This window comes from Rhizobium sp. BK313 (assembly GCF_014193655.1).
Taxonomy (GTDB): Bacteria; Pseudomonadota; Alphaproteobacteria; order Rhizobiales; family Rhizobiaceae; genus Rhizobium.
On the sequence record NZ_JACHZQ010000001.1, the window covers coordinates 1,595,768 to 1,652,162 of the forward strand.

Genomic DNA, 56,395 nt, shown 5'->3' on the forward strand with positions numbered 1-56,395 from the left:
GAGTACTTGCGACGGCGACAGAATGAGGATGACGATCGCCGACAGCGCCACGTTGCGGAGACTGATGGACGGCCGGTCGAAAAGCACGGCGACCAGCATGATCGCCATCATGATAAAAGCGCGTTCCGCCGAGACGCCGAAACCGGAAATGAGATAGTAGGCCGTCACCGTGACCAGCGCGCCGAAAGCTGCGATCTTCTTGGTTGGCCAAGCCTGTGCCATGCCGAAAAACAGGCTGAGGGCGTAACGCAGACCGACATAGAAGATACCCGCCGAGAGCGCCATATTCAGACCTGAGATGGCGATGATATGCGCAAGACCCGAGGTCCGCAGCGCTTCGGTCGTATCCTCCGAGATTGCACGTCTCTCATCGGTGACAAGCGAGGCCGCAAAGGCGCCGGTATCGCCAGGCAGAAGTGTCCTAATTCTGTCGCCGATGCTGCTGCGTAAGCCCGCAAGCCAGATATCCGCCCTGTCGAGAACCGATCCTCCAGTAATATCACCAGCCGGTGATACTAGCGTCGGCGTTCCGTAGGCAAAGCCGTTCGCGCCGATACCGTCGAAATAGGCGCTGAAGGCAAAATCGTTGAGACCGGGCAAGGCGGGGCCGGCCGGCGGCGTCAGCCGCGCCCTGCCTTGGATGCGGTCGCCAAGTTCGAAGGGCTGCGGCTGCTTGCGCACAAAAATGGTAACCCGCTCCGGCGGTCGCCGAATGGCCGGTTTTTCAGTTGACTCCAGGGCCACGACATAGCGCCAACGCCCCTTGTCATCGGCCTCGCGCCGTTCGATCCGCCCGGTGATGGTGGTGGTCACCGCCGAGTCGAGCATTGTGGTTGATGCGCGCCAGGTTTCGCATTGCGCCAAGGCCATGCCGGAGCACAGCAGCATGCCAGCAAACAACAAATGCCGCAGCGCTCGCCCCGCCTCCCGCTTGAGGAAAAAGCCAACCGCGAAGATAAGAAGAGCAGCAAAAACGGTCTGCGATGGCGGATCGGCGCCGGCCTCAAACCAAATGATCGCGCCGGCGCCGATATAGACCGGTGCAAAGAGGACTGCGCGACCATGCGCCGCCTCTTCTTCGACCAAATGGTAAATGCTGAGCCCGATGCTGCCCGCAGCAAGACGAACGCGCGCCACAAGCGCGGCTTGATCCTGCGTCCGCTCCGGCTGCGTCACTTTGACACGAAAAATATCAGTGTCCATGCCGCGGTCGCGCTCGGCAACCGCAGCAAAATCCCGGCTATCCGCCTGCTGATCCGGTGCCTCTAAATTAGGCATACGCCCCGCGCCCACGCAAAACTGCAGCTATAGCGGGATTTTTGCCGTCACCGTCCGGTGAATTCAACTGAAATCGGCCCAATCGTCAATAAATGACGCTAATCCGCATATCAGCTGAGCACATCGGCCTACCGCAGTGCCCAAAAGTTGATACTGCAATGCACAAATAGGCGTAAGGATAACTTGGCATTAGGCTCTGGATCATATAGCTAGTCGTTAGTCGCTTAACCTTTTGGCGCTTTTTAAGGCGTCAATCCCGCCAAATCTTGGAGGATCAGCATGACGGAACAAAGCGCGAAACTAACTTGGGGCGAAAAGACGGTGGACTTGCCGGTGAAATCCGGAACCATCGGCCCGAGTGTCATTGATATTGGTGCCCTTTATAAGAACACCTCCACTTTTACCTACGATCCTGGCTTCACTTCGACCGCGTCGTGCGAGTCCAGCATCACCTTTATTGACGGCGACGAAGGCGTTCTGCTCCATCGCGGTTATCCGATCGAACAGCTAGCCGAACACGGCGATTTCCTGGAAGTCTGCTACCTGCTGCTCTACGGCGAATTGCCGACCGCAGCCCAGAAGAAAGACTTCGACTATCGCGTCGTGCACCACACCATGGTGCATGAGCAGATGTCTCGCTTCTTCACCGGCTTCCGCCGCGATGCGCATCCGATGGCCGTCATGTGCGGCTGCGTTGGCGCTCTGTCGGCTTTCTATCACGACTCCACCGACATCACTGATCCGCACCAGCGAATGGTCGCGAGCCTGCGCATGATCGCGAAGATGCCGACGCTCGCCGCCATGGCCTACAAATACCATATCGGCCAGCCCTTCGTTTACCCGAAGAACGATCTCGACTACGCGTCGAATTTCCTGCGTATGTGCTTTGCCGTGCCCTGCGAGGAATATGTGGTCAACCCGGTGCTTGCCCGCGCCATGGACCGCATCTTCATCCTGCATGCCGATCACGAGCAGAACGCTTCGACCTCGACGGTTCGCCTTGCCGGCTCTTCCGGCGCCAATCCGTTCGCTTGCATCGCTGCCGGCATTGCATGCCTCTGGGGCCCGGCCCATGGCGGCGCCAATGAAGCTGCGCTGAACATGCTGACGGAAATCGGCACGGTCGATCGCATTCCGGAATATATTGCCCGCGCCAAGGACAAGAATGATCCGTTCCGCCTGATGGGCTTCGGCCACCGCGTCTACAAGAACTACGATCCGCGCGCCAAGATCATGCAGAAGACGGCCCACGAAGTTCTCGGCGAACTCGGCATCAAGGACGATCCGCTGCTCGACATCGCGATCGAACTCGAGCGCATCGCATTGACCGATGAATATTTCATCGAGAAGAAGCTTTACCCGAATGTCGACTTCTATTCCGGCATTACGCTGAAGGCTCTGGGCTTCCCCACCACCATGTTCACCGTGCTGTTCGCTCTCGCCCGCACCGTCGGCTGGATCGCACAGTGGAACGAGATGATCGAAGATCCGGAACAGCGTATCGGCCGCCCGCGCCAGCTCTACACCGGCGAACCGCCGCGCGAATACGTTCCGGTTTCCAAGCGCTAAGCCGGAAAAACAAGACAACAAAAAACCCGGTCAGAAATGGCCGGGTTTTTTGTTGGACAAGACATCGAGAACAATCGCCGCCGCCTTTTCGCCAGGCGGCTCTTTGGTCTGCATCCGTTGCCAAACCAGATCATAGCCCTGAAGCATGGCAACCAGCTCCGGCGTGTCGTTCGACAGCCGCTCCATGTAGCGCGCCAGTAGACCGGGCCGCAGCACATCGTTGATCAGCTCGGGCACAACAGCATAATCCGCAATCAGGTTCGGCAAAGCCGCTGTCCAGGTCTTGATGCGCGACATTACGAACCGGGCAAGCCACTCGGTCTTATAGGTCGAAACAACGGGAACACCAGCAAGCCCGAGTTCCAGGATTACGGTGCCGGAAGCCGCCATCGCTGCGTCTGCTTCCGTAAAGGCCTTCCATTTGGCATCCTGGCCTACGAAGACATCCGGCTTGACGCTCCAATTTTCAAGGAGAGAACGCACCAACGCCTCCTGCCGAGGGACGGTCGGCAGCAGGTATCGAACGCGATCGCTTCGCCGGCTAAGCTCCAGCACCGCCTGCTCGAAAACCGGCAAAAGCTGACGAATTTCCGAGGAGCGCGAACCGGGAAGAAGCAGGATCGTCTTCTCGCTATCCGGCGCGCTGAGAACGCGAAGCCCCCGCTGGCTGCGGGTCTCGACCAGGCTCGGATCCACGGTCAGGCGGTGGCCGACATAGGTCGTAGCAGGGCCCCCTAGGCGCTGCATAGCCGCCGGCTCGAACGGCAGGATTGCGAGAACATGATCGACATAGGCGAGCATTTTCTGCGCGCGATATTCCTTCCATGCCCAGACGCTCGGGCAAACATAATTGACGACCGGCAGGTCCGGCAGCGCCGCGCGCACCTTTTTGGCGACGCGGTGGGTGAAATCCGGGCTGTCGATGATCAGAAGCACGTCAGGCTTGGCCGCGATGATAGCGTCCGCCGTCTGACGGATGCGGGCGAGCAGTTTCGGCAACCGCTTGATGACCTGCGCAAAACCCATAATCGACAGTTCGGAATAATCAAACAGCGAGCGCAAGCCCTGCGCTTCCAACGCGTCGCCACCGACTCCGATCAATTCCACGGTGCCGTCGTAGCGCTGCTTCAATGCCGCGACGAGATCGCCGCCGAGCAAGTCGCCGGAGACTTCACCGGCGACGACAGCGAGTTTCAACGGCGCACCGCTCACATAAAGCCCTCCGCACTGAGGCCGCGGTCGATGCCGCAGACGAAAAGGCCAGCCTCGTCGGCAGCTGCAATGAGCGCCTCACGCTCCAGCACCAGCGCCCTGCCCGCCTCGACAGCTACGCCGGCAAGGCCAGCCTTCTTGGCGTTCAACACGGTCGAGACGCCGATCGACGGTAAGTCGGCCCGCACATCCTGCTGCGGTTTGCAGAGCTTGACCAGCACGCCGCGGCGACGCGTCGATATGCGCCCCTCGGCCCGCAAACTCGCGACACGCTCGATCATCTTGTCCGTGCCCTCGGCGCCCTCCAGCGCTACGACGCGCCCACCGACGCTGACGGCTCCCTGCCCGACATCCAACAACCCCAGGGCATCGGCCGCCTTCGCACCTTGCGCGATATCGCGCAGGTCCTCTTCCGAAGGAGAGAGCCGTCCCAGCGGCCCGGTGGTCGCCAGCAGATCCGGTGCGATCTCATGCGCGCCGACGACGCGGACACCTCCAGCCTCGATCAAACGGATCACCATCTGCAGCACGGCATTGTCACCGCCGGAAAGGAGGGTTCGGATGGTCGACGGCAACTCCTTGATCACGCGCCAGGTCGGGCGCACATCGCGCCAAGCCGGGCGGCGTGCGACGCCGCCGGACATTACGACCCGGTCCACACCATAGCGGCGGAACATCGCCTCGAGGCCGGCAAAATTGCCGACACCGAGATTGGCATGATCGAACGCGGACCAGTCGCGGTCCGCTTCGTCCGTCAGTGCAATGATAACGGGATTTTCGCCTGCCTGTCGGGCGGCATCGGCAACATAGGCCGGCAAAAAGCCGCTGCCTGCGATGATCGCCAGCCTGCCCCTATGGTATTGACCGCTCGCGGCCACCTTAGCCCTTACCGCGATTGGGCGACGACAACGCACGGTCGCTGTCGGCAGCGATGAAATCGAGGATCTCCATCACTTCCTTGCAATCGGCATATTCATCGCGGATCGCTGCCGCATTGTCGCGGATCGAACCTTCGCCTTCGAAAATGCTTTTATAGGCACGGCGAACCATATGGATGACCGAGCGCTCAATTCCCGCGCGGGCCATGCCGACAACGTTGAGTCCCGAGAGCACACCTGGATTTCCGTTCAGCATGCCATAGGGAATGACGTCATAGCTCGCGGCCGAAAGGCCGCCGATGAAGGCTTGACGGCCGATGCGGGTAAACTGGTGCACTGCGCAGCCGCCGCCGAGGATGGCGCGGTCCTCGACGGTGACATGCCCGGCCAGCATGACATTATTCGACATGATGACATTGTTGCCGACGCGGCAATCATGGGCGACGTGCGAATTGGCAAGGAACAGATTGTTATTGCCGACGATGGTCTTGCCGCCGTAGTCGGCCGTACCGGTATTGATCGTTACACCTTCGCGGATCGTGCAATTCTCGCCGACATCAAGCGTTGTCTCTTCGCCGCCGTGATGAACGCTCTGCGGATCGCCGCCGACGACTGCCATGGGGAATATCTTCGTGCCCTTGCCGATCGTCGTCCGGCCAGTCACGACCACATGCGTCAGTAGCTGGACAGCATCATGCAACACGACCTTGGGGCCGATATGGCAGAACGGACCAACGACGACATTCTCGCCGATGACCGCTCCGTCCTCAACAACCGCGAGCTTGTGAATGCGCGCGCTTTTTGCGATGCTGCTCATGCCTGCTCTTGGTCCTTCCGTACGATCATCGCGCCGATATCGGCCTCGGCAACCAGCGAACCATCGACCTTGGCGTCGCAGTGGAACTTCCAGATCGTGCCGCGCTGCTTCAGCTTGACGACATGAAATTCAACACGGTCGCCAGGCACGACCGGCTTGCGGAAGCGCGCATTATCGATCGTCATGAAGTAGACGAGATTGCCGCCGATGCCATCCTTGCGGGCGCAGATTGCGCCTGCCGTCTGCGCCATGCCCTCGATCAACAGAACGCCTGGCATGATCGGCGATCCCGGAAAATGGCCAGTAAACTGCGGCTCGTTCGCCGTGACGTTCTTGATACCGATCGCGGAATTATCGCTGTCGATCTCAATGATCTTATCGACCATCAGGAAAGGATAGCGATGCGGCAAAAGCTTCATGATTTCGATGACGTCCGCCGTCGACAGCGACGTCTTGGCTTCTTCAGTCATGCTCCGCACTCCCGTCCTTCTTTTCCCTGGCTCCTGACCGTTTTGCGATCTCCGCCGACTCTCTCAGAAAATCCCACAAAGGCCGTGCCGGAAGGCCTGCATAGCGCTCGCCCGCCGGAATGCTATTCATCACACCGCTCTTGGCGCCGATCTGAACACCGTCGCCGATATGGATATGACCATTCAGGCCGGCCTGACCGCCGATCTGCACACCGTCACCAATCACCGTGCTGCCGGCTATGCCGACCTGACTGACGATGGCGCAATGGCGGCCGATACGGACGTTATGTCCGATCTGCACCTGATTGTCGATCTTAGTACCCTCGCCGATGACTGTGTCATCCATGGTGCCGCGATCGATCGTGGTATTAGCGCCAATCTCGACATTATCCTGAATGATGACGCGGCCGATCTGCACGATCTTCACCATGCCGCGCGGCCCCGGCGCATAGCCAAAACCGTCCTGGCCGATGCGCGCGCCATTGTGGATGATGACGCCGTTACCGAGATAGGAGCAAAGCACACTGGCGCCGCCACTGATCGTGCAATTGCGTCCGATCTTGACGCCCGGTCCGATCATGGCACCGGCACCAATACGTGTCCCCTCGCCGATCTCAGCGCCCGGTCCGATGACTGCACACGGCTCCACGCAAACATCCGCTTCAAGCTTTGCAGTCGGATCGATGAAGGCGGCCGGCGAAATCAGCGTCGGCGTCGATGTCAGCGCAACCGGACGCATGGCTTGCGGATGCAGCAAGGCACCCGCCATCGCGAAATCCGTATGCGGCTTTCTGGAAAGGAGAATCGGGATATGCGCTGGAACGAAAGACTTCAGCGCCGGCAAACAAATGATCGCCGAAGCCCGACAGGTCTCCAGTTCCGCTCGATTCTTCCGGGAAAGAATATAACAAACATCGCCTTCGCCGGCCCGGTAGACGGGAGCGATGGACTTGATGACGACGCCGGCAAAGGCCTCATCAACAAGCTCCGCCCCAAGATGCTCGGCCAGCGCACGGAGGCTGACGCCATCATGGGGCGGGAAAAAACCGATATGTTCCATAAGCACCAGCTCCAGAACGGTGTTAAGCCCGCAGTTCTGGGCTGCCGATATCAGAACTGGTTGGCAATGCCAAACCGGAAATTCTCAGTCTTGTCGAAGTCTTGCTTGAGAACCGGCACAGCATAGTCAACACGGATGACGCCGAAGGGCGACGACCAAATCAGGCCCGCACCCAGCGAGGCACGGATCGCGCTGCTGTCGTGCAATACGTCACCGAAGAGTTCCGCCTGATTGCCGTAGAGCGTACCCGCATCAGCAAAGGCTGCGAGGCGCAGACCGATATCCTGCGGAACGCCCGGCATCGGCATGCTCGCTTCAGCCGAAGCCGTGAAGTAAGTCGTGCCGCCCAGCGCATCGCCATGCGACGAACGCGGACCAATACCAGCGTTCTCGAAGCCGCGGATTTCGCGGCCACCAAGCGTGAACTGATCGAAGACGTTCAGATGATCGCCTGTCGGCATGACATAACCGGCGCCGACCGTCAGCGAGCCGATGATGTCGGCTTCGTCACTGATCATCTTATAGTAACGCGCCTTGCCGCTCAGCTTGTAGAAGTCGGAGTCGCCGCCCAGACCCGCATATTCATGCGTGAACTTGGCGATGATACCTTCACGCGGCAGGTTCTGGTCGTCCAGCGTGTTGTAGGTGAAGGTCTGCGAAACCGTCGACTGAACCCAGGGGCTATTCTCCACAAGGTTTATGTACGGAGCAGACAGATTGTTCTGCCAGTCACCGGTTCCGTCATACTGGAGACGCTTATAGTTGTAACGCAGCGTCGTTGCGAAGTTCTCTGTGATCGGCGCGGTAACGCGCAGCGAGAAGCCTTCTTCCGAATAGTCGTAGAAATCGTCGCTCGAGGTCTGGTTCCTGAAGATGTCGAAGCCGGCAGCCAGACGATAGCCGAGGAAATAGGGCTCGGTGAACGAGATGTTGTATGTGCGGTTGCCTTCCGTGCCGGCACCTGCAGCGATACGGATGTACTGGCCACGACCGAGGAAGTTCTTTTCTTCGACCGAAGCTTCCAGCAGCAGACCGCCATTGTTGCCGACAGCATAACCGGCGCCAATACCGAACGAACCGGTCGGCTGGTCTTCGACGTTGACGATAACGACTACGCGGTCCGGAGCGCTGCCCTGAGCGGTGGTGATATCAACCTTGGTGAAGTAACCGAGCGCGTCGAGACGACGCTTGGCGCGGGTGATCATTTCCTGGTTGAAAGCGTCGCCTTCGTTGAGGTCGAACTCGCGGCGAATGACGTAATCGCGCGTGCGGGTGTTACCGCGGATCTCGATACGCTCGACATAAGCGCGCTCGCCCTGATCGACCAGATATTCGATACCGATCGTGTGGCCGGTCAGGTCACGGTTGCCGCGCGGCGTGATGCGGGCGAACGGATAGCCGGCCGCAGCGACGCGCTTGGAAATGTTTTCGATCGAGGTCTGGATGTCCTTGGCGCTATAGACATCACCCTTGTGAGTGATGACCAGGCTCTTCAAGTCATCTGCGTTGACGCCCTCAACCGTCGAAACGACGTTGATGTCGCCATAGGTATAGCGCGGACCTTCGTCGACGTTGAAGTTCAGCGTGTATTCGTTGTTCTGCTCGTTCAGCGTCGCATCGGCACTGACGATACGGAAGTCGGCATAACCATGATTGTAATAGAACTGACGCAGCGCATCCTGGTCCGCCTGCTGGCGTTCGGCGCTATAGACGTCCTTGCGGGTCAGGAACGACAAGAAGTTCGTCCGCTTGGTGCTGATCACCGAAGCAAGACGGCCGCTGCTGTAAGCCTGGTTGCCCGAGAAATTGATCTTGTCGATCTTGGTGCGGTCACCTTCGTTGATGACGAAGGCCACGTTGATGCGCCCCTGCGCGACCGGAACGGTCTGCGTCGTCACCTGGACGTCGTTACGACCAATCACGGCGTAGGCGTCCTTGATGGTCTTGATGTCGGCCTGGACCTGGGTGTCGCTATAAGGACCTGCAGCATGGGTCTGGACGATGCCCTGCAGCTTGTCGTCCTTGATCTTGTGGTTGCCGTTGAAGACCACAGCGTTGATCAGCAGGTTTTCCTTGACGGAAATGACCAGCGTGCTGCCGGAGACGGTCACGTGTACATCGGAGAAGTATCCGGTGGCATAAAGCTGCTTTACCGAATTGTCGATGTCAGCGGGCGAGAAGTTCTTGCCGGGCTTGATTGTAATATTGTCGCGGACTGCCTCTGCACCAACGCGTTCAGCTCCCCTGACATCGATCCGCTGTATGACAGCGGCTTCTGCGACTGAAGCAGAAGCAAGGGTGATAACACCAGCGCCCGACGCAACAACACCAGCAGACAGCGCTACCGCCGACACTGCGTTCAAAAATCTTGAACCAGCCTTCATTTTCACTTCTTACCTTTTTATCAGTCGTCCCCAGCTCCGAGCGAACCCGATTCCGGCCACGTGTGTCGTTTTACCCGCTTTTGACATACAAGCAAGGGAGCAAGTTAATTTCTGTTTACTTCATTTCAAAGCGTGGCTCATTGGCCACTACAGCTTTGAAACATCGTAAATAAATCGTAATTTCCTCTATACTGCTTCATCAGCCTATCCTGGAGCTGATGTCGTTCCAGGTCGCAAACACCATGAGTGACAGCACCATCGCAAAACCAATCCGGAAAGCGATGTCCTGTGCCCGAGCACCCAGCGGTTTTCCCCTTACGGCTTCAATCGCATAGAACATCAGGTGCCCGCCATCAAGTACCGGCACCGGCATCAAATTTAATAACCCTATGGAAACAGAAAGTATGGCGGCGAATTGGAGCACCGCCGAAAAACCCAGGGTTGCCATCTGTCCGGAAAGCTGCGCAACCCGGATGGGGCCGCCAAGCTGATCCGCCTTCATGTAACCGCCGATGACATTGCCGAGATATTCGAAGGTGCCGGAAACAATATTACCGGTCTGCTTGATGCCTTCGCTCAGCGCCTGCAATGGACCATATGCCTCATAACGGAGCTTGATGGGCTTCTGGCCGTCGGTAATCCCGATGCTGCTGATCTCCATCTCGTTGCCGAAGGCATCGGGCTCTTCGGTCTTCTTCGGAACCACCTGGACGTCACGTGTCACGCCGCTCCGCTCGACGGACAGCGCCACGGTCTTGTCCGGACGGGAGGCAACATAACGCTGGACTTCACCGATGGAAGCGATCGCGCGCCCGTCTACAGACAGGATACGATCGCCAAGCGCGATACCCGCTTCTTCCGCCGGGCTGTCCGGTGCGATCGAGGCGACGAGCGGGTCGACCGGCGAAATGCCGATGCTGCCGACATCCTTCTTGTTTCCGGAAGCGTCGGTCGCTGTCAGGGTTTCCGGCACCATCGGAAGATCACGCGTCTGGCCATTACGTTCGACTGTCAAGACGACGCTCTTGCCGGGGCGATCGGTGACATAGCGGGCGATGTCATAGTAGGTCGCGACATTGTTGCCGTCGATGGCGATCAGTCGGTCGCCGGTCTGCACGCCCGCCCGGGCGGCCGGTCCAGCCGGCTCAACCGCCGTTACCAGCGGATCGACGAGCGCGATGCCGATGCGGCCCATCTCCATCTTGTTGCCGAACTGATCTGTGTCTTCCACGAGTTTCGGCACGATGCTGAAGTCGCGCTTCTGGCCGTCGCGTTCGACGGTCAGCACGATATTGCGACCGGGCCGCAAGCCGACATAGCGCTGCACTTCGTCGAAAGTCGTCACCTTGTTACCATCGATGGCAACGAGACGGTCGCCGGATTCAATCCCCGCTTCAGCAGCAGCACCGCCGCGCGTAACCATGGCGACGATCGGATCAGCGACGGTGCGGCCATAGACGCTGAAGAGGACGGCGAAGATTACGATGGCGAGAATGAAATTGGCGATTGGACCGGCCGCAACGGTCGCGGCCCGCTTCCAGAGCTTGGCGCCGGCAAAGGATCGGGCGCGCTCCTCCTCGGTCATGGCCGAGAGTTGATCGACGTCGGTCTTGCTGGAGGCGTCCTCGTCGCCGAAGAAACGGACATAGCCGCCGAGCGGAATGATCGACAGTTTCCAGCGCGTACCATGGCGATCGGTAAAGCCGGCGATTTCCGGACCGAAACCGATCGAAAAGGCCATGATGCGGATGCCGGACCAACGCCCGACCAGATAATGACCCATCTCGTGCACGAAAACGAGCAATGACAGCACGAAAACAAACGTGATGACGTTGTTCGTCAAGAAGCCGATGATGCCTGCCGCGCTACTCATACAACGATCCTGTTCGCGTTGATTTCAGACACCGAGCAGAACACCGCCCAATGACATAGTCTCGCCGCTCATTGTCAGCGATATTACGATAGCTAACAAAAACGCCGCAAAACAAGCAAAAATTAGTCCATCGACCCGATCCATGACGCCGCCATGACCGGGAATCAGGTGGCTGGAGTCTTTGACTCCGAAACGGCGTTTGATGAAAGACTCGAATAAATCGCCAATCTGGCTGCAGATTGACAGCACCAGCGCGAGCGCTGGAATCCATAAACCATCCGCGGAAAAAAAGCTCCAGACAACAGCCGTCCCGGCGATCACGGCGGCGATAGCACCGCCGATTGCACCAGACCAGGTTTTGCCGGGCGATATGCGCGGTGCAAGCTTTGCCCCACCGATGGCGCGGCCGACGAAAAAGGCGAAAATATCCGTCGCCCATACCGTGGCGAAGATGAACAGCATCAGCACGAAGCCGCGCAGATCGTCGTCGCGGATCTCGGCAAGCGCTATGGCCGTCAATCCCGCATAGAATATTCCGCCAGGCAGCCACCAGCTCTTGTGGCGCGTAGCGACCATGATCGCCGTAATCGCAACGAAGACGACCAATATTTCCAGCGAATAGACCGATTCCTCCATCAGTGTCGCGCCGGCTATCAGCACCAGGCCCAGCCAGCCCAGCGCATTGCCCTGAGGATCGCGGCCATGCAGATCTGAAATTGTCGACCATTCATAATAGACGAGCAGGCCGATCGCTGCCGCCAGGATACGAAAGCTCAAGCCGCCATACCAGGTCGCGACGAGAACGACCGCGGCAAGGATGATGCCGGAAATAATGCGCAGCCTGAGTTCACGACTCATCAGGACCCCACGGCCGCAGCCTGCTTGGCGGAAAGGCCGCCAAACCGCCGATCACGCGCGGCATATTTTTCCAGCGCGGAGAAAAAGAGGTCGCGGCTAAAGTCCGGCCAATATTCCGGCATGAACATGAATTCTGAATAGGCGGCCTGCCAGAGCAGAAAGTTCGACAACCGCTCCTCGCCACTGGTCCGGATGATGAGATCGGGATCGGGAATTCCGGCAGTATCCAGTCGTGCATCGATCAATTCGGGGCGGATATCCTGCGGCCGCAGCCGTCCCGCTTCGACGTCCTTTGCCAGACCGACAACGGCGCGAGTTATCTCGTCGCGCGAGCCATAATTGAAAGCGATAACCAATGTCAGGGCGGTATTGTCCCTGGTGGTCTCTTCTGCCTCGATCAACAACGGCAGGATATCGCTGCGCAAATTATTGCGATCGCCGATCACCCGAATGCGGACATTCTGGCGATGCAGTTCAGCAAGATCCCGCCGGATGAAGGCTTTGAGCAAACCAAGAAGATCGCTCACCTCGGTTTCGGGACGGCGCCAGTTCTCTGAGGAGAAGGCGAAGAGCGTCAAGTATTTTACGCCGACATCACCGGCAGCTCTCACCGTCTCGCGCACCGCCTCAACACCCTTACGATGGCCCATGGTGCGCGGCAGGCCGCGCGCATTGGCCCATCGCCCGTTGCCATCCATGATGATGGCAACGTGTTCGGGTATGGCAGAGAACGTGGGAGCTGACATATGGATCCGGTTTCGTTCGGCAGGAAAATGCTCTAGGCTCATAAATCTAGTGCACCCTCACCGCTTTCAATGTTTCCTGATCGAAAGCGGGATGCTCTAGTATGCAATCAGACCTGCATGATTTCCTTTTCTTTGTCGGCTAGCAAGCGGTCGATGTCCGAAATCGTATCGTCCGTCATCTTCTGCACACGCTCGGACTGGGCGCGGCTTTCATCCTGACCGATTACACCGTCCTTTTCGGCCTTTTTGAGACCGTCCATGCCGTCACGGCGGACATGGCGAATCGCCACCTTTGCCTTCTCGGCATATTCATGGGCAACCTTGACCAGCGAGCGACGGCGCTCCTCGTTGAGCTCCGGCAACGGGATGCGCAGATTTTGTCCATCGACGATCGGATTGAGGCCGAGATTGGATTCGCGGATCGACCGCTCCACAGCCCCGACCATCGACTTGTCCCAAACAGAGACGGTCAGCATACGCGGCTCGGGCACGGTGATGTTGGCGACTTGGTTCAGCGGCATGCGCGAGCCATAGGCTTCAACCGTAACCGGATCGAGAATGTTGGCGGACGCACGCCCAGTGCGCAGCGAGGCGATGTCGCTCTTGAATGCCGCAATGGCGCCGTCCATGCGGCGCTTCAGTTCTTTGAGGTCGGTGCCTTCACTCATGTGTTTTTACTCCCGTGTAGTAGGCGGCACCGGGAAGGGCCGGTGCCACAGGAACGTCAGTTGTCTGATACGATGGTCTTGTGGCCGCCGCCGGTCAAGATTTCCGCGAAGCCGCCCTTTTCATGAATTGAAAAGACGATGATCGGGATTGAATTTTCCCGCGCAAGCGCTACGGCGGCCACATCCATGACCGCGAGTCCTTTTTCGAGCACCTGGCTATGGGTTAGATGTTCGAAACGCTCAGCGTCCGGGAACTTCTTCGGATCGGCGGAATAGATGCCATCGACCTGCGTGCCCTTGAAGATCGCTTCGGCGCCCATTTCGGCGGCACGCAGTGCTGCGGCGGAATCGGTGGTGAAGAAGGGATTGCCGGTGCCGCCGGCAAAGATCACCACACGGCCAAGCGAGAGATGGTAGAGCGTGGCGCGCTGCGAAAAACTCTCGCAGATTTCCGGCATGGAGATGGCGGAAAGCACGACGGTGTCGATATTCAGCTTGCGCAGCGAGGTGGCCAATGCCAGCGCGTTTATGACGGTCCCGAGCATGCCCATGTGGTCGCCGGTAACGCGGTCTCCTCCCTTGGAGGCAACGGCAACGCCGCGGAATATATTGCCGCCGCCGACGACGACGCCGACTTCGACACCCATCGCGCGCGCTTCTGCAATGTCAGATGCAATCCGGTCCGAGACGGTGACGTCGATACCGAACCCCTGGCTACCCATGAGGGCTTCGCCGGAGGCTTTGAGCAGTACGCGCTTGTAGATCGGCTGAGACATCGTGGCTCCTTGAAGTGATCGCGGGGGATGATTGTGAAAGCCGGATACACGAAGGGCACCGCGTTGTCACGCGATGCCCTGAGGTTTTCCCTGATATGGTTTCACCAATCCGGGATATGATTTCTTTTCCCTGATCAGCCCTTGGCGACAGCCGCAACTTCGGCGGCGAAGTCGCTCTCTTCCTTCTCGACGCCTTCGCCGAGGAGCAGACGGGCCATGCCGACGACTTCGATCGGGGCGCCGGCGGTCTTTTCAGCTTCCTTGATGGCAGCAGCGACCGTCAGGTCCGGGTTGATGACGAAGGCCTGCGAGAGAAGAGCGACTTCCTCGAAGAACTTGCGCATGCGGCCTTCCACCATCTTTTCGATGATGGCTTCCGGCTTGCCGGATTCGCGGGACTGCTCGATGAAGACGTTGCGTTCGCGCTCGGCGACTGCGGCATCGACTTCTTCGGCGCGGATAGCCAGCGGGTTGGTAGCAGCAATGTGCATGGCAACCTGGCGGCCGATCGACGTCAGAACGGCCTTGTCACCGACCGACTTCAGGGCAACCAGAACGCCGAGCTTGCCGATACCGTCGCCGGCAGCGTTGTGGATGTAGGTCGCCACGACGCCGTGCTCGACCTCCAGCTTGGCCGCACGACGAAGCGTCATGTTCTCGCCGATGGTTGCGATCGCGTCCTTGATAGTGTCGGCGACTGGCTTGCCGGATGCGGGATAGGTCGCAGCCGAAATGGCTTCGACCGTGCCGTTGGTGGACAGCGCAACTTCGGCGACGCCGCGAGCGAGTTCCTGGAAAGCATCGTTACGGGCAACGAAGTCGGTTTCGGAATTGAGCTCGACGACAACGGCCTTGTGACCGGCGCCGGCAATGGCGACCAAGCCTTCAGCGGCGGTGCGGCCGGACTTCTTGTCAGCCTTGGAGATGCCCTTGGCGCGCAGCCAGTCGATCGCGGCTTCGATATCGCCGTTGGTTTCGGTCAGCGCCTTCTTGCAGTCCATCATGCCTGCGCCAGACTTTTCGCGCAGTTCTTTCACCAGTGCAGCCGTAATCTCGGTCATAAGCTTCCTCTTGTCGGTTCATACGGTGCGGCGTGCGGTTTTGAGCAGAAGCGGCACCGATTTGAGGGACGAAATGTACCCGTAAGTATGACAGCGTTATGAAGCTGCGTCATACTCTGGAATTCTTGATTGGAACATGCCTGGATCTACCGCCCAGGCCATGCGTTCCCTGAAACAGAACAAGGCCGCTCGAACTCCTTGAAGTCGCAAACGGCCTTGTCCCGGATGTCAATACGCTCGGGCGGACTGGATTCCGTCCGCCCTTGGGCGCGATCAGGCTTCGGTGCCGTCCACCAGAGTCGGCTCGATCGGAGCTTCAACGGAAGCGCCGAGGTCGCGGCCGGATGCGCTCTGCTGGCGAGCGATACCGTCGATGGCAGCGCGCGAGATCAGGTCACAGTACAGAGCGATGGCGCGCGAAGCGTCGTCGTTGCCCGGAATCGGATAATCGATCAGGTCCGGATCGCAGTTCGAGTCGATGATAGCGACGACCGGAATGCCAAGGCGCTTGGCTTCGTCGATCGCGATCTTTTCCTTGTTGGTGTCGATGATGAACATCAGGTCCGGGGTGCCGCCCATATCGCGGATACCGCCGAGAGCCTTGTCCAGCTTTTCGCGCTCGCGCTCGAGGTTCAGACGTTCCTTCTTGGTGAAGCCCTGGGCGTCGCCATTGAGGATTTCGTCGAGCTTGCGCAGACGCTGGATCGAGTTCGAAATCGTCTTCCAGTTGGTCATCATGCCGCCGAGCCAGCGGGCGTTGACGTAGTACTGAGCCGAGCGCTTGGCGCTGTCGGCGATCAGTTCGGACGCCTGACGCTTGGTGCCGACGAACAGAACGCGGCCGCCACGGGCAACGGTGTCGCTGACAACCTGCAGGGCGCGGCTCAACATCGGAACCGTCTGAGCAAGGTCGATGATGTGGATGTTGTTACGATCGCCGAAGATGTACGGCTTCATCTTCGGGTTCCAGCGATGCGTCTGGTGGCCGAAGTGAACACCAGCTTCCAGAAGCTGACGCATAGAAAAATCAGGCAATGCCATGCCTTTGACTCCTTTTCCGGTTGAACCTCCGCAAGGCGAACAGCATCTTCTTCGAAGATGCCACCGGGCGGAACGATCCGGATTTCTCCCGGACAATCCCATGCCTTACGTGTGGAATGCGGCTGCCCATACATTCGATTTGCCGAGAATGCAAGGCTTGGGCGGAAAAAATGCGCGGACCCTGCCCCTTGAAGCCGGGGAAGTCTGAGGACTTTATCGACGATATCCGCCAAAACCGCCACGGTGAATCGTCACCGCAGCCCCCAACTGACTTACCTCCCCGTTGATTTCGATTGCCCCTGAAGCACAGCAGCAAAGCACATCGACATCAGGATCACCCCGGCACCGACGATATATGGTCCGCCTGCGGACAATTGATACAAGGTGCCGCTTGCGAGCGGCCCTACGATTCTGGCGATCGACTGCTGAGCCTGATTGGCGCCTTGAACACGGCCCTGTTGATCACCGGGTGCTGCGTTGGAAATAACGGCGCTCATCGATGGCTGGTAAAATCCGTCTCCCAAGGTGAAAATCGCAATGGCGGCAAACAAGAGCTGTGACGACGTGATATGAACGGTCGTCGCCACCATTATCAGCCCTAGAGCATTGATCGCGAGGCCAACGACAGCGGTCAATCGCTCACCCAGCCGATGCTGCAGTCTTGGTGCGAGCCAACCCTGGCTAAAAATGTCGAGCACACCGACAGTGCACAGCAGAAGTCCTATGCCGACAGGTTCGAACGACAATATATCCTTGGCGAACACCGCAATGTTGACCTGAAGCATGGTGCCGGCAAGATAAAACAGGAAGGCGCTGGCGAACGCGAGTTTTATCAATGGTAGCCTCAGTGCGTAAGCAAGAGGGCTGAAGGGATTGAGATGATGCAGCGTCAATGAAGCTGAACGGTCATGCTTCACATTGCTTTCGGGCAGTGCAACGAACACCCAAAGCAAATTGAGAATTGCCAGGCCAGCCGCCACGAAGGCTGGAGCAGAAAGGGAAATCTGTCCGAGCAATCCGCCAACAGCCGGTCCCATCAGGAAGCCGAAGCCGCCGGCTGCGCCAAGTAGACCAAATACCTTTCCGCGGTCCTCCGGCTCGGTGATATCGGCAACATAGGCATAGACAGCGCCAGTGCTACCGGCTGTCAGCCCGTCGATGGCGCGGCTGATGAGAAGCATGGAAAAAGACCCGGCAACGCCAAAGACGAGGTAGCCGGTTGCCGAGCCGAACAGCGTCGCGATCAGAATTGGTTTACGTCCCAGGCGGTCGCTCAAAGCTCCGAGCACAGGGGCAGCAACAAGCTGGCAGACCGCATAGAGGGTCATAATCGCGCTTACCGAGATGGCAACGCGAACTGGAGGAACGAACTGCGCAACCAGAAAGGGCGCCACCGGGCCGATCAGTGTAAAGCCCGCGAAATTAAAAAGGACCGATACAGCAAGAATGGCCTTCGGCGACCTCCAAATCGGCGGCGTGCGTAAAACGGCGTTGTACAACATTTTACTCCTGAGCTGCCGCCCGGAGCAGATGTCGACAAGACAACCACACGGACGGAGTGAGACGCGATTGCGTCTGTCCGTCGGGGTTTCTCATGCTGGAAAAGCAAGGAAGAGAGCTTCCGTTTTCCGGAAGTGCCTGGGCCTACCGAGACCAAGCTTGCCTTTTTCGACACCATCGATTTAGCCGTTTGGCGCACGCTGGTCAATTGTAACCAATCGAACTGCTATGCGGTTGTACGGCATCAAAAGAGGAGTGCATGCTCCGCTATTAGCTCGCCAGCTTATCGAGCAGCGCCAGCATAATATTGGCGTCGGGCGTCGGCAGCACGGCATCGATCTCGGCCGGCAAGAGGCCTGCGATGGCACTATCGGCATTTCCGGTTGCTGTGCCCAGCGGCCCGCGGAAGCCGTGTTTGGTCCAGGCAAGCTCCTGCAGCCTCGAGCTTGTCAGCGCTTCCATCAGCCGGTTGGCGGTCTCATCGACGACGATCAGGGGATGCGAGGAATAGACGGTGGGGTGCGGATAGAGCACCACGGGTTTCGCCGTGGAACTCGATTGAACGCGCTTCCATCGTTCGGGATCGGCGATGATCCATTCGACCAACTGATTCTCGTAGCCGACGATCATCGGTTCGCCGCCGAGGCCGCCGGCCAGATATTGATCGAAAAGCTTGCCGGAAGATGGCGACTTGAAGCCCATGTTGCGGAAAATGGTCTGCGCCTTGTCGCCGAACTGCGCGAGATCGGCAGCGGTTGCGACGTTGCCGGCAAGCAGGCTGAGCACAAGGCCCGCAAACATGAAGCCGGAATTGGAGCGATTCGGATCGGTCGAGACGATGCGCGCCTGCCCGTAGAGCGCGTCGACCCCGAGCTTGGACCAGCTCGTTCCCGCAAGAACGGCATCGAGCAACGCCTTGAGATCAAGCTGATGCTGTCCCGTCGACGTAACGGTGACCAGCCCGGCTTTCGTCAGTCCATCGACCACCGGCTGCCAAGTATAGACGACGACCGGCGTGTTCAGGACCACGCGGTCATTGCGGATCTTGACGCCGCTCTGCCGGGCGATGTCGACCATGATGGAGGACGATGGCCAGAGGAATGCTGGGCTCTGCGACAGCAGCGCCTGCTCGCGCACCATTTCGACGGAGCCGGCCACGCGGCTGTCTATGTCCAGTCCATAGCCATGCAGAGCACCGACGACATCATTGTCAGCCAGGAACGCCTCCTTCTCGCCGCCGATGAACCCGAAGAGCTTCGTGCGGTTGCCGAGCAGTCCCTGGAACTCCGGCCTGTCCTTCACGGCAAAATAACCGCCGGTGCCGGCGACGCCGGCAGCAAGTAGTCCTACCCCAAAGGCACGGCGGGAGATGGCCATCAGCGTCTGATATCCTCTTTGAGCGAGGCCTGTATCAGGCGCAGCTCTGTGTCTAGCGTATCGAGCCTGTCGTCTACGAGGCTATCCGAATAGTGCACGAAGGCGTCCTCGAGTTTGGTGAGCACCAGATCCACTTCCTGCAATCGTTTCTGGTCGGGCACGCGTTTGGCCTCAAGGGTGGCGAAACCCTCGGCGACCTCGGCCGCGCGCGGCAGGTAATAGCTGAGGAACCGCCGCACCGTGCCGGCGCTTTCCGGGCTCGCCTCTACCTTGGCAAAGACGTCGGCAGCGATCTCGGCCAGATGCCGCACACGCTTTGCCGTCTCCTTATTGGTGATGTGATCCGCCGAGGCTTCGAGCCTTTGCGCCGCAGGTGCTGCCGCACTCAACAGATCGCGTGCAAAATCAAGTCGTCCCTTGCCGATCGTCTTGGCATCCAGACCTTCGAAAAGCCGGCGCGGCGACAGGGCAAAGACAAGGCCGACAAAGATCAGCAGGCCGATGACGGCTGCAATCCAAAGCGGCATCCCGGCAAAGAAGCTCAAGACAGGAACAACGATCGCGGCAGCGAGTCCCGCCACGATCCAATTCCAGTCATTGCCGAACCAGTTGCGCATCGCAGTCCTAATTGTAACCACGCACGGCACGGAACGCGCTGACGAGGTCATCCCTGCCATCGAACACCCGCGCCGATGTCGCTTTGGCCAAGGCATCGAGCTGTGTCTTGTCGGCATCGCCAAAGGTGATGCCGAAGACCGGCACATGCGGATTGGTTGCCTTCCACTCGCTCAGAAAATCGCGGCTCGCATCATCAGACTTTCCGTCGGTCATGATGACGATCGCCGGCAGATAAGACGACAGGTTTGGAGTATCCTTCATGCGGCTAAGTGCTCTGCTTGCGCAGGCATACATGTCAGTGCCGCCATCTGCATGCTGCAGCGACACCTTGTCGACAAGGCTCTTCTGTTGCGCCGGGTCGCCTGTCGCCGAAAGGGTTGTCCGCACGCGACTGTCGAAAGGAATGACCATGATGCGGTCCGCCGGCGTCCATTGCGCCAGTACCTTGCCGGTTTCATCCGGATTGAACAGAAACTGCATGGCGGCCTGCAATTGACTTTCGCCCTTGCCTGCCATGGAGCCGGAGAAATCGAGGCAAAGGGCCGTCAGCGACGGCTTACGCAATGCGCCCTGGTAGAGATCGAGCGCCTGGCGAATCACGGCCGGCTCCGGCATGCGGATCGCCGTCACCAGCCGAGTCGGATCGAAGTTCCAATTCGGGTCCGCTTTGGCCGCGACATCTCCCAATGGAATGCGGCGGCCGGTATCGGCAATGCGCTTCTGCACGGGTGCGGAACGCAGATAGGCGACAAGCTCGTTGAAGAAGGTCTCGACCTCTGGCCCGCGTCCGTGATCGATAAAGCCGATCGGCGAATCCGCGATCGCCACGCCGTCGGCCGGATAGATCGCGTAAAGCGGCTCCTTGCCCATGCCGACGAGCTTGTCATTTGTCTCCTTCAGCACCGCCTCATAGTTCCACATGGCGTCGTAGAGCGTACCCTTGCTGGCAGAATCCGTATAGAGGTCTGCAAGCCAGCCGGAGGAACCCGATGAACGTTCGACCCCCGCAAGCAGCGCCCTGACGGCGCCCTGGACGTCCGGCTTGTCGAGATCGCCCGGTTCGATGACGGGCTTGTTGCCGAGCGCGCTGGAAAGCATGGCAAGATAGGCGCTGGCACCCGAATTGGACTGGGTTGCCGAAGTCATGAGAAATTTCAGCGAGCCGCTGTTTACTGCCGCCAATATGTCCTTCATGAACACGGGCCTGCCGATCCAGCCAAGCGCCTGCGCCTTGGATTTGCGCACGCCGAGGATGACCGGTGTCTGCGCCACCGAGGTCAACGTCTTTACGCGGCGTTTGGTGTCGAACATATCGACCCAGACACTCGATGCCGGCCAGACAACATCCTGCTCGACGCCTTTGTCGCTCTGCAACGCCAGTCCGATATCCAGCGTGCCTTCATAGGTGAAGCTGCAGGTCGCGCTCTTCTGTTTGCAGAATTCTTCGACGATGGGCTGGATAACGGTATTTTCCGAGCCGGAGACGATCGAGAACTTCGGACCCTTGCCGCCGACATTGCAGCCCGCCAAAGCGAGAGCAGCCGTCAGCGCCAGGCCGGTCAGGAAAGTGCGGATCATCATGCCGCTCATCGCGCCTCGATCATCGCCTTCTTGAGTTCAACGGTCATTTTCTCCATTTGCTGCTCGGCTTCGGCCCGCTTCCTGCGGCCCTCCTCCTGCACCTTGAGAACGCCGCCAATCGTATCGATCAGGTCGCGATTGGCGGCGGCGAGCGTATCGATATCGATGATGCCGCGTTGTGACTGCTGTTCGATGGCAATCGCCTGATCCTTCATCATCTCGGACGCCTGACGGATCATCTCGTTGGTGGCGTCGGTGACGGTCTTCTGCAGCTCAAGCGCCGATTTCTGTCGGGACAGTCCCAGCAGGATCACCATCTTCTGCTTCCACGCCGGTACCGTCAGCGCCGACGTCGCCTGCAGATTCTCGATCAGCGTCTCGTCGCCTGCCTGCACAATGCGGATCTGCGGCAATTGTTGAATGCCGAGCTGGCGCGCCTGCTGCAGGTAAAACACCCGCTTCTCAAGCCGGTCGAGAGCCTGCACGCTGTCCTGATAAGTCTGCGCCTCCAGCATGCCGCCGCCGGGATTGGCAGCGGCCGCGTCGGCGGCGTTCTTCAGCTTCGGCAACTCGACATTGCGAAAATGCTCTGCGAAGGTCTTCCCAGCCTGGACATAGGCGTCGAGCTGCAGGATAGACCGCTTCGTCTCCTCGTGGAGATCGTCGAGAAGCGCGATGTCGCGGCGCAGCGTATCCTTGTGGCGGTCGAGCTCGAGCCCGATGCGGTCGATCTGGCCGGCCACATCCTCGAACTCCTCCTTGAAGCGCTCCAGCCGTGCCTTGAACGACGAGAACATCTTGGAAAGGAAGCTCTCATCCTTCAGCGATGCCGGGTCGAGCTTCTTCGACTTGATGATGATATCCGTCAGCAGCTTGCCGACTTCGCCAAGATCCCGGTTGCGGACCTCACGGAGAATCCTGTCGGAATAATCGGAGACGGACTGCTGAGCCCGGTCGCCATAGACGGAAATGCCGGCGCGATCGGTCAGATCTATGGTATCGCCGATGCGGGCGATTTCTGCCGGATCGGCGGTGACAACCGGCAAAGCGGAGTTGGAGGTCGGAGCGAGATCAGTATTGGCCATAGGTCGTGCGTGCTTTCTCGTCTATCAACACGGACCTGCCTGCGGAACACCTGCCGATTATTCCCACAATAAGCGACGCGGCCCGCACGGCCCGCTACAATTCCAGATCGGCGCAGCGGGACATGAGACTCACCCACCGCGTGCCGAATGCTTCACAGAATAGTGAAACTTCGGATACGGTTTTATGACGGAGATTCTGTTTTGTGGCCTGCCCTCACAAAGCCTATTGGCAGGCCTTGGCGTCAAGCACTTCAAGCTTGGAGAGTTTGCCGGTCAGTACGAAGTCGCCATAGTCCATGGTGAGGTCGCGGGTAATGCCGTTTTCGTAGAGCTTGAACGACATACGGTAGACCGGCATGGCGTCGCCCTTGGACTTCTCATTGAAATAGGCGACCGTCACCGGCCAGAACGGCGTCTTGGCGAAGACGCCTGCCTTGTCGGCATCGGGATCGTCGGTGGCGGGCGTCTCCTGCTTGCCGACGACGGTGGTCGCGATCAACGGCTTGTCGCCATCGTCGGAGCCGTCGAAAACCTGGGCCTCGAAGAAATTCTTGCCCAGCTTGGCATTATGGATGATGTCGAGCATATGTTCTGTCGGAAAGCGGCTCTGGATGAGCTCGACCTGCTTGGCCTGCGGCTGGGTTAAGTCGACCTTGATGCCCTTTTGATCGTCCGCCGCCGCGCCGCGCACGTCCTTGTCGAGCTGATCGTCGGTATAGGACTTGGTCTCGAAGCGGAAAATGCGCTTGGCGAGATCCTCGAACGTGGTCGTCTGCTGGTCGCTGACGCGCGTCGTATCGCCCGTGTCGATCTGCGTGACAAAGCGGAAATTGGTGGTGAAGCCGGTGCAATCCGAGCCGTCGAACTCATAGACCATACGGCCGAACATGCCGGCGATGCCGGATCGGTCGGAGGCGTCCTTCAGCTCGAGATCGTAGACGGCACGATGGGCGATCAACCCACTCGGCCCCGCCGCATGGGCGGCAGGGGCGCCCAGAGACGCGACGCCTAAACTCGAAACAACAACGGCGGCAAGACTCGAGCGGAACATTCATTATCTCCTGTTGGACTCGCACGCGATGTTATAAGAACGCTTCGGCCAGAGTGAGGCGACTTATCATCAAATCGTCATCTCGCTCTGCCTTTTGATTTGGCGTGCTCTCGTCCAAAATCGCTTCGCGCTTTTCGGGATCATGCTTAAATCGAGGCCGCCTGTCCCGGCAAAGGGATTTTAGTCTTGATGCCGGATTTTTGAAGATTTTACAACAAAACGGGAGATGAAAATGTCCGACGCTATCGAGGGCCGTCTGAAGGAGCTTGGCATCGTCCTGCCCCAGGCTGCCGCGCCGGCCGCCAACTATGTACCCTATGTCATCAGCGGCAATCTTCTTTATCTATCCGGGCAGTTGCCGATGGAAAACGGCAAGCTCGGCGTCACCGGCCATCTCGGCAAGGATGTCGACGTCGCCGGCGGCCAACGTGCTGCCGAGCTTTGCGCCATCAATATCCTCGCCCAGGCGAAGGCCGCCTTGGGCGGCGATCTCGGCCGCATCAAGCGCATCGTCAAGCTGAACGGCTTCGTCGCTTCGGTGCCCGAATTCGTCGAACAACATCTTGTGATCAACGGAGCCTCCAATCTTCTGGCAAATGTACTTGGCGACGCTGGCAAGCACGCACGCGCTGCCGTCGGTATGGCGGCGCTGCCGATGAACGCTGCCGTCGAGATCGATGCCATCATGGAAATTGCATAATGAGCAAAATTGCCTGGCTTACCGAACGTCCTGTCGCCCATCGCGGCTATCACGACATGAACAAGCAGGTTTGGGAAAACACGCTATCGGCGTTTGCCCGCGCGATCGACGCGGGTTTTTCCATCGAATGCGATCTGCATTATGCCTCCGACGGCGTTCCCGTCGTTTTTCACGACGACGACCTGGAGCGCGTCTGCAATCTTCCCGGCCAGCTTCGTGACCGTACCTCGGCCGAACTCGGTCTGCTCTCGGTCGGCGGCACCAAGGACAAGATTCCGACGCTGAAACAGCTCCTCAAGCTCTGCGACGGCAAGGTACCGCTGGTGCTTGAGCTCAAGGGTCGCGAGGGCGACGATGAAGGCTTTGCAGAATCGGTGCTGGAAGTGCTGGAAGGCTACAAAGGTCAGGTGGCACTGATGAGCTTCGATCATTGGTTGCTCAAGGACCTGAAGGCACTTGACGCCCCCTACCCCGTCGGCCTGACAGCGGATGGAAATGAGCCTGAGACGTTTTTTAAGCATGACGAAGCCATGCAGCTTGGGCTAGACTTCATCTCGTATTTCTATGGCCACCTGCCGAACCCCTTCATCACGGCGCAGCGCCAGCGCGGCATTCCGGTGATCACCTGGACCGTGCGCGACGAAGCGGCCCGCAAACAAACATTTGCCAACGCAGACCAGATGACCTTCGAAGGTTTTGATCCAAGGGAAAGCCCCGCCCTCATTTCATGACAGACGAATTATCCATTCGCGTAGAGCGTTCCTTCAAGAACATCGCCCCGGAGAGCTGGTCCAAGCTCGCCGGGGCGTCGAGGACGGGTACGGTGCTGCCGTACAACCCGTTTGTCTCGCATGCCTTTCTGTCGTCACTGGAGGAGTCCGGCTCCGCCACCGACAAAACCGGCTGGCTCGGCAATCATTTGTTGCTCGAAACCGATAGCGGCGAATTGATCGGCGCCGTCCCCGGCTATCTCAAGAACCATAGCCAGGGCGAATATGTCTTCGATCATGGCTGGGCCGATGCCTTCGAGCGTGCCGGCGGCCGGTACTACCCCAAGCTCCAATGTTCCATTCCCTTCACGCCGGCAACCGGCCCACGCCTGCTTGTCGCCGAGGGCCGGGATCGCAATGTGATTCAGCCGGCACTGGCCGAAAGCTTGAAGGAGGTGACCCGGCAGCTCGGTGTCTCCTCCGCCCACATCACCTTCCTGTCGGAAGACGAGATTTCCGTCTTCGAAGGCGATGGCTATCTGCACCGTACTGATCAGCAATTTCACTTCATAAATGACGGCTACGCCGATCACGATGCCTTCCTGGAAACGCTGGCGTCGCGCAAGCGCAAGGCGCTGAAAAAGGAGCGCCGCACTGCCCTTGAAAACGGGATCAGCATCGACTGGCTCACCGGCAGCGATCTTACCGAGCGCATCTGGGACCAGTTTTTCACCTTCTATATGGACACCGGCAGTCGCAAATGGGGCCGGCCCTACCTTACCCGCAAATTCTACTCGCTGATCGGCGAGCGGATGGCCGACGACATCCTGCTGGTCATGGCGAAACGCGAGGGCCGCTATGTCGCCGGCGCGATCAACTTTATCGGCGGCGAGACGCTTTACGGCCGGCATTGGGGCTGCATCGAAGATCATCCCTTCCTGCACTTCGAAGTCTGCTATCATCAGGCGATCGACTTCGCGCTGGCCAAGGGGCTGAAGCGGGTCGAAGCCGGCGCGCAAGGCGAACACAAGCTTGCTCGCGGCTACCTGCCGGTCATTACGCATTCGGCGCACTATATCGGCCACCAAGGCTTGCGCCGTGCCGTTGCCGACTATCTCAAGCACGAGCGCGAGCAAGTGGAGGAGATGAGCGAGATCCTGACCGAGCACAGCCCCTTCCGCAAAGGCGAGCGGCAAGATATTTAGCCGCTCTGGACAACTATAATCGGAAGACGAGGAGACTCTGGATGACCAGCCCCGCCTATGACGCCAACAATATTTTCGCGAAGATCCTGAAAGGCGAAATCCCGTCCTATCGTATCTACGAGGATGAACACACGGTCGCTTTCATGGATGTCATGCCGCAGGCGCCGGGCCATACGCTGGTGCTGCCGAAATCACCGTCGCGCAACCTTCTCGATGCCGATCCGAGCGTCCTGCCAAATCTGATTACCACGGTCCAGAAAGTCGCAGTCGCGATTCAGGAGGCTTTCGACGCGGACGGCGTTTATATCGCCCAGTTCAACGAGCCGGCAGCAGGCCAGACAGTGTTCCATCTGCACTTCCACATCATCCCGCGCCACGAGGGCATCGCCCTGAAGCCGCATTCGGGCAAGATGGAAGACGGCACGGTTTTGGCTGAGAATGCCAAGAAGATCATCGAAGCCTTGCGCTGATACAAGCCGGGAATCTTCCTAAATCTCTTCATGAGAGATAGTTCATAAACAAATGAAAACGGCTGCATTGTTGCCAATGCAGCCGTTTGGTTTTTCAAGCGATCAGTCGCCGATTACTTGCGCGGCACCTTCGGCACCGTGCTGCCCTTGCGGGGCGACTTGCTGTCCGGCTCGTCATCGCTGGAAGACGACGGCGTCTTCGGCGAGCGGCGGGCATCGGAAGCGGTACCGGCCTTGCCGACGCGGCTTCTGGTCTTGACGGTATCACCGTCATCCTCTTCCACCTCAACCACGGCGTCGACCACTTCGGCTTCCGGCTTCGGCCGGATCGGCGCGGTATCCGCGACGGAGTCGAGCAGGATGCCGGTCGTGCCGTCTTCCTTCTTGCCGACGGTGACCTTGACGACGCCGCCCTTCTTCAGCTTGCCGAAGAGGATTTCGTTCGCCAGCGGCTTCTTGATGTTTTCCTGGATGACGCGCGCCAGCGGACGGGCACCCATCTTTTCGTCGTAACCCTTCTCGGACAGCCAGGCGATCGCGTCCTCGTGCAGATCGAAGGTAACGTTCCGTTCGGAAAGTTGAGCCTCGAGCTGCATGATGAACTTCTGCACGACCTTGTGGATGACCGTGGTCGGCAGCGCGGCAAACGGAATGGTCGCATCCAGACGGTTGCGGAATTCCGGTGTGAAGAGCCGGTTGAGAGCCTCTTCATCCTCGCCCGTACGCTTGGACGAGCCGAAGCCGATGGCAGCCTTGGCCATTTCCGATGCGCCCGCATTGGTCGTCATGATCAGGATGACGTTGCGGAAGTCGATCTTCTTGCCGTTGTGGTCGGTCAGTGCGCCATGGTCCATCACCTGCAACAGGATATTGAAGATATCCGGATGCGCCTTCTCGATCTCGTCGAGCAGGACGACGCAATGTGGATGCTGGTCGACACCGTCGGTCAGCAAGCCACCCTGATCGAAGCCGACATAGCCGGGAGGTGCGCCGAGCAGACGGGAAACCGTGTGACGCTCCATATATTCCGACATGTCGAAACGCAGCAGCTCGACGCCGAGCGAAGAAGCAAGCTGCTTGGCAACTTCCGTCTTACCAACGCCTGTCGGGCCGGAGAAGACGTAGCAGCCGATCGGCTTGTTCGGCTCGCGCAGGCCCGCACGCGCGAGCTTGATCGAGGTCGACAAAGCTTCGATTGCCGTATCCTGACCGTAAACGACCGAACGCAGCTCCTGCTCAAGATTGGCGAGAACCATCTCGTCGTCCTTGGACACCGTCTTCGGCGGGATGCGGGCCATCGTGGCGATCGTTACCTCGATCTCCCGCTCCGTGATCAGCTTGCGGCGCTTCGACGGCGGGAGCAGCATTTGCGCCGCACCGGTTTCGTCGATGACGTCGATCGCCTTGTCCGGCAGCTTGCGGTCGGAGATGTAACGAGCCGACAGTTCGACCGCCGACTTGATGGCGTCGTTCGAGTAGCGCAAGTGGTGATACTCTTCGAAATAGGGCTTCAGGCCCTTCATGATTTCGATGGCATCCTCAATGCTCGGCTCGTTGACGTCGATCTTTTGGAAGCGGCGGACAAGCGCCCGGTCCTTCTCGAAGAACTGACGGTATTCCTTGTAGGTGGTCGAACCGATGCAGCGGATCGCACCCGAAGACAGAGCCGGCTTCAGCAGGTTCGATGCATCCATCGCGCCGCCGGAGGTTGCCCCGGCGCCGATGACGGTATGGATCTCATCGATGAACAGCACGGCGCCTGGGTACTCTTCCAGCTCCTTGACGACTTGCTTCAAGCGCTCTTCGAAATCGCCGCGATAACGGGTGCCGGCCAGCAGCGTGCCCATGTCGAGCGAAAAGATGGTCGCGTCGGCCAAAGCCTCCGGAACCTTGCCCTCGACGATGCGCTTGGCGAGACCTTCGGCGATCGCGGTCTTGCCGACGCCGGGGTCGCCGACATAGAGCGGATTGTTCTTCGAACGGCGGCAGAGCACCTGGATAGTGCGGCTGACCTCCGAATGACGGCCGATCAGCGGATCGATCTTGCCGCTCTTGGCCTTCTCGTTGAGATTGACGCAGTAGGCCTTCAACGCATCCTGCTGCTTCTTGTTGTTACCCTCTTCCTGCTCGCCGCGGGAGGTCGGCTTGCTCTCCGATTCGCTCTCTTCGGCGCCGCGCGGCGTGCGAGTCTGGGAGGAACCCGGCCGCTTGCCGATGCCGTGAGAGATGTAGTTGACCGCATCGTAGCGGGTCATTTCCTGTTCCTGCAGGAAAAAGGCCGCATGGCTTTCCCGTTCCGCAAAGATCGCGACGAGAACGTTGGCGCCAGTCACTTCCTCGCGGCCCGAGGATTGGACATGGATAACGGCACGCTGGATGACGCGCTGGAAGCCGGATGTGGGCTTCGAGTCCTCGTCATAACCAGTGATCAAATTTGAAAGTTCATTATCGACGTATTCAGTCAGCGTCTTACGGAGCGCGTCGAGATCAACATTGCACGCGCCCATGACAGCTGCGGCATCGGCGTCGTCAACCAAAGCCAATAGCAGATGTTCCAGCGTGGCATATTCGTGATGCCGCTCGTTCGCGTAGGTCAGTGCCTGATGCAGCGCCTTCTCAAGACTAGGCGAAAATGTTGGCACGTTCAGATCCTCACTTCTTTTCCATAACACATTGCAGCGGATGCTGGTGCTGCCGGGCAAAATCCATCACCTGGCTCACCTTCGTTTCGGCTACTTCATATGTATATATCCCGCATTCGCCGACGCCGTGATTGTGGACATGAAGCATAATGCGGGTGGCACTCTCTCGATCCTTTTGGAAGAAACGCTCCAGGATATGGATCACAAACTCCATGGGCGTATAGTCGTCGTTTAGAAGCAGCACGCGGTAGAGGTTGGGTTTCTTGGTTTTGGGCTTGGTGCGCGTGATCACCGAGGTCCCGCGATTTCCGTTGTCCCCGTTCCTTTCGCTGTCGTTTTGCATCCGGATCGGCTCAGCGATCATTTCATTCATTCCTCAAATCATCCGGCAGAAGCTATCGCATTCCGACTTGGCAAACTGGATTAGGCAACTAACTCTGTCGGGCCGGATATCCGAACCCCTAACTTAGTTCATATTGGTGTGATTTTAAGCCCCCCACCGGACACTGCAATCACAATTCGTTGCCAAAGCGGGCCATCATCAAAAAAGTCGCGCCCACGAACGGGCTGAAAGTCGCAATCGGAAACGTAAAAGACCGGCCGCGCGTCGCGCAGCCGGTCTCTCTGGAATCACTGTCCTTAAGCGAAGCGCTTATGCAGCAGGCGTGACGGAAGCGGCGGCCTTGCCAGCAGCCTTCGCAGCAGCGGCAACCGGGGCTTCGTAGGGCTTGTAAGCGGTCTTGGCGAGATCAGCATACATTTCGCTCATCTTGGTCGCTTCGGTGACGAAGTTTTCATAGGACGACTTCACAAAGCTGCTCTGCAGTTCGAAAGCAGCTTCGAAGCTCTTGACACCGGCCAGCGTCTCGAAATGCGCAACACCGTCCTGGAAAGACTTTTTGGAATATTCGGCAGCTTCAGCGGCAATCGCCTGGAAACCCTTGGTGACATCGGAATAGCTCTTCAGCGCCGTGTCCATGGCTTCCTTGCCCTTCTTGTTCGCTTCATCGAAATTGAACATGTTTCTCCGTCCCTGTGTTGTTTGGCCGATGGCCGGTTTACTGGGACAAAATCTAAATGCGACGCACAAATAGTCAAGTAGTCTTGTGCGACGCAATATCCTCTTAAGATTGTATTTTCGAAGAAGAAGGGCAGATGCATGGAGAAGGCCGGGGGCATCCTCCTGTTTTCGCTAAAATATATCAAGCAGGCTGCAACTTCAGGCTTCGAGAGAAATATTCAGTTTCGACGGAAAAATCTGAATTCCCGCCGCAGATGAGCCAAATCTGGGCCTAAATGGCGGGCATTTTGGCCGTTTCCGAGCGATTACTCAATAAAAGAGCCGCATTTCGGTGAAAATGCGGCTTCTTGATATCAGCTTGATCTTGGAAATTGAGGGATCAACCAGGGGCCGAAATGGCGGCCAGATAGTCGCAATGTCGATCAGAAATCGAAGTATCGATTAGAGATCGACGTCCAGGATGGCCATAGAAAAGTTGTAGGAACGATCGCCGTCTTCGTCGTCGATGTAGACAACGCCCAGGAACTCTTCGCCAAGATAGACTTCCGCGGAATCGTTCTTGCGCGGGCGGGCTTTGACCACGATCTGCGGGTTGAACGTGCGTTTGAAGTAGGCGTCGAGCTTCTTGATTTCGTCAGGCTTCACAATTCATCTCCGTGAGGATTCTCAAGTTGGCCGGTTCTTGCATAGGAAAAGCGGCGGTGTAAAGACCGGAAGCGCGCCTTCAGCCCTTGCTGGCGCCGCAAATCCCTGAAAATCAGGTGGTTTTCCTTAGATTCCGGCGCCCATGATCTGGTCGACGACCACCTGCTCGGCAAGGATCTGATCCATGGAGCGGGACGGTTCCGAACAGCCGGCTTCACCGACCACCTTGGCCGGCACACCGGCCACCGTCGTCTTCGGCGGCACTTCCTTCAGCACTACCGAGCCGGCAGCAATGCGCGAACAATGGCCGATCTGGATATTGCCGAGAATCTTTGCGCCCGCGCCGATCAGCACACCATGGGCGATCTTCGGATGGCGGTCGCTACCTTCCTTGCCAGTGCCGCCGAGAGTGACGCCATGCAGGATCGAGACGTTATCGCCGATGACGGCCGTTTCGCCGACCACCAGGCCGGTCGCGTGATCGAGGAAGATGCCCTTGCCGATGCGCGCAGCCGGGTTGATATCCGTCTGGAAAACGCTGGAGGAACGGCTCTGCAGGTAGAGCGCGAAATCACGGCGGCCGCGATTGAGAAGCCAATGCGCGAGACGATGGGTCTGCAGCGCGTGGAAGCCTTTGAAATAGAGAACGGGCTCCATGAAACGCAGGCAAGCAGGATCGCGGTCATAGACCGCCTGAATGTCGACGCGCAGGATCGCACCCCATTCCGGCCAATCGGCCAGCATTTCCTCAAAGGTCTGGCGCAGCAGGATGCCTTGCATGTCCGGATGATCGAGACGTTCGCAAATGCGATAGATGACGCATTCTTCCAACGACCGGTGATTGATGATCGTGGAATAGAGGAAGGCGGCCAGAAGCGGATCCCTATCGGCGGCTGCGCGGGCTTCTTCGCGCACGCTGTCCCAGATGGGATCGACGACTTTTACCGAGCCTAAGCCTTCGACCTGGCGAATGTCCGTTGCTGCGACCATTGGCGGTCTCCTGATTTCCTGTCGGTGAAACATTATATAGAGTAAAAGTCCGACAACATAAATGGGTCAGGCGCGCATGAGTTTTGAGCATAATTTTGCTGGCGGTTTTCTGCGCGCTACCTGTAGCGACGCCATCGGTACACTTACCATTGATAATCCTGGCCGCAAGAACGCCGTCACCGCGGCAATGTGGCGCGCCATCCCGCAGGCCATCCGTATTTTGACCGACGAGGCACACGCACACGTGATCGTCATTCGCGGTGCGGCCCAGGATTTTTCGACCGGCGCCGATATCAGCGAATTCGACAGCTTGCGCAAGGATGCCGAAACCGCCGTCGTCTATGAGGCGCTGAACAGTGACGCCTTCACAGCGATCCGCCATTGCCGGGTGCCGACCATCGCGGCGATCCGCGGTATCTGTTACGGCGGCGGTTTTGGTATCGCCGCGGCCTGTGATCTGCGCGTCGCCGAGGAAGGCGCGCGCTTCTCCGTGCCCGCCGTGCGCCTCGGCATCGCCTACCCTGCCGACGCGGTGCAAGACATCGTCAACGCGCTTGGGCCGCAGATGGCCAAGGTCACGCTTTTCACCGGCGCGCCGATGTCGGCCGACAAGATGGTCGCGGCCGGCTTCCTGCTGGAAGAGATCGCAGCGGACGCGTTCGACGGCGAAGTCTCGGCTCTTGCCCATGCGATTGCCGCCAATGCGCCGATCGCACTGCATGCCTCGAAGCTAGCAGTTCGCGCTGTGATCGAGCAGGATAGCGACCTACTGCGCGAGGCGGAGGTCATCGGCGCCGAGACCTTCGACAGCGCCGATTATGCCGAAGGCCGCGCAGCTTTCACCGCGCGGCGCAAACCGCATTTCACCGGGAAATGACCAGTCTATTGATTGGCGAGGCGTTCGTAGAAGTCGAGGACGGCCTGCTTGAATACCTTGTCTCCGACCGCGAGCATGTGGTCGCGGTTTGGGATATCCAACGCTTCGGCATGCGGCATCAGCGCCGCGAGCTCCTGCGGCGAACCGGCGATGTCATCCTTGGTGCCGACGCCGATCAGGGTCGGCGCCTCGATCTTTGCCGCATCTTCCTTGGCAACCAGATCGCGCGAGCCCCTGATGCAGGCGGCGAGCGCCAGGCGATCGCTCTTGTTCTGATCGGCGAAGGCACGGAACATGCGGCCGCGCAGATGCGTGACGTCGTCAACCGATGGCGCCAGCAGTGCATCCGCGATCGGATCCCAGTCGCCGACACCATCGACCATGCCAATGCCGAGTCCGCCGAATACCAGTGAGCGGACACGATCGGGATGGGCGATGGCCAAGAAAGCGGAGACGCGTGCGCCCATGGAATATCCCATGACATGGGCCTCGGGGATGCCGAGATGATCGAGCAGAGCGACCGCGTCCTCGGCCATGACCCAGGGATGGTAAGCATCGGCGTCATAGGGTCTGTCGCTCAGGCCATGGCCTCTATTGTCGATGGCGATGACGCGATAACCCGCCTCGCTCAGCGATTTGAGCCACCCCGGATTGACCCAATTGGCGATCGCGGTTGAGGCAAAGCCATGAATCAGCAGCACCGGCGCGCCATCGGGTTCGCCCTCGTCGAAATAGGCCAGTTTCAGCCCGTCATGGATGAAATAGGAAAAGGCGGGACTATTCAGATTCATGGCAAGATCTTCGTGAACATCGTCTCTTTTGTTGCGGACCTTATTTTATCGGCAATATCAGGTGAACCCCGCGTTCGCGAAAATCTGTGCGCCGAGCCGGACTTTCGCACTACACATTCGATAAGAAGGATTATAAAGAGGGCTATCAAGTCTGGCGCAACATTCATGCCATCTAAGGCAAGACGCATTCGGAGATCATCATGGCCGGCCACAATATTCCTCATTTCCAGAACGACGGCGGACACCGCGTGATCGAGATCGGCGTCAAGGAATTCATGTGCACCGGTGCCTCTGTCCCCTACGATCATCCGCATATCTTCATCGACATGGGCGATGAAAGCGAGAAGGTCTGCTCCTACTGCTCGACGCTCTATCGCTACAATCCGTCGCTGAAGGCGGACGAAACCCATCCGGCCGGCTGCGTCTTCCATTTCAAGGCCGCCTGATTCTCGGAGACCGGATCGGACATAACTGAATGCCGATCAAGACCGCCGCGATCATTGGCGCCGGAATAGCCGGCCTTACCGCTGCGCTGGCTCTGGCAAGACACGGCGTTCGCGCCGTAATCTTCGAACAGGCCGAAGCACTGACCGAGGTCGGTGCCGGCCTGCAAATTTCCCCCAATGCATCCCGCATTCTTAACACGCTCGGGGTACTCGACGCACTTCAGCCCGTCTGGTTGGAGCCAAAAGAGGTGCGGCTGGTCTCCGGTTCATCCTTGCGGTTAATCGCGTCAGTGCCCTGCGGCAGCTTCGCCAGAGAGCGTTGGGGGTCTCCTTACGGCGCCGTTCATCGCGCGACGCTGCAAAAGGCGCTTCTCGACGCAGTAATGACCAATCCGCTCTGCACCCTGCATCTCGGCCAGCCCATCGATGCAACAAACAAACAAGCGCTTGATGCGACGATCGGTGAGGAAGCGGATCTGATCATTGGTGCCGATGGCGTCTGGTCGAAGGTGCGCACGCTGGTACCGGACGGCCCCTCGCCGCATTTCTCGGGCAATATCGCCTGGCGCTTCACCATCCCCGAGGCGCTGGCGTCCAGAGTCCTCGACAGAACGAGCGTTACGGCGTTTCTCGGTCCTTCGGCACATCTCGTCAGCTATCCGATCAAGGAGAATGCCGCTTTCAACATCGTGGCAAACATCTCCGGAAGCAGTGCGAGCCATGATTGGAACGCCGCAGGCACCAAGGCGCAACGCGAGCATCTTCTGAGCCGCTTCTCAGGCTGGAACGACAACATCAGGACAATGCTCGAACAACAGGAGAAAGCCACCTTCTGGCCGCTCTACGAAGCGAGCGCCGGCCGCTGGCACAATGGCAAGGATGTCATATTAATCGGCGATGCGGCTCATGCGATGATGCCCTTTGCGGCACAAGGCGCTGCCATGGCGATTGAGGATGCCTTCGAACTCGCCGGCATGGTGGCGTCACGCCCCCTCATCGAAGCGCTCGATCTCTTCGAAAAGCATCGAACACCGCGCATTGCGCGCCTGCGTCAGCGCGCAGCCTTCAATCATTTTGCCTATCATGCCCGTGGACCTGTGCGGATGGCCCGCGATCTTGTTCTGTCCATGCGCCCGCCGCAAAGCCTCGCGGCGGATCTGGATTGGGTCTACGGCTATCACGCCATCGGCTGATCAGGCTTCTTTCGCCGCAGCGAGGCCCTTTTCGATATCGACCTTGATATCGGCGACATCCTCAAGTCCGATCTGCAGGCGCAGTACCGGTCCTTCCGGCGGCGCCTTGCAGATGCGCCGGTCGTTGAGATTGACGTGCACCGCGAGGCTCTCGTAACCGCCCCAGGAATAGCCGAGACCGAAAATCCGGAGAGCGTCGAGGAAGGCATGCGCCTTGGCCCTGAATTTATCCGGGCTGCCGACAGCTAGCACGAAGGAGAAGATGCCGCTCGATCCCTTGAAGTCGCGCTTCCAAAGCTCATGGCTCGGGAAACTTGGCAATGCCGGATGCAGCACGCGTGCGACGTCCTCCCGGCCCTCAAGCCATTGCGCGATGGCAAGCGCGCTCTCCTGATGCCGCTCCAGACGCACGCCCATAGTGCGCAAGCCCCGCAGCACCTGGTAAGCATCGTCCGGCGCGCCGCAGATGCCGAGCTGAATATTGGCTTCCTTCAACTGGTTCCAATGGGCCGCATTGGCGGACACCGTCCCCATCAGAATATCGGAGTGACCAGCCGGATATTTCGTCGCCGCATGAATGGAGATGTCGACGCCGTGATCCAGCGGCTTGAAATAAAGCGGTGTCGCCCAGGTATTGTCCATGGTGACGACGCAGCCATGCCGGTGGGCGGCGGTCGAAATTGTCGAAATATCCTGCATTTCAAAGGTGTTGGAGCCCGGCGCCTCGGTATGCACCAGCTTGGTATTCGGCTTGATCAATTGCTCGATGCCAGCGCCGACCAGCGGGTCGTAGTACTCAATCTCGACGCCGAGGCGCTTCAGCATGGTATCGCAGAAGATGCGCGTCGGCCCGTAGACCGAATCGACGATCAGCGCATGGTCGCCGGCAGACAGAAAGGCCAGGAACGGCACGGTGATCGCCGCAAGCCCCGACGGCACAACGATTGTTCCCGCCGATCCCTCCAGCGCATCGATGGCATCGCAGAGCGCATCGGTCGTCGGCGTACCGCGCGTGCCATAGGTATATTTCTGGTCGCGCATCTCCATGGTCCGCGCGTTCGGAAACAGCACCGTCGAGGCATGCACGACCGGCGGATTGACGAAACCGTGGAAATCTGAGGGCGAATAACCGATGTGGGACAAACGCGTGTTGATGCCGGCGTTTTGCAGCGATGTGTCTTTGTCTTTCATGTCTGGATATGCCTTTGGCGCTGTGGGGACTTCGATTTGTGGCTGCCAAGCCCGATGGGGTCAACCCCGAACAACTCAGCAAATACCCATATTGCCTACATGCTGAAATACCGGAATAGCGGAACAACACCCTATTTTTGCGCAGTTTTTTGGCAAAACGCTGCCTAAATAGACGCCAAGCGCCCATTCGCAAGCCGAAACAAGCGAAAATGCCGAATTATTCCTCAATAATTCGGGCGATGTCTTGACCATAAATGCATTTGCGACTGTGATAGGATCACTCGCACCGGGAGAGTGAGGAACATGGTTCTCCGAGAACCTTCGGGCGCGATACGCTTTAACTATAAAACAATAGACAAAGGTTGGGAAAGATGAAAAAGATTGCTCTATCCGTATTCCTCGGAGCGGCAGCTTTGGCATACACCGCTTCGGGTGCGTCGGCTTCGACGCTGAGCGATGTGAAGGCCAAGGGCTTTATTCAATGCGGCGTGAACACGGGCCTTCTTGGCTTCGCACAGCCTGATGCATCCGGGAACTGGGCCGGTTTCGACATCGACTTCTGCAAAGCCGTCGCTTCGGCAGTCTTCGGCGATCCGAGCAAGGTGAAGTACACCCCCCTCAGCGCCAAGGACCGCTTCACGGCTCTGCAGTCCGGCGAAATCGACGTGCTGTCGCGTAACACGACCTGGACGATCAACCGTGACACCGCGCTCGGTCTCAAGTTCCGCCCCGTCACCTATTATGACGGCCAGGGTTTCATGGTTCGCAAGGAACTGAACGTGAAGTCGGCTCTGGAACTTTCCGGCGCAGCCGTATGCGTCCAGTCCGGCACGACGACGGAATTGAACCTCGCCGACTACTTCAAGACCAACAATCTTCAGTATAATCCGGTGGTCTTCGACAAGCTCGAGGAAATCAATACCGCCTACGACTCCGGTCGTTGCGATGTCTACACCACCGACCAGTCCGGCCTCTATGCGACGCGTCTGACGCTGAAGAACCCCGACGACAACATCGTCCTGCCGGAAATCATCTCCAAGGAGCCACTCGGCCCGGCCGTTCGCCAGGGTGACGACCAGTGGTTCAACATCGTCAGCTGGACCGCCTATGCGCTTGTGAACGCCGAAGAATTCGGGATCACGCAGAAGAACGTCGACGAGATGAAGAATTCGGCAAACCCGGATATCAAGCGCTTCCTCGGCGTCGAACAGGGCTCGACGATCGGCACCGACCTCGGCCTGACCAATGACTGGGCCTATAATATCGTCAAGGGCGTGGGCAATTACGGCGAAGTCTTCGATCGCAACATCGGTGCAGGCAGCCCGCTGAAGATCGCACGCGGTCTCAACGCTCTGTGGAACAAGGGCGGTATCCAGTACGCGCCTCCAGTCCGCTAAGCCGCGAACGGCTCGACTTTTGGAGAAAGGCGGCTTGCCGCCTTTCTCTCCTCAAGAAAACAAGCCTGAAACAGGCACACTGGGGAAAAATTCTGCATGGCAATTACTGTAAATTCGCCTGGCGGCGAGCGATCATTTGTATCTGCGCTATACAACACCAAAGTCAGAGGGGTGTTTTACCAGGCCGTCACCATCATCATTCTCGTAGGTGTCATTTGGTTCATCATCGAGAATACGCTCGACAATCTGCGGGCATTGAACCGATCCTTCGGCTTCGACTTCCTCGAAGGCCGCTCCGGCTTCAATCTGGGACAGGCACTGATTCCCTATTCGAGCGATTCCACCAATACCCAAGCGCTCCTCGTCGGTCTGCTTAATACGCTTCTCATTTCGGTGGTCGGCATCGTCTGCGCAACGATTGTCGGCTTCATCATCGGCATCGGCAGGCTTTCAGGCAATTGGCTGATCGCGAAGCTTTCCCAAGCCTATGTCGAACTCTTCCGCAATATCCCGCCCCTTCTCGTCATTTTCTTCTGGTACAGCGGCGTTCTGGTGCTGCTGCCACAGGCGCGAGATGCCGTGCATCTGCCATTCTCCAGCTATCTCAGCAACCGTGGCCTCGCATTCCCCCGCCCCATTTTCGGCACGGGCATGGAAGCCGTCGGCCTTGCCTTGGTTGTCGCCATCGTGGCGGTATTTTTCCTGGCGCGCTGGGCGCATAAGCGTCAGGCGGCGACCGGCCAGCAATTCCATACCATCTGGGTATCGATCGGCATATTGATCGGTCTGCCGCTATTGACCTTCCTCGCGGCAGGTCTGCCGCTCTCCTTCGACTATCCCGTAGCCGGCAAATTCAACCTGACGGGTGGATTCGTCGTGGGACCGGAGTTCATCGCACTTCTGCTGGCGTTATCTCTCTATACCGCAACCTATATTGCCGAAATCGTGCGCGCCGGTATTCGCGGTGTAGCAAAAGGCCAATCGGAAGCGGCGGGTGCGCTCGGGCTTCGCGCGTCGGCCATCACCAGGCTTGTGGTCATTCCGCAGGCAATGCGCATCATCATTCCGCCCCTGACGAGCCAATATCTTAACCTGATCAAGAACTCCTCGCTCGCGATCGCCATCGGCTATGCCGATCTCGTCGCCGTCGGCGGCGTGATCCTCAATCAGTCCGGCCGCGCGGTCGAAGTCGTGATCATATGGATGGTCATCTATCTCGCCTTGAGCATCGCAACGTCGCTGTTCATGAACTGGTTCAACGCCAAGATGGCTCTGGTGGAGAGATAAGATGCCCGACGTAAATCAAAGCCTCGTCAGCAAGACCCTTCTCCCGGCGCTACCTGCACCGGCCAGCGAGAAAGGCGCATGGCATTGGATCAAGACAAATCTTTTCGCCACACCGAAGGACGTCGTTCTGACCTTGCTCGCCATCGCCCTCCTTGTCTGGGCGATCCCGCATCTGGTCGACTGGCTGTTCGTGAAGGCGGTCTGGAGCGGAACCGATCGCACATTCTGCGCGACGACCGTTCAAGGCGGAACCCAACCGGACGGCTGGAGCGGCGCTTGCTGGGCTTTCGTCCGCTCGAAATTCATCATCTTCATGTTCGGCCTCTATCCGCCGGACGAACGCTGGCGGCCTGTGCTTGTCGCCATCCTGATGATCATTGCCTTCGTGCCGCTGCTGATGCCGTCAATTCCCAGGAAAGGATTGAACGCGATCCTGGCATTCTTCGTGCTGCCGGTCATCTCGTTCTTTCTGCTCCATGGCGGCTTCGGCCTCCAGACCGTGGAAACGGAGAGATGGGGTGGCCTGCTGGTGACCCTGGTGATCGCCTTCGTCGCAATCGCGGTATCCTTCCCATTCGGCATCCTGCTTGCGCTCGGACGCCGCTCGCAAATGCCTGTCGTCCGCATGCTATGCGTGATCTTCATCGAGGTCATCCGCGGTGTGCCGTTGATCACCGTGCTGTTCATGGCCAGCTATATGCTGCCATTGTTCATGCCGCAGGGCTGGACGGTGGATAAGCTGCTACGCGCAATAGTCGGTGTCTCGATTTTCACCTCGGCCTATATGGCCGAAGTCATCCGCGGCGGTCTTCAGGCCATACCGAAGGGTCAGTTCGAAGGCGCCGACTCGCTCGGCCTCGGCTATTGGCAGAAAATGCGACTGATCGTACTGCCGCAGGCGATCAAGCTGGTCATCCCAGGCATTGTCAACACCTATATTGGCATGTTCAAGGACACTTCGCTGGTGGCGATCATTGGTATGTTCGATCTGCTCGGCATCGTCCGTCAGAATTTCTCGGATGCCAATTGGGCGAGCGCCGTAACGCCTGTTACGGGTCTCGTTTTCGCCGGTTTCATATTTTGGCTGTTTTGCTTCGGCATGTCGCGCTATTCAGGTTTCATGGAACGCCATCTCGACACGGGCCACAAACGATAAGAACTGAGGGATAAAAATATGGCTGACGCCCAACTGAAAAAACTGACCATTTCCGATACGGAAGTCGCGGTCGAAATGATCAACATGAACAAGTGGTACGGCGATTTCCACGTGCTGCGCGACATCAACCTCAAGGTGATGCGCGGCGAACGCATCGTCATCGCCGGCCCGTCCGGCTCAGGCAAATCGACGATGATCCGCTGCATCAACCGCCTGGAAGAGCACCAGAAGGGCCAGATCATCGTCGACGGCGTGGAACTCACCAACGACCTGAAGAAGATCGACGAAGTGCGCCGCGAAGTCGGCATGGTATTCCAGCACTTCAACCTCTTCCCGCATCTGACGATCCTGGAAAACTGCACGCTGGCGCCGATCTGGGTGCGCAAGATGCCGAAGAAGCAGGCCGAAGAAGTCGCCATGCACTTCCTGACCCGCGTCAAGATCCCGGAGCAGGCGAAGAAGTATCCCGGGCAGCTTTCAGGCGGTCAGCAGCAGCGCGTAGCGATCGCCCGTTCGCTCTGCATGAACCCGAAGATCATGCTGTTCGATGAGCCGACCTCGGCGCTCGACCCGGAAATGATCAAGGAAGTACTGGATACCATGGTGGGTCTGGCCGAAGAGGGCATGACCATGCTCTGCGTCACCCACGAAATGGGCTTCGCCCGTCAGGTCGCCAACCGGGTGATCTTCATGGACCAGGGACAGATCGTTGAGCAGAATTCGCCGAAGGAATTCTTCGAAAACCCGCAGCACGAACGCACCAAGCTGTTCCTGAGCCAGATCCTGCACTGAGCAGACCATGCGACAATCAAAACCCGTCGGCTGTGACGCAGCCGGCGGGTTTTTTAATGTGCATTTGGGAAATGCCGCGGCAATTGCCGTTAACCATATTGACACTTGCAGCGAACCAGAACATTGTGTGAACAAATCAGGGCAAACACAATGGCATCCGGCGAAAAATTTATTATCCTTCCCTATAAGAAGAACCGCGGAAATCTGGTTCCCGGGGAAATGCGGCAGGCGTCGAGCGCCGCCAGCGCCGAGAAGATCGCCGCCTCCATGTCCGCGCGCTTCATCGGCGTGGCCGCCTATGCGGTCATGGTCGACGAAGAAACCGGCGACATGACCTCCCCTCGCCTCCTGGCACGGCACGGCGAGATCGCGGAGCTGAACGCCGCCTGACGCCTTTCATCGCCATTCACGCGTCTCTCGTGCACGAGAAGCCAGCTCTAGCGCAAAGGCAGTGCGTAGGTCTGTTTTACGATCTGGCTTGGTACGTCCGTCTTGACGTTCTGGATGCCGTTGACCCTCGTGAGGTGTGTCGACTGAAATTGCCGGTAGTCATCCAAATCCGAGACGACGACGCGCAATAGCGCGTCGCTTTCTCCCAGCATGATGTAGCATTCCATCACCTGTGGCAATTTCTTCATTGCGTCCATGAAATGGTCGATGGTTTCGGCGTCCTGAGCCGTCAGCCAGACGCGAGCGAACATCGAGAGGGGTAGCCCCGCCTTGACCGGATTGAGCACCGCCACATAGCGATCGATGATGCCGGCCTCCTCGAGGAGCTTGACCCGCCGCAAGCAGGGCGACGGAGACAAGCCCACTTCCTTTGCCAACTCGATGTTCTGAAGGCGTCCATCGCGCTGCAGGGCATGCAATATACGCTTATCGAGCTCATCCAGACGTATTGGCATTTCGCACCAATAATTCGAGCAATCGGAGTTTCAATGCCAATTTTTCCAATAAAATTGGCTTCTTCGCAACCCAATTGTGGGCGTTTGCTTCTACGATGCCAGTCATGGAAAACACAAGTTTGCTTCTCTTTGCAGCCACGGTCTTGCCTCTCATCTGCACCCCCGGACCGGACATGCTGTTCGTGGCATCGCAAACCCTATCAGGCGGTGCATCTGCCGGGTTGCGTTCAACGGCAGGGGTTTGCATCGGTTATATGGTGCACTCGGCTCTTGTGGCATTGGGCGTTGCTGCCATCATTGCGGCCTCGCCTGCGCTCTTTACGGCTCTTCGCTGGCTGGGCGTTGCCTATCTGCTCTATCTCGCATTCCAGCTCATCACGTCATCGATGAAAGGCGGCAGGATGACACTGTCGGCGGGAGCCCCTACAAGCCAGCTTCAACGAGGCTTCCTGACGGCCTTCCTCAACCCAAAAGGCATGATGATTTATTTCGCCATCCTGCCGCAATTCATGCAACATGAAGGAAACATCGCGCTGCAGGCATCTGTCCTTTCGGCAATTTTCATCGGGTTGTGTGGCATCGTCTACGCCACCCTCAGCTTCGTGATTGCAGCGGTCGGGACACGCGGCGGCTTCAATGATCGCCGCCGGAGATGGATCGAAGCAACAGCTGGCGGTCTTTTGCTTGTAGCTGCCGGAAGATTGGCAGCCTGAACACGCCCATAGCGCTCGATAGCAAACCCGATATACTGCCGCTTGCTGCGCAAGACGCAGTTTCACGAGGCGTTGGGGGACGGGACGTGAAGAAAAGCGACAGAATAATCATGACTTTTGCTCTTCTGGGAGCGGCGATCATCATCATAAAGCTAATCGGCGCAATGGCCGGGTATGACCTCATCGAGATGGCGGTGAATGCGACCAGACCGGCCGATGCCGGCGGCTGGCCAGCGGAAACGCATTGAGCCCGTCGTTTCCGCAGCAACACAATGCTGACCCGCTACAACTACACCAATTAACGAAGTAAAATCAAATACCTAGAAAAGAGATGCCTGTCGCCGCATACGTCTGGAGGCGGGATCGTCGTTTTCATTCCTGAATTTAAGTCTCCGAACCAGATGAGGCGGCGGCGAGCGCCGTTTCGACGACTCCGCCGACCGCTCGAGGGTAGTGACGACCTCGTCGGGATTCTTTTCCGCGTGGTGAAGAGCCAGGCGGCCGACCGCGAGATCGACGACTCATGACCGTCCCACGCTCGCGCCCAGGATGACGAGGAGTTCATCCAGCTGCTCGAACTGCTCGGGCATCCCACCCTCCATCCCGGCGATGGCGTCGTCGAGAGCTTCCTTCGAGGGATAGAGTTCGTGCAGGACCAGCAGCGTCTTGTCACCTTTTTCCTCGAAGGTCACCGTGGTCACGGAACCGTCACCACTTTCCTCATTCGTCCAGACGAGGCGCGCATTCGCTATCACTTCGATGTATTTGCCGAAGAATTCCATAGCGCTTGAGGCATCGTGCCCAAACGCAACACGGTAGCCGCCGCCGACACGAACATCCATCTCGCAGGAAAGCAGAGGCACGCCCATCGACTTCGGTGCCCACCACCGCATGAACAGCTCGGGTTTGGTCCACGCCTCGAACACGAGGCGCGCCGGACCGTTGAAGGTTCGCGTAACGACAAGCTCACGCTCGGACTTCCGCTCCACCGTCGTGTGGTCCTTGATGGGGGTAGGCTCACTCTCTCTTCTTGAGTCCATCGGCCTTCTCCTTCCGTTTCAGTTCCTCGACAACCTTGTCCAACTCGTCGAAGCGTGCGTTCCAGAGCTGGCGGTACCTCTCGATCCATGCCGCCTCTTCCTCCAGTCGGCGCAGGCCGAGCTTGCAGGTTCGCACGCGCCCGACCTTTTCCGTGGTGACGAGCCCCGCCTGCTCCAAGACGCCGACATGCTTCTTCATGCCCGTGAGAGTCATGCGGAACTTCTCGGCAAGGTCCGTGATCGAAGCGTCTGCACGCCCGAGCTCCTCTAGAACGCCGCGTCGGGTGGCGTCCGAGAGCGCGGCGAACGAGACATCGAAGCGGGTCGGCATATACTGAACCATATGGTTCAGTATTTAACACACGGATTGGCGACATACAAGGGGAGGCCGAGCGCGCGCTGCATTCCCAACCGCCTTCGCTCCCAAATCGACCTCACCTCGATACAGATTCGATCGACTCGGGGATCCCCAGGCAGTCGGGAACCAAGTTCCGTACGACAGCTGCGAGCACTCCCACTCAGATGTGAAGACGCGACTGGACCGTTTGCCTGCTAGACGAAGACTGGAGACCGTGGTCTGTGCAGGTCCCCTCATCCCTACACCAGAGTAACTACCTGACAGTCATCCGCCCTATTCCGGGCTGAGACATGGCCCTGGCCATTTGGTAAGCGCTGCAAATCCAGGTGTTTCCGCTTGAGTCACCCGCCAGATGCAGCAGAAAAACCACGCGCTGGCGGGTGTCGATCTCAGCCGCCGCAGTTTCGTTCTGTGTGCTGAGCTCCGACCGCCGATCAAGCGGTCGCCGCTACTGGAGCTTCCGGGATCAACCAGGCTACATTGATCCACATGGCTTTCCGCGAAGGTATGCAGCAGTTGTATGAATCCCTGGCGGTCTACCCGGGCCACGATTTGGGAGGATCATACGTTCACATCGCATCTTCGTGAAGCAGACCACGTGAAGAACCTTCAGATGGTTCACGCCATCTGCTGGTTCGGTGATCGCGAGAGCAAGTCATCGAGTCAGAAAAACAAGGTGCGGGACCCTTTGCGCGAATTGGCGGCCGTCGCCAGAGGACCAGGCAAACTGAAAGTCGCCTACCGCCAACCACATCTACACTTCAGTATGATTTCGGCAGCGGCCAATAACAACTAAAGTGAAGTTCGCGCAATTACGACGAGGTGCTCACATGACAATCTACTCAACGCGCCGATCGCGTCTACAACTGGCGGCAATTCCCACACTAGCCGTGGTCATTGCATTCACCCTCGCCTCCTGCACTACCAACAAATATGGAACGCCAGAGCAAAGTCTGCCCGTGAGCCACCATGGGGCGGGCTCAAACCGTTAGGGTACTCGAACGACTGTGATCTGCCGGGTGCGCGGTAGGCGGCATCGGCCCGCCCCCGGGTGGACCTTGTCCTGGCCCTGCTGTTTCCGCGCGTCGATCACAAGAGGAAAGCTGACGCCTTCGTATATTCGGCCTTGGTATTAGGAATGCCTAGTAGTAGGCCAACAGCGTTCTCGGCCCTTCGTTCCCTTAACGACATCGACGCCTTCTGGACGTCGAGCCTTCTTCATCTCTTCCGATGGTCGTCATGCTCGCTTTGTGAAAGCCTGATGTCCTGCAGGAACCGGAAGAGCGACCCCGCCAGCAAGCAGAGTGCCGCAACGAATAATATGGCGGCTCCCGGTTCGTGACGGTATCCGAAAAAGGCGACGACGAAACCGAAGAGGAGCAGAAACGTCACGCCAATTCCGGCCAACACAGCCAGGTGCAATGCGCTGTTCAAGAGGAGTTCTCGTCGCCTCAGTTCCCCGATTTCCTTCTTCAGCCAGGCTCGGGCGACGTCATTTTCGTCGATCTCGCGGAGGTTTCTAATCCGCTGCGTAACGCCGGCAATCCGATTGACCAGAACCGACACCATCCCAGCGACAGCATTGAGCATGAACGCAGGCGCGACCGCCTGATTGATCATAGTGGAAAGCTGATCGGCGTCGACTGGCATATAAGCACCTACGATCGGAATGTTCGGCATAAATGGACGACCACATCGCCGTGGAGGCGCTACGGAATGACATTGACAGCCCGCGCGGCCACGAGGACGAGTGTCAGCAGCGAGATGCCACTTTCGAGCATCATGAGCGCCTTCGCAAGTGGCGTAAGTGGTGGCAGGTCGGACTGAAAGCCGTCGCCGTATTGAACGCCAGAGATAGATAATCGATGTAGAACGGCCGCCAATCCGGCGGCGCGAATTCGCGGGCCGGCACCTGGGGTAAGAGCCAGCCGGGTCTCCTTGCTATCCCACGCGCGACGAGCCAGTCACGTCAACCTTGTCTGGTCTTGATCTTCGTCAGGTCGACGACTGTCGTGTGATTGAGAGCACGACCGCCATCAGCGAGGCGAGCAATGCCGCTTGCAGCGAGAGCTTGTTGAATACTTCACAGGTCATTGCTCGCTCCGATGCATGGTTGGGAGTCCGACTACTTCAACAGGCCGAGATTGAAGAGCTGAACCCGTCGGTTGACGGCCGAAGTCGGGTTTGTCCCATCGATCGGATATTCCTGGCCCGCACCAACCGCAAACAGACGCTCCGGCTTGATGGCGAAGGTCGTCGACAGTGCCTCCTTGATGGCATTGGCGCGGTCTTCGCTGAGCTGAAGGTTATGCTTGGCGTCGCCCGTCGAGCTTGTGTGTCCGACGATCAGGAACGAGTACCGCGCCAGATTGGGATGATGAAGCGCATCGGCGATCAGCCCGAGGGTGCGATAGGATTCCGGTTCCATCGCGACTGAGTTGTTGACGAAGTTGAGCTCCACGACGAGTTGCGAGAGTTGGGCAAGCTTGCTCCAGTCCGGCAGGCCTGCGGCACTTCCTGCAGGATTGGCCGCCGCCTGCTGCTTCAGCAACATGACGTCGATCTGTGGTGCGACCTTGCCGGCATTGTCGAGGCTGGCGATGATCCGCTGTTGCGATACTTCCTGGCCGGAAGCGGCAACGGGCAGAAGTAGAATGCCGGCGATAAGAGCGGCGCTAATTCGATGAACGGACATTTTCATTTCTCCTGTTCCAGACATGCTTCTAGCGCCAACCGGCGTCGGTGATCGCCTGGCTGCATTTGGGCCCGGTGACGCGATCAGCCTTGACTAGGCAGGACAGCATGTTGCCGTCGCCCTTAACCCCCTTGCAGGTGGTTGCCATATTGCGCCTGCAGACCGTGTAATAGGCGATCTGTGCTGCCTGGCGCTGCTTGATCGAAGCGATGACGCCTGCAAGCGTCGAGGTGCAAGTCGGAGAGACCTTTGCGGCGTTCTTCTGAAGGCAATTGGTGATCGCGTTGTTGCCGAGGTTGAGGCCGCTGCAGACCTTCTTGATGTCCTCACCGCAGCTTTTGGCAAGCGTGGTGACGGCGTCGGCATAGCTGATGGTGTCGGCGCGGGCGACGACGGAGAGGCTGAGAAAGGCGACAAGCGCCCCGGCCCCGATAAAGGCTATTCTGCTTTTCATGCTTAGTCCTCTCTCTTGTTAAACAGTGGATGTACCCTTGCAAGCACCGCCGGGCGCTCCGCCTGGACCTGATGATCAAGCACTTTGAATTCATGCTGCTTCCGTCCTGTGCCGGTCAGGGCCCCCTAAATGTCGGTCGCCCAGCCAATGTCAGATACGCGGCCAGGTCTGCGACTGGCAGAACACCCTCATGACGCAACCCTTCATCGTCACGGAATTGCCGGACACGGTCATCGTGCCGTCATAGGTCTTCCCGGCGTCCGGATCGGTGATCCTGCCGGCATAGTGGCCGCCGCTCCCCTTGAAGGTGCCGATCTGCTCGCCCTTGTGCTTGCCCGTTTTCAGCACGATGCAGTAGCCGCTGCCGCAAGGGCCGATCGCCGCGATGGTGCCAGCCTCGGTCCTCCAGTTACCGACGATTGGGTCGGCGGCGTGGGCTGACGCCGTCGCCATGGCGACAGCCGCGACGACAAACAGAATTCTCCTCATGTGATCTCTCCTTGAACCAGACGACGAAATTCGATCAGCAGTAGTAGACGCCGACGGCGCAGCGGCGGACGGTACTCCGAGCAACTCCGGCGACGCTGAACGGGGCGAGCGGACGACCGATCCTCGCTTCCCCGTCCCTGACAAGGGCGCCGAAGTCGGGCACCAAGTGCTGTGCTCCGACTTCCATGCCCGCCGATGTGATCACGGCCGTGATTGAGACGATCCTGAGCCTCCTCACCACCGTCATAGTATGAGATGCATGCGTATCGGCAGGCTCAGTAGCAGGGAGGATACGGGTAGTACCCGCATGCCGGTGGCCGATAGTAGTAGTAAGGTCGGTCGGCAACGGCCGCGGCACCAAGTGCCGCCCCAGCGACGACGCCTGCACCGTAATATGCACCAGGATGGGCGTACCAACCGCCACGCCAGACCGGAGCGTGGGCGAAACCGCCGCCGACTGCGACGCCACCATACGGACCGCGCGCCGCGAACCAGTCGATGAACAGCGACGCCGGTCCATCAGCTCCGGCAAGGTCACCTTCAAGGACGGCTACGTCGAAGGTCAGGTTTCCGCCCTCGATCTTCGGCGTCTTCAGGACGACAACCGCATCGGCGACGGAATCTCCCTTGGAACTCAGGACTGATATCGTCGCGTTTGGCGGATCCTTGGCGAAGCTGTCAGCGCCCTCATCCCATTGCTTGATGAATTCGGTGGTGAGCACATGACCCGCGGAGCGCACCGGGCGGTCGGCGAATACGATCGATGTCGGAGAGATGGCACTCATGGTGAGCTTGCCGTTCTCCAGCTTGGCACCTCCGGAATTGAGGACGGCAAGCGACGGCACCATCTTTGACTTGGTTGCACCGATGGTCTTCTGCGCGGGTGCTGAGATCGCGTCCTGCGCCAAGACGGGCGATGTCGATAGAAGGCTCGCGGCGACCGCGACCATGCACATTTCGAAGATTCTAAACATTAGTCTCACTCCCGGTTCGCTGTTCAAAATGGTGAGCGTCTATTGTCGTGGCAGTTTGAGTGGGACGACCGCGGCCCGCTCGAGGACCTGCGCTATCTCCATCCGCAGGCTGTCTATGAGTTCCTCATACTCGGCGATGCGCTCATCACGCTCCGGAGCGGACGATCGCTCCCACTGCAGTTTCTCGTCATGGGCAGTCAGGAAGTCGTCGCACATGTCGCGAAACCCCTCGTCGCGGGCGGCGACCTCCTCGATGATTTTGGCGTGCTCCTTGAAGGAGCCGTTTACGAATTCAACACCGTTCCCCATCGGTTTTATCCATTCGCAAATGTCGCCTCGTCGAGCGGCTTGCCGCTGGCTATGCTGTCCGCGAGAAACGAGAAAATCTTCGTGGCGCTATTGTCTTTGGTCACCTTCAGCTTGGCGGCGATCGGGAGCTTGCTGATCGGCGACGTGGGATCGTTGGCTAGACGGACGACGCCGACATATTCCGAGTGATCGGTGACGCCCTGGAAATCGAGGGGCGTCTTGATCTTCACGTCGAAGCCGGCTTGATGCTTGATGGTCTGACCCATCGAGGACTGGCAGGCCTCTTCCGGTCCGGTCACCGTGTTCCCGATGATGCAGGCCAGCGACGACCAGCTCGTGTGCTGATGGGTCTGTCCGAAGTAGGCGTGCCGTTCCTGGGCGGCGGCCCCCGTCGCAGCGACTGCGAGGATGGTTGAGGAAAGCAACGGTAGGACCCGGTTCGACCTGCGCATGTCTTGCCCTCGATTGCGGTTTGACTTTGGGGATGGAAGGTCTCCCGTCAACCTGTGAGCAGCGGACTAGAAAGCGCAAGGTATGTAACAGTAACATACGGTCCCGCGCGCGGCGTAGCTTCGGTAGATCTCCGCCACCTGTTGCCGCGAGCAAAGGGCGCTTCTCATTGCAAGATCTGCTTTGGTGCCTGGCACTCGCCGTTATGGACGAAGGTCCGCTTCCGCAGTAGGTTGCATTCGAAAATGGTGATATAACATTAGCAAGAGTCCCTCAGGAGCGGGTGAGGAGCAAGCCGTGCAGAACGAATTGCCAGCGGGGGGCGAGGCTGCGCCGCCATTGTCACGCCCTGCCCCGAGCCCGGATGATATACGTGCCCAGCTTGAGCGCATCATCAACAGTCCCGAATTCCCCCACGTCGGTCGGAGCGCTGCCTTCCTGACGTATGTCACGGAGGAAGCGCTTGCCGACCGTGCGGCGCGGATCAAGGGCTACTCGATCGCAGTAGAGGTCTTCAAGCGGAGCGAAGGGTTCACTCAGGACGATCCTGTCGTGCGCATCGAGGCGGGACGACTGCGTCGCTCGCTGGAGCGCTACTACCTCGTCGCGGGACAGCATGATCCGATCAGAATTGACATCCCCAAAGGTGGATACGCGCCATCCTTCGTCTGGAACGAAGAGGTCTCAGGCTCCTCCGGCCACGACGTTGCGGCGCCGGAACCCCGACGATCAGCTCGCCTGCAGTTGCAGACACTGATGCCGTTCGGTGTAGGAGCTAGCGTCATGCTCGGCGTTGTGATTGTCGCGTTGGCCCTAACCGCCTATCTGCCGCCCATACGGTTTGGCTCCTCGTCCCAAGCACCATCCCCCGAGGAGGGTCCGACGCTTGTCATCGCCCCGTTTGCCAATCTTGGCGATGGTCCGCAGGCGGCGCTCTACACGGCAGGCCTGACCGAGGAACTTCTGACGGCGCTCCCCCGCTTCAAGGAGATCACGGTCTTCGGCCGCGAGACATCCAAATCCCTGCCTTCGGGGGTCGAGGCGTCCCAGGTCCGCGACGAGCTGGGCGCTCGCTTTCTTCTTGCGGGCAGCGTTCGCGTTTCGGGTGACCGCGTCCGTGTGACAGCGCGCCTGCTTGATACCGACAACGACGAAATCCTGTGGTCGCAGACCTACGACAACGACACCAAGAGCGGCGATCTGTTCAGTATCCAGTCGGATGTTGCTAACAAGGTGGCGAGCGCCGTGGCGCAACCCTACGGCATCATGGCTCAAGCGGACGCCTCCAATCCGCCCCCTGACGATCTCGGCGCCTATGGCTGCACGCTGAGCTTCTATGGATACCGTGCGGAACTAAGTGCCAACCGGCATCTGGAGGTGCGCGAGTGCCTTGAGAGCGCTGTCGCGCGCTATCCGTCCTTCGCCACCGCATGGGCGATGCTCTCCATCATCTATCTCGATGAGGACCGCTTTCGGTTCAATCCGCGCACCGACGCGTCACTGCCGATTGATCGCAGCTTGCAGGCAGCCCGTCGCGCCGTGCAACTGGATCCGGACAACACCCGTGCTCATCAGGCGCTGATGACGGCATTATTCTTCAATCAGGAGGTTCCCGAAGCCCTCCGCGTCGGCGAACAGGCGTTAGCGACCAATCCGAACGACACTGAACTGCTCGGAGAATTTGGTACGCGTGTCGCGATGAGTGGCGAATGGCAACGTGGAGCGGCCTTGCTCGACCGCGCCCTTGCCCTCAACCCCGGCGGTGGTGGCTACTACCACGGCACCCGCGCGCTCGCGGCCTACATGCTGCACGACGACAACACCGCGGTCGTCGAGATCAAGCAGGCCGACCTCCAGAAGTTTCCGCTCTACCATGCCGTTGCCGCCGTCATATACGTCGATGCCGGTATGATGGACGACGCCCGTCGGGAAGCGACCCGTTTCAACGAGATGCGGCCGGACTTCATTCCCAACATCGTCGCGGAACTCAAGGCGCGGAACTTCCAGCCCGTGGATCGGGCAAGGCTGATCGCCGACATTAGAAAGGCTGGCCTGCCCGCACCGGACGAAGTGCGAGCGTCCATGCTGTTGCCGCCGCACGGCTCGGCCGTGCTACAGCCGCGTTAACGCTTGCGCGGCGCATGCATCGGGGCCGCAATGGCACAGAACCTACCAGATGTTACGGGCGTTCGCCGTCGTCCGGCTGTAGAAGTCGATGGATTGCAAAGATCCGCCCAGGAGGGCATGCGTCGATGACCAGACCATCACGAAAATCCCAGCGTCGTTTCTCGGCCGCGCTTGCGGCTGGGGCGCTCGCCCTGTTCGTTTCAGGATCCTTGTCGGTGACCCGTGCCGACGAAGCCGACGCCAAGACGCTGGTGAAGGCGATGTCCGACTATCTCGCCTCCCAGAAGGCGATCTCCTTTGCCTATGACACCAACCTGGAGGTCGTGACCCCCGACCATCAGAAGATCCTGCTTGCAAGCTCCGGCAAGATGGAAATGGGCCGCCCCGACAAGCTCCGCGTCACGCGGCATGGCGGGTTTGCCAATGTCGAGATGATATTCGACGGCAAGACGGCGACCCTCTTTGGCAAGGATGCCAATCTTTATGCGCAGGCCGAGGTTCCCGGCACGATCGATCACCTCGTCGACGAAATGCGGGACAAGCTGCATCGGCCTGTACCGGGCGCGGACCTGCTGCTGCCCAATGCATACGACGAGTTGATGCGAGACGTAACCGACGTCAAGGACCTCGGAAGCGGCGTCATCGGCGGCGTCGAATGCGACCACCTGGCCTTCCGTGCCAAGGAGGTCGACTGGCAGATATGGATCGCCCAGGGCGACCACCCCTACCCTTGCCGCTACGTGATCACCGCGACCCAGGTCGATCAGGGACCGCAATACAGCATCCAGATCAGCGACTGGAAGACCGGCACGGATGTCGTGGCGGACGACTACACCTTCAAGAACACCACGAACGCGCAGAAGGTCGATCTGGCCAAGCTCAAGGACGCCGACGAGCTTCCGGATCACCTCGCGAAAGGAGCGAAGCAATGACCCTGTTAAGACGCGTGAGGATACTGCTTGTCGCTGCCGCGGTTGGATTTTCCGGGCTTGAGGTGGCGGAGCAACTGTCGATCCCCCTGACGGGCGAGATCGTGACCCCGGCCGAAGCCAGGATCGGCAGACCGCTAACACCGGTCAGCGTCGCGGGAGTCGCCCGGCGCACCGTCCGGCGCTGCGCGGTGGGCGTCTACTACTGTTAGGACAAGGCACTCGAAGGGCCGTACCTGAGCATTTTGAATGAGGGTGATCGGTGGGCAGTCAAAATAACGTTGTGTGGGCGTCGGCTCAGAAGAACTGGCTTCGTTGGGTTGTTCTGTGTGGAGTGCTTGCGGCACTTCCCGGATGTGGCGGTCATCCGAAGGATGTGCTGACGCCTGTAGCGGACACGTCTCCGCAGTCGCCGAAGGTCGACATGCTGATCACCACGACGCGAACGCGATCGACGGTTCCGGGAGAAATGTTTACCGGAGAACGGGCGCTCGCCCCTGCCTTCGCCGACATCACCGTGTCGATTCCACCCAGCAAGGTTCGCAAGGAAGGACAGGTCGCCTGGCCGAAGCGATTGCCGTCCAATCCGGCGACCGACTTCGCGACCGTGAAGGCCGATGACCTCAACGTCGACGAAGCCAAGCGCTGGCTCCGCGCCTCCGTCCGCAAGAGTCCCGACCATAGCGTGCTCGTCTTCATCCACGGCTTCAACAACCGCTTCGAAGACGCAGTGTACCGCTTCGCGCAGATCGTCCATGATTCCGGCGTTCATAGCGCGCCCGTGCTGGTGACATGGCCCTCGCGCGGCAGCCTGCTTGCCTACGGCTACGACCGTGAGAGCACCAACTATACCCGCAACGCATTGGAGACGCTCTTCCAGTATCTGGCGAAGGACAAGGAAGTGAAGGAGGTCTCGATCCTTGCGCATTCGATGGGCAACTGGCTGGCGTTGGAATCCTTGCGACAGATGGCGATTCGCAATGGTCGCCTGCCGGAGAAGTTTAAGAACGTCATGCTGGCGGCTCCCGATGTCGACGTCGATGTCTTTCGCCAGCAGATCGCCGACATGGGCAAGCAGCACCCGCAGTTCACACTGTTCGTATCGCGCGACGATCGTGCCTTGGCCTTCTCGCGCCGGGTATGGGGCGACGTATCCCGGCTTGGTGCCATCGATCCGGAACAGGCTCCGTATAAGAAGGAGCTGGAAGACAACAAGATCACGGTGATCGACCTGACCAAGATCAAATCCGGCGACAGCATGAACCACGGCAAGTTTGCGGAATCGCCCCAGATCGTCCAGCTCATCGGTCAAAGAATTTCCGAGGGGCAGACGTTGACCGACAGTCACGTCGGACTTGGCGACCAGATTTTGGTGGCGACAACAGGGGCCGCGACGGCGGCAGGAAATGTCGCTGGTCTGGTCCTTGCTGCACCCGTCGCCGTCGTCGATCAGGACACGCGGGACAACTACGCAACCCATGTCGGAAGCCTGGCAGGCGCAAACAGCACACACCCGATCACGACCAGGGACTGCGATCAAACCAGACCGCCACCGAGTTGCAGACGCTGATTTCGCTGTCAGTTGTTACTGTGTAACATACATATCCGCGGCGGGCTTTTGGGGCATGTTTCCGGCGGGGACGGCGAGAGGACAATTCCGGGCGATTCCGTCTCAGGCAAATGAGGGAAATGCATGCGGGTATTATTGTTGCACGCCGCCGCGGTGCGCGCCGGCCTTGGCGTTGCGTCTACAGTACATATGGCCGACATCGCGCCGGGCATTCCGGAAGCCAAGGTGGCAAAAAGTGAAAGCGGCTAGGCCTTAGAACTGGCACTTGGGATCGATCATATCCTCCGCGGATCCATGGGATCGACTTGCTCCGATTATTCTCGCCAGAATATAGAAGCCATGCTGTCCACTTGGGGATGTGGCATCAAAGACGCCGACGACCACGTTTTTCATGCGTGTGCGGGCTCCATCAACACCGTCTGCGACAGCCTTCAACGGGTTCAAGTTTGTTAGGTCGTTGGCGACATAGAATTTTGCCCACCAGCCGGCATTGCCCTTCAAACTTGTAAACCGGGCGCTCCCGATTTCCATCTGATCGCTCTTGAGCAACGCGCGAAAGCGAGGCGTCTCGCATCCAATGTGGATGTGCAGTCGGTCTTGCGTGCGCCACACAGCGGCGTTTACCGCTAGTGCAAAATCCTGTGGCGGAGCCCTCCCTGCGCGGATCGCATCCGAACGCTCCTTCCAGGCGGCGTCAAAGTAATTTGGCGCTCCAGCCGCCAACAGACGAGGATCTTCTATGCCAGGCACATCGGCCAGCGGGGCCAGAACAGTGCGCTCTTTGTCTGCCGGCTCGCGAAGGACAGCATAGGAAGACAAAGGATCCTGTGCCTGGACGACTTTGAGGCACGGATACGGCGATCCAGTTAGGACAGAGTTGATCTTGCAAGCTTCAACGACCAGCCCCAAAGCAGAGCGGCTTGCAAATGAGCTCATGATTATGACGATGGCGGCGAGAGAAATCGTAAGAACGATGCGACGATGTTTCATTGATGACTTCTGCTCTCACAAGATAACGCAAATTCCCTAGCACAATGATTTTCTCGGCGCAGCAATGTCCGATTGATGACACTCCGGGATACGGTCGAACCGCAGTGGAGTTTCTCGAACACGAACTGGCGAAACCCTTCGGCGGCTCAACAGTAGTGATTTCGCATCACGCTCCGCATCCGCGATCGGTCGATCCCGCGTTTGCGGCGGATCCCTCGTCAGTGGCCTACGCATCCGACCTCTGCGAGCTCATCCGCGTGTTTCGGCCAGCCATTTGGGTTCACGGCCACGTTCACCGGAGCGCGGACTATATCGTCGAACGGACCAGGATCATCTGCAATCCGCGCGGCTACCCGTCGAAACCAAATCCGGATTTTCAGCCGCAATTGATCGTGGAAATCTAACGGTGACCACTAGCATCAGAGATCAGTGGTTTCACTTGTCGGCCGCGGGCCAGTCATTTGCAGGCTCTTCGACCACCGCGCGCTGGTCCTCCGCCGGATCGGGGTCGCGGCCGCACGCCGTCCTGAGGTAGCCGATCTCCTCAACGAGTGCGTCGAAGACATCGTCCTGCTTCGCGCCAGCAACGACTAACGTGGCAACCAAATCCTCCAGTTTCAGGCGCAGTTCTTTTCTCCAGGCGTCGCTCATTTCTTTCTCCGTGTAGTCTTTGGTTTGCCTCCGAGTTCGATCCAGTCGGGAGCATGATCACTCGTATGCTCCCACCCCCGAACGTGCTTGTCGACATCTGCCTTGGACAAACGTTCGGCGACACTGGGGCTGAGCAGGAAATGATCGATTCCTAATCCGGCATCGCCGCCATGGAAAGTTCGAAAGTAGTCCCAGAACGTGTAGATGCGTCGTCTGGGTGCAGGTCGCGAAGCGCGTCATCCGCCGCCAGGGACGTTCGTGACTGTAGACGTCGCGCCAGAGGTCGCATTGTTGCTTTGAGATGGCGCGCCATATCGATAGAGTC

At 58.9% G+C, this 56,395-nt stretch carries 59 protein-coding genes and 1 pseudogene (1 of these 60 only partly in view); 20 read left to right on the forward strand and 40 right to left on the reverse strand.

What is annotated here, in order from left to right:
* Nucleotides 1-1,278, reverse strand: the 5' portion of a protein-coding gene (locus FHT86_RS07550; RefSeq protein WP_133706237.1) for a ComEC/Rec2 family competence protein. It extends 1,182 nt beyond the left edge of the window; the window shows 1,278 of its 2,460 coding nt (coding positions 1-1,278); its start codon is at nt 1,276-1,278; its stop codon lies off the left edge, out of view.
* Nucleotides 1,279-1,557: 279 nt separating this feature from the next.
* On the opposite strand from FHT86_RS07550, the gene gltA reads away from it, so the two are divergent.
* Complete coding sequence (gltA, locus tag FHT86_RS07555; RefSeq protein ID WP_133706238.1) at nt 1,558-2,847, forward strand: citrate synthase; 1,290 nt, start codon at nt 1,558-1,560, stop codon at nt 2,845-2,847.
* A 30-nt stretch (nt 2,848-2,877) separates the two neighbouring features.
* Here gltA and lpxB read toward each other — a convergent pair whose 3' ends face one another.
* The 19 genes from lpxB to FHT86_RS07650 form a co-directional block, all read right to left on the reverse strand.
* Complete coding sequence (lpxB, locus tag FHT86_RS07560) at nt 2,878-4,059, reverse strand: lipid-A-disaccharide synthase (protein ID WP_133706239.1); 1,182 nt, start codon at nt 4,057-4,059, stop codon at nt 2,878-2,880.
* Entirely contained in the window at nt 4,056-4,937 is an 882-nt protein-coding gene (locus tag FHT86_RS07565) for an LpxI family protein (protein ID WP_133706240.1), read from the reverse strand. The genes lpxB and FHT86_RS07565 overlap by 4 nt, the downstream gene beginning before the upstream one ends.
* Before the next feature lies 1 nt (nt 4,938).
* Nucleotides 4,939-5,754 carry an acyl-ACP--UDP-N-acetylglucosamine O-acyltransferase gene (gene lpxA, locus FHT86_RS07570; protein WP_133706241.1) on the reverse strand — a complete coding sequence of 272 codons (816 nt, stop codon included), beginning with the start codon at nt 5,752-5,754 and terminating at the stop codon, nt 4,939-4,941.
* Nucleotides 5,751-6,224, reverse strand: coding sequence for a 3-hydroxyacyl-ACP dehydratase FabZ (fabZ, locus tag FHT86_RS07575; protein WP_133706242.1), 474 nt, complete (start codon nt 6,222-6,224; stop codon nt 5,751-5,753). The genes lpxA and fabZ overlap by 4 nt, the downstream gene beginning before the upstream one ends.
* The gene (gene lpxD, locus FHT86_RS07580) at nt 6,217-7,284 is read right to left on the reverse strand and encodes a UDP-3-O-(3-hydroxymyristoyl)glucosamine N-acyltransferase (protein WP_133706243.1); all 1,068 of its coding nucleotides are present in this window, start codon (nt 7,282-7,284) and stop codon (nt 6,217-6,219) included. Before lpxD ends, fabZ begins: the two co-directional genes overlap by 8 nt.
* A gap of 50 nt (nt 7,285-7,334) precedes the next feature.
* Nucleotides 7,335-9,668 (reverse strand): outer membrane protein assembly factor BamA, encoded by a 2,334-nt coding sequence (bamA, locus tag FHT86_RS07585; RefSeq protein ID WP_133706244.1) that lies wholly within the window; start codon nt 9,666-9,668, stop codon nt 7,335-7,337.
* 199 nt (nt 9,669-9,867) lie between these two features.
* Nucleotides 9,868-11,541 carry an RIP metalloprotease RseP gene (rseP, locus tag FHT86_RS38835; RefSeq protein ID WP_133706245.1) on the reverse strand — a complete coding sequence of 558 codons (1,674 nt, stop codon included), beginning with the start codon at nt 11,539-11,541 and terminating at the stop codon, nt 9,868-9,870.
* 24 nt (nt 11,542-11,565) lie between these two features.
* Complete coding sequence (locus tag FHT86_RS07595; RefSeq protein WP_133706246.1) at nt 11,566-12,399, reverse strand: phosphatidate cytidylyltransferase; 834 nt, start codon at nt 12,397-12,399, stop codon at nt 11,566-11,568.
* Complete coding sequence (locus tag FHT86_RS07600) at nt 12,399-13,145, reverse strand: isoprenyl transferase (RefSeq protein WP_133706247.1); 747 nt, start codon at nt 13,143-13,145, stop codon at nt 12,399-12,401. Before FHT86_RS07600 ends, FHT86_RS07595 begins: the two co-directional genes overlap by 1 nt.
* Nucleotides 13,146-13,252: 107 nt before the next feature.
* Nucleotides 13,253-13,813, reverse strand: coding sequence for a ribosome recycling factor (gene frr / locus FHT86_RS07605; protein WP_028755025.1), 561 nt, complete (start codon nt 13,811-13,813; stop codon nt 13,253-13,255).
* Between the two features lie 56 nt (nt 13,814-13,869).
* Nucleotides 13,870-14,589, reverse strand: coding sequence for a UMP kinase (gene pyrH / locus FHT86_RS07610; RefSeq protein WP_133706248.1), 720 nt, complete (start codon nt 14,587-14,589; stop codon nt 13,870-13,872).
* Nucleotides 14,590-14,723: 134 nt separating this feature from the next.
* Nucleotides 14,724-15,650, reverse strand: a complete 927-nt coding sequence (tsf, locus tag FHT86_RS07615) for a translation elongation factor Ts (RefSeq protein WP_133706249.1) — start codon at nt 15,648-15,650, stop codon at nt 14,724-14,726.
* Nucleotides 15,651-15,923: 273 nt separating this feature from the next.
* Nucleotides 15,924-16,691, reverse strand: a complete 768-nt coding sequence (gene rpsB / locus FHT86_RS07620; RefSeq protein ID WP_133706250.1) for a 30S ribosomal protein S2 — start codon at nt 16,689-16,691, stop codon at nt 15,924-15,926.
* A 272-nt stretch (nt 16,692-16,963) separates the two neighbouring features.
* Entirely contained in the window at nt 16,964-18,190 is a 1,227-nt protein-coding gene (locus FHT86_RS07625) for an MFS transporter (RefSeq protein WP_210297597.1), read from the reverse strand.
* A 271-nt stretch (nt 18,191-18,461) separates the two neighbouring features.
* Nucleotides 18,462-19,568 carry a substrate-binding domain-containing protein gene (locus FHT86_RS07630; RefSeq protein ID WP_133706252.1) on the reverse strand — a complete coding sequence of 369 codons (1,107 nt, stop codon included), beginning with the start codon at nt 19,566-19,568 and terminating at the stop codon, nt 18,462-18,464.
* Nucleotides 19,568-20,185, reverse strand: coding sequence for a 5-bromo-4-chloroindolyl phosphate hydrolysis family protein (locus tag FHT86_RS07635; RefSeq protein WP_133707106.1), 618 nt, complete (start codon nt 20,183-20,185; stop codon nt 19,568-19,570). The genes FHT86_RS07630 and FHT86_RS07635 overlap by 1 nt, the downstream gene beginning before the upstream one ends.
* Before the next feature lie 7 nt (nt 20,186-20,192).
* Nucleotides 20,193-21,776, reverse strand: a complete 1,584-nt coding sequence (locus FHT86_RS07640; protein ID WP_409527573.1) for a substrate-binding domain-containing protein — start codon at nt 21,774-21,776, stop codon at nt 20,193-20,195.
* Entirely contained in the window at nt 21,773-22,852 is a 1,080-nt protein-coding gene (locus FHT86_RS07645) for a toxic anion resistance protein (RefSeq protein WP_133706253.1), read from the reverse strand. The genes FHT86_RS07640 and FHT86_RS07645 overlap by 4 nt, the downstream gene beginning before the upstream one ends.
* 223 nt (nt 22,853-23,075) lie before the next feature.
* Nucleotides 23,076-23,903: a cell envelope integrity EipB family protein gene (locus FHT86_RS07650; protein ID WP_133706254.1), complete on the reverse strand. Its 828-nt coding sequence runs from the start codon at nt 23,901-23,903 to the stop codon at nt 23,076-23,078.
* Between the two features lie 232 nt (nt 23,904-24,135).
* Here FHT86_RS07650 and FHT86_RS07655 point away from each other — a divergent pair, with 232 nt between their 5' ends.
* The 4 genes from FHT86_RS07655 to FHT86_RS07670 are packed head-to-tail and all read left to right on the forward strand — an operon-like array spanning nt 24,136 to nt 26,988.
* A complete protein-coding gene (locus FHT86_RS07655; protein WP_133706255.1) occupies nt 24,136-24,603 on the forward strand; it encodes a RidA family protein in 468 nt (155 codons plus the stop codon).
* A complete protein-coding gene (locus tag FHT86_RS07660; protein ID WP_133706256.1) occupies nt 24,603-25,334 on the forward strand; it encodes a glycerophosphodiester phosphodiesterase in 732 nt (243 codons plus the stop codon). The genes FHT86_RS07655 and FHT86_RS07660 overlap by 1 nt, the downstream gene beginning before the upstream one ends.
* Nucleotides 25,331-26,518, forward strand: a complete 1,188-nt coding sequence (locus tag FHT86_RS07665) for a GNAT family N-acetyltransferase (protein ID WP_133706257.1) — start codon at nt 25,331-25,333, stop codon at nt 26,516-26,518. Before FHT86_RS07660 ends, FHT86_RS07665 begins: the two co-directional genes overlap by 4 nt.
* A 41-nt stretch (nt 26,519-26,559) precedes the next feature.
* Nucleotides 26,560-26,988: an HIT family protein gene (locus FHT86_RS07670; protein ID WP_133706258.1), complete on the forward strand. Its 429-nt coding sequence runs from the start codon at nt 26,560-26,562 to the stop codon at nt 26,986-26,988.
* Nucleotides 26,989-27,101: 113 nt separating this feature from the next.
* Here the strand turns inward: FHT86_RS07670 and clpA are convergent, their stop codons facing one another.
* From clpA to cysE, 5 genes are all read right to left on the reverse strand, one after another.
* Complete coding sequence (gene clpA, locus FHT86_RS07675; RefSeq protein ID WP_133706259.1) at nt 27,102-29,630, reverse strand: ATP-dependent Clp protease ATP-binding subunit ClpA; 2,529 nt, start codon at nt 29,628-29,630, stop codon at nt 27,102-27,104.
* Between the two features lie 10 nt (nt 29,631-29,640).
* Nucleotides 29,641-29,994, reverse strand: a complete 354-nt coding sequence (gene clpS / locus FHT86_RS07680) for an ATP-dependent Clp protease adapter ClpS (RefSeq protein WP_028755011.1) — start codon at nt 29,992-29,994, stop codon at nt 29,641-29,643.
* A gap of 288 nt (nt 29,995-30,282) precedes the next feature.
* Nucleotides 30,283-30,651, reverse strand: coding sequence for a phasin family protein (locus FHT86_RS07685; RefSeq protein WP_133706260.1), 369 nt, complete (start codon nt 30,649-30,651; stop codon nt 30,283-30,285).
* 441 nt (nt 30,652-31,092) lie between these two features.
* Complete coding sequence (locus FHT86_RS07690) at nt 31,093-31,296, reverse strand: DUF3126 family protein (protein ID WP_107107923.1); 204 nt, start codon at nt 31,294-31,296, stop codon at nt 31,093-31,095.
* Nucleotides 31,297-31,422: 126 nt separating this feature from the next.
* Complete coding sequence (gene cysE / locus FHT86_RS07695) at nt 31,423-32,286, reverse strand: serine O-acetyltransferase (RefSeq protein ID WP_133706261.1); 864 nt, start codon at nt 32,284-32,286, stop codon at nt 31,423-31,425.
* Nucleotides 32,287-32,362: 76 nt separating this feature from the next.
* Here cysE and FHT86_RS07700 point away from each other — a divergent pair, with 76 nt between their 5' ends.
* Entirely contained in the window at nt 32,363-33,163 is an 801-nt protein-coding gene (locus FHT86_RS07700) for an enoyl-CoA hydratase-related protein (RefSeq protein ID WP_133706262.1), read from the forward strand.
* Nucleotides 33,164-33,168: 5 nt separating this feature from the next.
* On the opposite strand, the gene FHT86_RS07705 is transcribed toward FHT86_RS07700, so the two are convergent.
* Nucleotides 33,169-33,954 (reverse strand): alpha/beta fold hydrolase, encoded by a 786-nt coding sequence (locus tag FHT86_RS07705; protein ID WP_133706263.1) that lies wholly within the window; start codon nt 33,952-33,954, stop codon nt 33,169-33,171.
* Between the two features lie 200 nt (nt 33,955-34,154).
* Between FHT86_RS07705 and FHT86_RS07710 the strand changes: the two genes are divergently transcribed.
* Together FHT86_RS07710 and FHT86_RS07715 are read left to right on the forward strand one after the other, a co-directional pair.
* Nucleotides 34,155-34,400 carry a zinc-finger domain-containing protein gene (locus FHT86_RS07710; protein WP_133706264.1) on the forward strand — a complete coding sequence of 82 codons (246 nt, stop codon included), beginning with the start codon at nt 34,155-34,157 and terminating at the stop codon, nt 34,398-34,400.
* 29 nt (nt 34,401-34,429) lie between these two features.
* Nucleotides 34,430-35,593, forward strand: coding sequence for an FAD-dependent monooxygenase (locus tag FHT86_RS07715; RefSeq protein ID WP_133706265.1), 1,164 nt, complete (start codon nt 34,430-34,432; stop codon nt 35,591-35,593).
* Here FHT86_RS07715 and FHT86_RS07720 read toward each other — a convergent pair whose 3' ends face one another.
* Nucleotides 35,594-36,784 (reverse strand): cystathionine beta-lyase, encoded by a 1,191-nt coding sequence (locus FHT86_RS07720; RefSeq protein WP_133706266.1) that lies wholly within the window; start codon nt 36,782-36,784, stop codon nt 35,594-35,596.
* 371 nt (nt 36,785-37,155) lie between these two features.
* On the opposite strand from FHT86_RS07720, the gene FHT86_RS07725 reads away from it, so the two are divergent.
* The 5 genes from FHT86_RS07725 (at nt 37,156) to FHT86_RS07745 (ending at nt 41,806) form a co-directional block, all read left to right on the forward strand.
* Nucleotides 37,156-38,181, forward strand: a complete 1,026-nt coding sequence (locus FHT86_RS07725; protein ID WP_133706267.1) for an amino acid ABC transporter substrate-binding protein — start codon at nt 37,156-37,158, stop codon at nt 38,179-38,181.
* A gap of 96 nt (nt 38,182-38,277) precedes the next feature.
* Nucleotides 38,278-39,468 carry an amino acid ABC transporter permease gene (locus tag FHT86_RS07730; RefSeq protein ID WP_133706268.1) on the forward strand — a complete coding sequence of 397 codons (1,191 nt, stop codon included), beginning with the start codon at nt 38,278-38,280 and terminating at the stop codon, nt 39,466-39,468.
* Nucleotide 39,469: 1 nt separating this feature from the next.
* A complete protein-coding gene (locus FHT86_RS07735; protein WP_133706269.1) occupies nt 39,470-40,624 on the forward strand; it encodes an amino acid ABC transporter permease in 1,155 nt (384 codons plus the stop codon).
* An 18-nt stretch (nt 40,625-40,642) separates the two neighbouring features.
* Nucleotides 40,643-41,416 (forward strand): amino acid ABC transporter ATP-binding protein, encoded by a 774-nt coding sequence (locus FHT86_RS07740; RefSeq protein WP_133706270.1) that lies wholly within the window; start codon nt 40,643-40,645, stop codon nt 41,414-41,416.
* Between the two features lie 150 nt (nt 41,417-41,566).
* Nucleotides 41,567-41,806: a hypothetical protein gene (locus FHT86_RS07745; RefSeq protein WP_133706271.1), complete on the forward strand. Its 240-nt coding sequence runs from the start codon at nt 41,567-41,569 to the stop codon at nt 41,804-41,806.
* Nucleotides 41,807-41,853: 47 nt separating this feature from the next.
* Here FHT86_RS07745 and FHT86_RS07750 read toward each other — a convergent pair whose 3' ends face one another.
* Complete coding sequence (locus FHT86_RS07750) at nt 41,854-42,321, reverse strand: Lrp/AsnC family transcriptional regulator (RefSeq protein WP_210297598.1); 468 nt, start codon at nt 42,319-42,321, stop codon at nt 41,854-41,856.
* Here FHT86_RS07750 and FHT86_RS07755 point away from each other — a divergent pair.
* Together FHT86_RS07755 and FHT86_RS07760 are read left to right on the forward strand one after the other, a co-directional pair.
* Nucleotides 42,315-43,034 carry a LysE family translocator gene (locus tag FHT86_RS07755; RefSeq protein WP_246779404.1) on the forward strand — a complete coding sequence of 240 codons (720 nt, stop codon included), beginning with the start codon at nt 42,315-42,317 and terminating at the stop codon, nt 43,032-43,034. The two genes, FHT86_RS07750 and FHT86_RS07755, sit on opposite strands and share 7 nt — an antisense overlap.
* Before the next feature lie 110 nt (nt 43,035-43,144).
* Entirely contained in the window at nt 43,145-43,282 is a 138-nt protein-coding gene (locus tag FHT86_RS07760) for a hypothetical protein (protein ID WP_166656770.1), read from the forward strand.
* 273 nt (nt 43,283-43,555) lie between these two features.
* Here FHT86_RS07760 and FHT86_RS07765 read toward each other — a convergent pair whose 3' ends face one another.
* From FHT86_RS07765 to FHT86_RS07805, 9 genes are all read right to left on the reverse strand, one after another.
* Nucleotides 43,556-44,074: an SRPBCC family protein gene (locus FHT86_RS07765; protein ID WP_133706272.1), complete on the reverse strand. Its 519-nt coding sequence runs from the start codon at nt 44,072-44,074 to the stop codon at nt 43,556-43,558.
* A complete protein-coding gene (locus FHT86_RS07770) occupies nt 44,052-44,417 on the reverse strand; it encodes an ArsR/SmtB family transcription factor (RefSeq protein WP_133706273.1) in 366 nt (121 codons plus the stop codon). Before FHT86_RS07770 ends, FHT86_RS07765 begins: the two co-directional genes overlap by 23 nt.
* Before the next feature lie 1,233 nt (nt 44,418-45,650).
* Nucleotides 45,651-46,082 carry a DUF2721 domain-containing protein gene (locus tag FHT86_RS07775; RefSeq protein WP_133706274.1) on the reverse strand — a complete coding sequence of 144 codons (432 nt, stop codon included), beginning with the start codon at nt 46,080-46,082 and terminating at the stop codon, nt 45,651-45,653.
* Nucleotides 46,083-46,557: 475 nt separating this feature from the next.
* On the reverse strand, nt 46,558-47,127 hold the full coding sequence (locus FHT86_RS07780) for an OmpA family protein (RefSeq protein ID WP_246779405.1): 570 nt from the start codon (nt 47,125-47,127) through the stop codon (nt 46,558-46,560).
* A 28-nt stretch (nt 47,128-47,155) separates the two neighbouring features.
* Nucleotides 47,156-47,581 carry a hypothetical protein gene (locus tag FHT86_RS07785; protein WP_133706276.1) on the reverse strand — a complete coding sequence of 142 codons (426 nt, stop codon included), beginning with the start codon at nt 47,579-47,581 and terminating at the stop codon, nt 47,156-47,158.
* A 150-nt stretch (nt 47,582-47,731) separates the two neighbouring features.
* Nucleotides 47,732-48,070 (reverse strand): DUF2147 domain-containing protein, encoded by a 339-nt coding sequence (locus tag FHT86_RS07790; protein ID WP_133706277.1) that lies wholly within the window; start codon nt 48,068-48,070, stop codon nt 47,732-47,734.
* A gap of 275 nt (nt 48,071-48,345) precedes the next feature.
* Entirely contained in the window at nt 48,346-49,044 is a 699-nt protein-coding gene (locus tag FHT86_RS07795; protein ID WP_133706279.1) for a hypothetical protein, read from the reverse strand.
* Nucleotides 49,045-49,083: 39 nt separating this feature from the next.
* The gene (locus tag FHT86_RS07800) at nt 49,084-49,353 is read right to left on the reverse strand and encodes a hypothetical protein (RefSeq protein WP_133706280.1); all 270 of its coding nucleotides are present in this window, start codon (nt 49,351-49,353) and stop codon (nt 49,084-49,086) included.
* Nucleotides 49,354-49,358: 5 nt separating this feature from the next.
* A complete protein-coding gene (locus tag FHT86_RS07805) occupies nt 49,359-49,805 on the reverse strand; it encodes a DUF3604 domain-containing protein (protein ID WP_246779406.1) in 447 nt (148 codons plus the stop codon).
* 295 nt (nt 49,806-50,100) lie between these two features.
* On the opposite strand from FHT86_RS07805, the gene FHT86_RS07810 reads away from it, so the two are divergent.
* From FHT86_RS07810 to FHT86_RS38415, 5 genes are all read left to right on the forward strand, one after another.
* Nucleotides 50,101-51,930, forward strand: coding sequence for an adenylate cyclase (locus FHT86_RS07810; protein ID WP_133706281.1), 1,830 nt, complete (start codon nt 50,101-50,103; stop codon nt 51,928-51,930).
* Between the two features lie 125 nt (nt 51,931-52,055).
* Nucleotides 52,056-52,862 carry a DUF2092 domain-containing protein gene (locus FHT86_RS07815; protein WP_133706282.1) on the forward strand — a complete coding sequence of 269 codons (807 nt, stop codon included), beginning with the start codon at nt 52,056-52,058 and terminating at the stop codon, nt 52,860-52,862.
* Nucleotides 52,859-53,071, forward strand: a complete 213-nt coding sequence (locus tag FHT86_RS07820) for a hypothetical protein (RefSeq protein ID WP_133706283.1) — start codon at nt 52,859-52,861, stop codon at nt 53,069-53,071. The genes FHT86_RS07815 and FHT86_RS07820 overlap by 4 nt, the downstream gene beginning before the upstream one ends.
* Nucleotides 53,072-53,142: 71 nt before the next feature.
* Nucleotides 53,143-54,429: an alpha/beta hydrolase gene (locus tag FHT86_RS07825; RefSeq protein ID WP_166656798.1), complete on the forward strand. Its 1,287-nt coding sequence runs from the start codon at nt 53,143-53,145 to the stop codon at nt 54,427-54,429.
* Nucleotides 54,430-54,552: 123 nt separating this feature from the next.
* A complete protein-coding gene (locus FHT86_RS38415; RefSeq protein ID WP_281413642.1) occupies nt 54,553-54,678 on the forward strand; it encodes a hypothetical protein in 126 nt (41 codons plus the stop codon).
* A 3-nt stretch (nt 54,679-54,681) separates the two neighbouring features.
* Here the strand turns inward: FHT86_RS38415 and FHT86_RS07830 are convergent, their stop codons facing one another.
* The 3 genes and pseudogenes from FHT86_RS07830 to FHT86_RS37900 form a co-directional block, all read right to left on the reverse strand.
* Nucleotides 54,682-55,419 (reverse strand): CDP-diacylglycerol diphosphatase, encoded by a 738-nt coding sequence (locus tag FHT86_RS07830; RefSeq protein ID WP_133706285.1) that lies wholly within the window; start codon nt 55,417-55,419, stop codon nt 54,682-54,684.
* Nucleotides 55,420-55,854: 435 nt separating this feature from the next.
* Nucleotides 55,855-56,070, reverse strand: a complete 216-nt coding sequence (locus FHT86_RS07835; RefSeq protein WP_133706286.1) for a hypothetical protein — start codon at nt 56,068-56,070, stop codon at nt 55,855-55,857.
* Nucleotides 56,067-56,308, reverse strand: a pseudogene (locus FHT86_RS37900) (exodeoxyribonuclease III); the annotation flags it as partial. The pseudogene FHT86_RS37900 and the gene FHT86_RS07835, both read right to left, overlap by 4 nt.
* Nucleotides 56,309-56,395 lie beyond the last annotated feature (87 nt).

Bases quoted from the DNA above. Each gene is read 5' to 3' on its own strand.
- FHT86_RS07720 (WP_133706266.1), bottom strand. From the start codon at position 36,784: ATGAAAGACAAAGACACATCGCTGCAAAACGCCGGCATCAACACGCGT.
- FHT86_RS07815 (WP_133706282.1), top strand. From the start codon at position 52,056: ATGACCAGACCATCACGAAAATCCCAGCGTCGTTTCTCGGCCGCGCTT.
- FHT86_RS07705 (WP_133706263.1), bottom strand. From the start codon at position 33,954: ATGAATCTGAATAGTCCCGCCTTTTCCTATTTCATCCATGACGGGCTG.
- frr (WP_028755025.1), bottom strand. From the start codon at position 13,813: ATGAGTGAAGGCACCGACCTCAAAGAACTGAAGCGCCGCATGGACGGC.
- FHT86_RS07775 (WP_133706274.1), bottom strand. From the start codon at position 46,082: ATGCCAGTCGACGCCGATCAGCTTTCCACTATGATCAATCAGGCGGTC.
- bamA (WP_133706244.1), bottom strand. From the start codon at position 9,668: ATGAAGGCTGGTTCAAGATTTTTGAACGCAGTGTCGGCGGTAGCGCTG.
- cysE (WP_133706261.1), bottom strand. From the start codon at position 32,286: ATGGTCGCAGCAACGGACATTCGCCAGGTCGAAGGCTTAGGCTCGGTA.
- FHT86_RS07835 (WP_133706286.1), bottom strand. From the start codon at position 56,070: ATGAGCGACGCCTGGAGAAAAGAACTGCGCCTGAAACTGGAGGATTTG.
- lpxD (WP_133706243.1), bottom strand. From the start codon at position 7,284: ATGGAACATATCGGTTTTTTCCCGCCCCATGATGGCGTCAGCCTCCGT.
- FHT86_RS07745 (WP_133706271.1), top strand. From the start codon at position 41,567: ATGGCATCCGGCGAAAAATTTATTATCCTTCCCTATAAGAAGAACCGC.
- FHT86_RS07735 (WP_133706269.1), top strand. From the start codon at position 39,470: ATGCCCGACGTAAATCAAAGCCTCGTCAGCAAGACCCTTCTCCCGGCG.
- pyrH (WP_133706248.1), bottom strand. From the start codon at position 14,589: ATGTCTCAGCCGATCTACAAGCGCGTACTGCTCAAAGCCTCCGGCGAA.
- FHT86_RS07830 (WP_133706285.1), bottom strand. From the start codon at position 55,419: ATGAAACATCGTCGCATCGTTCTTACGATTTCTCTCGCCGCCATCGTC.
- FHT86_RS07635 (WP_133707106.1), bottom strand. From the start codon at position 20,185: ATGCGCAACTGGTTCGGCAATGACTGGAATTGGATCGTGGCGGGACTC.
- FHT86_RS07640 (WP_409527573.1), bottom strand. From the start codon at position 21,776: ATGAGCGGCATGATGATCCGCACTTTCCTGACCGGCCTGGCGCTGACG.
- FHT86_RS07765 (WP_133706272.1), bottom strand. From the start codon at position 44,074: ATGGACTCAAGAAGAGAGAGTGAGCCTACCCCCATCAAGGACCACACG.
- FHT86_RS07740 (WP_133706270.1), top strand. From the start codon at position 40,643: ATGGCTGACGCCCAACTGAAAAAACTGACCATTTCCGATACGGAAGTC.
- tsf (WP_133706249.1), bottom strand. From the start codon at position 15,650: ATGACCGAGATTACGGCTGCACTGGTGAAAGAACTGCGCGAAAAGTCT.
- FHT86_RS07715 (WP_133706265.1), top strand. From the start codon at position 34,430: ATGCCGATCAAGACCGCCGCGATCATTGGCGCCGGAATAGCCGGCCTT.
- clpS (WP_028755011.1), bottom strand. From the start codon at position 29,994: ATGATCGCTGAGCCGATCCGGATGCAAAACGACAGCGAAAGGAACGGG.
- FHT86_RS07785 (WP_133706276.1), bottom strand. From the start codon at position 47,581: ATGAAAAGCAGAATAGCCTTTATCGGGGCCGGGGCGCTTGTCGCCTTT.
- FHT86_RS07645 (WP_133706253.1), bottom strand. From the start codon at position 22,852: ATGGCCAATACTGATCTCGCTCCGACCTCCAACTCCGCTTTGCCGGTT.
- FHT86_RS07665 (WP_133706257.1), top strand. From the start codon at position 25,331: ATGACAGACGAATTATCCATTCGCGTAGAGCGTTCCTTCAAGAACATC.
- FHT86_RS07805 (WP_246779406.1), bottom strand. From the start codon at position 49,805: ATGCGCAGGTCGAACCGGGTCCTACCGTTGCTTTCCTCAACCATCCTC.
- FHT86_RS07820 (WP_133706283.1), top strand. From the start codon at position 52,859: ATGACCCTGTTAAGACGCGTGAGGATACTGCTTGTCGCTGCCGCGGTT.
- FHT86_RS07630 (WP_133706252.1), bottom strand. From the start codon at position 19,568: ATGGCCATCTCCCGCCGTGCCTTTGGGGTAGGACTACTTGCTGCCGGC.
- FHT86_RS07800 (WP_133706280.1), bottom strand. From the start codon at position 49,353: ATGGGGAACGGTGTTGAATTCGTAAACGGCTCCTTCAAGGAGCACGCC.
- fabZ (WP_133706242.1), bottom strand. From the start codon at position 6,224: ATGACTGAAGAAGCCAAGACGTCGCTGTCGACGGCGGACGTCATCGAA.
- FHT86_RS07700 (WP_133706262.1), top strand. From the start codon at position 32,363: ATGAGTTTTGAGCATAATTTTGCTGGCGGTTTTCTGCGCGCTACCTGT.
- FHT86_RS38415 (WP_281413642.1), top strand. From the start codon at position 54,553: ATGCGGGTATTATTGTTGCACGCCGCCGCGGTGCGCGCCGGCCTTGGC.
- FHT86_RS07730 (WP_133706268.1), top strand. From the start codon at position 38,278: ATGGCAATTACTGTAAATTCGCCTGGCGGCGAGCGATCATTTGTATCT.
- FHT86_RS07725 (WP_133706267.1), top strand. From the start codon at position 37,156: ATGAAAAAGATTGCTCTATCCGTATTCCTCGGAGCGGCAGCTTTGGCA.
- FHT86_RS07650 (WP_133706254.1), bottom strand. From the start codon at position 23,903: ATGTTCCGCTCGAGTCTTGCCGCCGTTGTTGTTTCGAGTTTAGGCGTC.
- FHT86_RS07750 (WP_210297598.1), bottom strand. From the start codon at position 42,321: ATGCCAATACGTCTGGATGAGCTCGATAAGCGTATATTGCATGCCCTG.
- gltA (WP_133706238.1), top strand. From the start codon at position 1,558: ATGACGGAACAAAGCGCGAAACTAACTTGGGGCGAAAAGACGGTGGAC.
- rseP (WP_133706245.1), bottom strand. From the start codon at position 11,541: ATGAGTAGCGCGGCAGGCATCATCGGCTTCTTGACGAACAACGTCATC.
- FHT86_RS07600 (WP_133706247.1), bottom strand. From the start codon at position 13,145: ATGTCAGCTCCCACGTTCTCTGCCATACCCGAACACGTTGCCATCATC.
- rpsB (WP_133706250.1), bottom strand. From the start codon at position 16,691: ATGGCATTGCCTGATTTTTCTATGCGTCAGCTTCTGGAAGCTGGTGTT.
- FHT86_RS07595 (WP_133706246.1), bottom strand. From the start codon at position 12,399: ATGAGTCGTGAACTCAGGCTGCGCATTATTTCCGGCATCATCCTTGCC.
- FHT86_RS07795 (WP_133706279.1), bottom strand. From the start codon at position 49,044: ATGTTTAGAATCTTCGAAATGTGCATGGTCGCGGTCGCCGCGAGCCTT.
- FHT86_RS07660 (WP_133706256.1), top strand. From the start codon at position 24,603: ATGAGCAAAATTGCCTGGCTTACCGAACGTCCTGTCGCCCATCGCGGC.
- FHT86_RS07780 (WP_246779405.1), bottom strand. From the start codon at position 47,127: ATGTCCGTTCATCGAATTAGCGCCGCTCTTATCGCCGGCATTCTACTT.
- lpxA (WP_133706241.1), bottom strand. From the start codon at position 5,754: ATGAGCAGCATCGCAAAAAGCGCGCGCATTCACAAGCTCGCGGTTGTT.
- FHT86_RS07790 (WP_133706277.1), bottom strand. From the start codon at position 48,070: ATGAGGAGAATTCTGTTTGTCGTCGCGGCTGTCGCCATGGCGACGGCG.
- FHT86_RS07685 (WP_133706260.1), bottom strand. From the start codon at position 30,651: ATGTTCAATTTCGATGAAGCGAACAAGAAGGGCAAGGAAGCCATGGAC.
- FHT86_RS07655 (WP_133706255.1), top strand. From the start codon at position 24,136: ATGTCCGACGCTATCGAGGGCCGTCTGAAGGAGCTTGGCATCGTCCTG.
- FHT86_RS07670 (WP_133706258.1), top strand. From the start codon at position 26,560: ATGACCAGCCCCGCCTATGACGCCAACAATATTTTCGCGAAGATCCTG.
- FHT86_RS07710 (WP_133706264.1), top strand. From the start codon at position 34,155: ATGGCCGGCCACAATATTCCTCATTTCCAGAACGACGGCGGACACCGC.
- FHT86_RS07760 (WP_166656770.1), top strand. From the start codon at position 43,145: ATGACTTTTGCTCTTCTGGGAGCGGCGATCATCATCATAAAGCTAATC.
- FHT86_RS07770 (WP_133706273.1), bottom strand. From the start codon at position 44,417: ATGGTTCAGTATATGCCGACCCGCTTCGATGTCTCGTTCGCCGCGCTC.